Genomic DNA, 55523 nt, shown 5'->3' with positions numbered 1-55523 from the left:
AGCTGACCCCGCACGGCGAACGCCAGGCCACATCGATGGCTCGCTGCTTGGCTCAGGAGCAGGACGGCGACGCTGGGGTGACCCGGATCGTCGCCAGCCCTTATCGGCGTGCGCGTCAAACGGCTGCACTGATGGGAGAAGCGCTGGGCATTGGCGTTGAAACGCTTTCCGGGATAACCCCGGACGATTCGCCCCAGGCGTTTTGCGACTGGCTGATAAACCAGTCGGGCAACCTTCTGGTGGTCAGCCACATGCCGCTGGTCGGGGCGCTCGCCGGGCTGCTGGTGGAAGGCCGCGAAGACCAGGGCAGGCCCTTTCCTGCGGCGGGGATCGCCGAGCTCGAGGCCGACGTCTGGGCCGGCGGCTGCGCCCGGCTGGTGAGCTTTAGCGCACCGTAAAAGCCTGCCGCCCGACAGGCAACGCCGCGTGCTGTGCGTCAATAAGCGACGACAGCACGCGGTGTTTTTATACCAGGGCGTCGAGCTTTTCGCTGAGCCGCTGGTTGACCTGCTGAGGGTTGGCGGTGCCTCGGGAGGCCTTCATCACCTGGCCGACAAAGTAGCCGATCATCTTGCCGCGCTTTTCCGGCTCGGCCTCGACGTACTGGGCTACCTGTTGGGGGCTTTGGGCAATCACGTCGTCGATCATGGCGTCTATGGCGCCGGTATCGGTGACCTGCTTGAGCCCCTTGGCGTCGATAATCTCATCGGCGCTTTCGCCCTGGCCGTCCCATAGCGCCTGAAATACCTGCTTGGCCGCCTTGCCGCTGATGGTGTCGTCCTGAACCCGGCTGATCAGCTCACCCAGCTGGCGCGCGCTGACCGGGCTCCGGGTGACGTCCAGATGCTCGCGTTTGAGCGCGGCGGAGAGCTCGCCCTGCACCCAGTTGGCGGCCTGCTTGGCATCGCCGCAGACGTTCATGGCCTCTTCAAAGTAGTCGGCCATGTCGCGGCTGGCCGCAATCACGCCGGCATCGTAGGCCGACAGCCCGAGCTGATTCTCGAACCGTGCGCGCTTGTCGGCGGGCAGCTCCGGCAGGGTGTCGCGCAGGTGATCGATGTAGGCCTGGTCAAGCACAATGGGCAGCAGGTCGGGGCAGGGGAAGTAGCGGTAGTCGTTGGCTTCCTCCTTGGTGCGCATGCTGCGGGTTTCGTCGCTGTCCGGGTCGTAAAGGCGGGTTTCCTGCTCGACGTCGCCGCCGTCTTCGATCAGCTCGATCTGGCGCTCGACCTCGAAGGCGATCGCCTGCTCGACAAAGCGGAAGGAGTTGACGTTCTTGATTTCCGCGCGGGTACCGAATTCGGCCTGGCCTTTGGGCCGCACCGAGACGTTGACGTCGCAGCGCATCGAACCTTCGGCCATGTTGCCGTCGGAAATGCCCAGGTAGGTCACAATCGAATGAATCGCTCTGAGGTAGGCCGACGCCTCCTTGGCCGAGCGCATATCCGGGTCGGAGACGATTTCCAGCAGCGGCGTGCCGGCGCGGTTCAGGTCGATACCGGTCATTTCCCGGCCGCTGTCGTCGGTCAGGCTTTCGTGCAGCGATTTGCCCGCGTCCTCTTCCAGGTGCGCGTGGTGAATGCCGATGCGCCGGGTCACGTCGTCGTCGAGGCTGATTTCCAGCTCGCCCGGGCCGACGATGGGGTGGTACATCTGGCTGGTCTGGTAGCCCTTGGGCAAATCGGCGTAGAAGTAGTTCTTGCGGTCAAACACCGAGGTTTCGGCGATGTCGGCGTTGACGCCCAGGCCGAACTGCACGGCCATGGCCACCGCCTGTTCGTTGACCACCGGCAGGGTGCCGGGCATCCCCAGGTCCACGGCGCAGGCCTGGGTGTTGGGGCCCGCGCCGAAAGCGGTGGAGGCACCGGAAAAAATCTTCGAGCGCGTGGCGAGCTGGACGTGGACCTCGAGCCCAATCACGGTTTCCCATTGCATCAGATCATCTCCTTGGCAAAAGCGGGGCGCTGTTGGTGCCAGTCGGTGGCCTGCTGAAACTGGTGGGCCACGTTCAAAAGCCGGGCTTCGGCAAAGTGGGGGCCGAGAATCTGCAGGCCCGTGGGGCGGCCGCCGGCCATGCCGGCGGGCACGCTGATAGCGGGGATACCGGCCAGGTTGATGGCGATGGTGTAGATATCCTGCAGATACATCGATACCGGGTCCGACTGCGCGCCCAGGTCAAACGCCGGTGTAGGCGTGGTCGGGCCCATGAGCACGTCGACGTCGTCGAAGGCATCGAGAAAATCCTGGCGGATCAGCCGGCGGATTTTCTGTGCCTTGATGTAGTAGGCGTCGAAAAAGCCCTCGGACAGCGTATGGGTGCCGATCAGGATGCGCCGCTTGACCTCTTCGCCGAAGCCTTCAGCCCGGGAGCGCTTGTACAGATCGACCAGATCGTCCGGGTTGTCGCAGCGGTGGCCGAAGCGCACGCCGTCAAAGCGCGACAGGTTGGAAGAGGCTTCGGCCGGGGCAATCACATAGTACGCCGGCGTGGCATAGCGGGTGTGCGGCAGGCTGACGTCGCGCACCGTGGCGCCCAGCGATTCGTAGACCTTCACCGCCTCGCGTACGGCGCTTTCCACCGCCGGGTCCAGGCCGTCGCCGAAATATTCCCGGGGCAGGCCGATCTTGAGCCCGGCCAGCGGTGCGTCCAGCTCGGCGGCATAGTCCGGTACGCAGCGCGCCATGCTGGTGGAGTCGCGCAGGTCGTGGCCGGCCACGTTGCCCAGCAGGTGGGCGCAGTCTTCGGCGGTGCGGGCCATGGGGCCGGCCTGATCCAGGCTGGAAGCGTAGGCGATAATGCCGTAGCGCGACACGCGCCCGTAGGTAGGCTTGAGCCCGGTGATGCCGCAAAACGCCGCCGGCTGACGGATGGAGCCGCCGGTATCGGTGCCCAGCGACGCCGGGGCCAGTCCCGCTGCAACGGCGGCGGCGCTGCCGCCGGAACTGCCGCCGGGCACGGCGGTGAGGTCCCAGGGGTTTTTCACCGCGCCGTAATAGCTCGACTCGTTGGACGAGCCCATGGCGAATTCGTCCATGTTGGTCTTGCCCAGGCTTACGCTGCCCGCGGCGTTGAGCTTTTCCACCACGGTCGCGCTGTAAGGGGCGGTGAAATTGTCCAGCATTTTCGAGCCGCAGCTGGTCCTGACGCCCCGGGTGCAGAAAATATCCTTGAGCGCCAGGGGGATGCCGGTCAGGTAGCCGGCGTTGCCCTCGGCCCGGGTTTGGTCGGCGGCATCGGCGGCGGCCAGCGCCTGTTCGGCGGTGACGCTGATGAAGCTGTTGAGCGTGGAGTCGGCGCGCTCAATGCGTTTCAGGTAGTCGGTGGTCAGTTCGCGGCTGGAAGCATCGCCGCGTTGCAGCGCGGCCGCCAGCGAGGTGACGGTCTCGGGCGCGTAATCAGCAGTGTGGTCAGACATGGCCCACAGGCTCCGTGGTAGAAAAAATAACGCAGGTAACAGGGTGCCAGCCCGGCGCCGGGCGGCTGCCGTTGGTCGGTGCCGGGCTATTCGACAACACGCGGCACCAAATACAGGCCGTCTTCCACGGCCGGGGCGCTACGCTGGAAGCGCTCGCGCTGATCCTCTTCGGTCACCTCGTCGGCGCGCAGGCGCTGGGTGGCATCGAGGGGGTGCATCAGTGGGGCAACGTCGTGGGTATCGACACTCTGCAGCTGATCCACCATTTCGAGTATTCGGCCAAGGTCATCGACAAAGCTGCTCGCCTGGTCATCGCTGACGTCGAGCCGGGCCAGATGGGCCGCCCGGCGTACCTGGGTCTGTTCAAGGGCCATGATCCCTGTACTCCTCATGAGTGGCAGCACCGTTCTCCGGTGCCCCAAGTATTATGTTTCCGGCATGCACAAGCGTTGAGTCAACGTGCGCAAAAAGTGGCGCAGAAGATAGCACATCCTGGCGCCGGCGGGCAGGGCCGATACGCCATGTGGTTGCCGCCAGGGGGTTGCGGTGATACCGTCTGCCTCCGCACAGGGTTCCCGGTCAGCACTAGGTAATATCATCCATGTTCAAACGTTTGAGGGGGCTGTTTTCCAGCGATCTATCGATCGACCTGGGTACGGCCAACACACTGATTTACGTACGCGGGCGCGGTATTGTCCTCGATGAGCCATCCGTGGTCGCGATTCGTCAGGCAGGCACCATGCGCAGCGTTGCGTCCGTCGGTGCCGATGCCAAGCGCATGCTGGGGCGCACCCCCGGCAACATCTCCGCGGTACGGCCGATGAAGGACGGCGTGATCGCCGACTTTACCGTTACCGAGCAGATGCTCCAGCATTTTATCCGCAAGGTTCATCAAAGTACCTTTTTGACGCCCAGTCCCAGGGTGCTGGTCTGCGTTCCCTGCATGTCAACGCAGGTCGAGCGACGGGCGATCCGCGAGTCGGCCGAAGGCGCCGGTGCCCGGGAAGTCTTTCTGATCGAGGAGCCCATGGCCGCGGCCATCGGTGCCGGCCTGCCGGTCGAGGAAGCGCAGGGCTCGATGGTTGTGGACGTCGGCGGCGGCACTACCGAGATTGCGATTATCTCGCTCAACGGCGTGGTGTACTCCGAATCCATCCGCGTGGGCGGCGACCGCTTTGATGAGGCCATTACCAGCCATGTGCGCCGCCACTACGGCAGCCTGGTCGGTGAGGCCACCGCCGAGCGTATCAAGGAAGAAATCGGCTGTGCGTCTCCCGAAGGCGAGCAGCGCGAGATCGACGTTCGCGGTCGCAACCTGGCCGAGGGGATTCCGCGCAGCTTCACGCTGAACTCTCACGAGATTCTCGATGCGTTGCAGGATTCTCTCGCCGCGATTATCTCGGCGATCAAGAGTGCGCTGGAGCAGTCGCCGCCCGAGCTGGCGTCGGACATTGCCGAGCACGGCCTGGTACTCACCGGCGGCAGCGCCATGCTGCGGGATCTGGACAAGCTGATTTCCCGGGAAACCGGGCTGCCGGTTATCGTGGCCGAAGACCCACTGTCCTGCGTCGCGCGTGGCGGCGGCAAGGCGCTGGAAATGATCGACCAGCATACCTTCGAGCTGCTGTCGAGCGACTGATCGCGGCGGTAGCTGTGCGGAGGAGCTCTTATTAAACCGCTGTTTTCCCACGGGTACCTGCCCGGCTATCGGCTGTTTTTCTGTGTTCTGGCAGCCAGTGCGCTGATGTTTGCCGACCACAATTTCTCGCGCATGGAAACGCTGCGTGCGCAGCTTTCCACGGTGGTGGCGCCGATTCAGTGGGTCGTCAGCGTGCCCAGCGATTTGCTCAGCTGGGGCACGGTGGCGTTTTCCGGGCAGCAGGAGCTGATGGAAGAAAACCGTCACCTACGGGAAAAGATGCTCAAGCTGTCCCATCGCGGGCAGCGCATGGCCGACCTCGAGGCAGAAAACACCGAGCTGCGCGAGCTGCTCAACGCCTCGCGCAAGCGCGATATCGGCTTCATCACCGCCGAGCTTATTTCACTGGACAACGATTCCTTCAGCCATCGTATGGTGGTGGATCGCGGGCGCCGCAACGGTGCCTACGTGGGGCAGCCGGTGACCGACGCCCTTGGCCTGGTCGGCCAGGTAACCTCGGTGTCGGCGTATTCCAGCCGTGTGCTGCTGCTGGCGGATGCCAGCCATGCGCTGCCGGTCGAGGTCAATCGCAACGGCCTGCGTTTCATCGTTCAGGGCGCCGGCCGCTACGACAAGCTCAAGGTGCTCCACGTACCCGATACGGCCGATATACGCGAGGATGATCTGCTGACGTCATCAGGACTGGCGGGCCGCTTCCCCGAGGGGTATCCGGTGGCGCGAGTCACCCGGGTGATTCACGACCCCGGCCAGCCGTTTGCCCGGGTCTCTGCCGAGCCGCTGGCACAGCTGGAGCGTTCGCGGCATTTTCTGCTGCTGTTTCCGCCGCCGCGCAAAACCGCGGAAGACAGCCCCTGGGGCGATAGCCTGGCGATCAGTCGCGCGGCCATGAGCAGCGTGCAGCGCGTAGCGGCCGCACTATCGCCGACCGATGCCGGGAGGGCTCGCTGATGGCGCGTACATCCGGTGCATCCCTGGCGTTTATCTGGCCGATGCTGCTGCTGGCGCTTTGCCTGCAGGTCATGCCGCTGGCAGAAGGCTGGCAGATTTATCGGCCGGACTGGCTGGGCCTGATGCTGATTTACGGCTGTCTGCGAGCCCCCGGGCGTGTCGGGGTGCTGCACGGCTTTGTGCTGGGGCTTTTGCTTGACCTGGTGCAGGGCGGAGCCCTGGGGCAGAGCGCGCTGGTGTTTTCGCTGCTGGGGTTTCTCTGTGCGCTGGTCTATCCGCGTTTTCGCAGCTATTCGCTTGTCCAGCAGGCGGTGCTGGTGCTGGTGCTGCTGGGTATCGTGCAGCTGCTGGAGCAGTGGATCAGGACCCTCTGGGGCGATTTTTCCATCCACCTGGCGTTTGTGCTGCCGGCGCTTACCAGTGCACTGCTGTGGCCGTGGCTGGTGACCCTGCTGGACGTTGTGGGCCTGCGTAACAGGGCGAAATGAGTCGGCCGGCCGCTTGAGGCCGGCCGTTTTCCGTGAAGCTTCGCTGGCTGCGAACGACTAAAGGAAGGCTGCATGAGTGGTGAAGTTCTCATCAATTTGACGCCCATGGAGACGCGCGTTGCGCTGGTGGAAAACGGCGTCCTCCAGGAGGCGCTGATTGAACGCGCCTGTCGCCGCGGCATTGTCGGCAACATCTACAAGGGCCGGGTGGTGCGTGTACTGCCGGGTATGCAGGCCGCCTTTATCGATATCGGTCTGGATCGCGCCGCGTTTATTCACGCCCACGATGTCATGCCCGCGGGCACACCGGCCGATGAGCAGCAAACCATCGGCCAGCTGCTGCACGAAGGCCAGGCGCTGGTGGTGCAGGTCACCAAGGACCCGATTGGCACCAAGGGCGCGCGGCTGACCACCCACCTGTCGATTCCCTCGCGCTATCTGGTGTATATGCCCGATGCCACGCATCACGGCGTTTCCCAGCGGATCGAGGATGAGCGTGAGCGCACTCGCCTGCGCCAGCTGCTCGAAGCCGGCCTGGCCGATCAGCAGCTGGAGGTTGGCGGCGGCTTTATCGTCCGAACGGCCGCCGAAAGCGTGGGCGACGACGAAATGGCCAGCGATATCCACTTTCTGCTGCGCCTGTGGCAGAAAGTCGGCGAGCGCAAGATCACCGCAGCACCCCCGGCGGTGATTTACGATGACCTGCCGCTGTTTATCCGCACCCTGCGCGATGTGATGCGCGAAGACATCGAAAAAGTCCGCATTGACTCCCGGGAAAACTACGCCCGCCTGGTAGAGTTTGCCCGTGAGTTCATGCCGTCGGCGGTGGAGCGCATCGAATATTATCCCGGCGAGCGGCCGATCTTTGACCTCTACAGCGTGGAGGATGAAATCCAGAAAGCGCTCAGCCGCCGGGTACAGCTCAAGTCCGGCGGCTATCTGGTGATCGACCCCACCGAAGCGATGACCACCATCGACGTGAATACCGGCGGTTTTGTCGGCCACCGCAACCTCGAGGAAACCATTTTCAAGACCAACCTCGAGGCCGCGACGTCCATTGCTCGCCAGCTCAGGCTGCGCAACCTCGGCGGTATTATCATCATTGACTTCATCGATATGGAGGATGTCGAGCACCAGCGCCAGGTGCTGCGCCTGCTGGAAAAGGCCATGGAGCGCGACCACGCCAAAACCCGGTGCACCGGTGTGACCGAGCTGGGGCTGGTACAGGTGACGCGCAAGCGCACCCGGGAAAGCCTGGCCCAGACGCTGTGCGAAGCCTGCCCGATTTGCGACGGGCGCGGCAAGCTGAAAACCCCGGAAACGGTCTGCTACGAGATATTCCGCGAAATACTCCGTGAAGAGCGCGCCTACAACGCGGAAATGTACCGTGTTCTGGCGTCTCAGCCGGTGGTGGACCGCCTGCTCGACGAAGAGTCGGCTTCGGTGGTGGATCTGGAGAACTTTATTCACAAGCCGATCCGCTTTCAGGTCGAGCAGCACTATTCCCAGGAGCAGTACGACATCGTGCTGATGTAGGCCCATGACCATCCGAGCGCTGCGAAAAGGCTGCCTGGCGGGGCTGGCAGGGTGCCTGGGGCTGCTGGCCGTGTTGCTGCTGCTGTTGCGCCTGGTGGCCTGGCAGGCCGACACCTTTACCCCGCGTCTTGAGGCGCTGCTGCAAACCCATCTTGGGGCCCCGGTGAGTATCGAGTCGCTTTCGGTCGACATCGAGCGCGACGGGCTGAGCCTATCGCTGACCGGCGTGACCGCCGAGCTGCCCGACAAGCCGCTGTTTTCGCTGGGTCGTCTTGATCTGAGTCTGGATCTGTGGAGCTCGCTGCGCGCCGCGGCGCCGGTGTTCAGCCAGGCGCGTATGGATGCCTTCAAACTCCACCTCTATCGCGGTGACGGCATGGCCTGGCGGTGGCCTTCCCCGGCCATTCTGCCGTTTCACCTCGACCCGGATACCCGCATCGACATGGGCGTCGTCGACGCCTGGACGCAGCTCATTCTGCGTCAGCGGCTATGGGTAACCGACACCCGCGTTTTAATGCACGGCAACGACAGCGATGCGACCCTCCACGCGCCGGAGCTGGTGCTCGGCGGCGATGAGACGCGTATTCGCCTGGCCGGTACCGTCGCGATGGCGTCGTCGCTGTCGCCGCGTCAGCCGGATGAGCTGCCCGCCGCTCGGGTCCGCGCCGACGTGCGCCCGGGCGACAACGGCCTCCAGGATTTTTCCGCCGCCCTGCAGCTGGATATGCAGCTGGAACAGCTGTCAGCGCTGGCCGAGCTGGTGCGCCCGGCGTATGTGCCTCGTTTGGCGCTGACCGGCGGCCGTTCGCGGCTCTGGGGTCGCTGGCAGTCGGGCCGGCTGGAAGACGTGCGTCTCAAGCTCAATATGCCCGAAGTCGCGCTGAGCCAGGCGGACGACAAAACCGTCCTCAAGGAGCTTCACGCACGGGGCCAGTGGCGGCGCCGGGGAGACGGCGGGGAGGCCTGGCTGAGCGGCGACGCCGCCGACGTCGAACGCACCACGCCGTCCCGTCATCAGGCGCCGACACTGCCAAAGCGCTGGCAGTTTACGCATCACCCGAGGGACTGGCAGCTACGCACCAGCAACTTTGAGCTGGATTCGCTGCTGGCCTGGGGCGACTACCTGGTACTGCCCGATTCGCTCAAGCGCCCCTTGCAATCGCTGGCGCCGCGCGGCCGGGTAACGGGGTTACAGGTAGGCCGGCAGGACGGCGAATGGCGAGTGGACGCCGCGCTCCGGGATCTGGCCGTGTCGCCCTGGGACGAAGCGCCCGGCGGCGGGCCGCTGGATGCCTGGATTCAGGCGAGGGATCAGCGCGGTCGCGTGGCGTTCTCCGGCGATGACGACAGCACCCTGGCGTTTCCTGAAGTCTTTACTGACACGATGCAGCTGGATAGTGCCCAGGGCGAAGTACAGTGGGTATACGACGGCCAGGATACGCTGATCAGCGGCCGGAAGCTGCAGGCCGAATGGAAGGGTGCTGCGGTGCAGGGCGAATTCGGCCTGTTGACCGGCGACAGCCAGCAGCAGCTGGGACTCGATCTGGATTTTCGCAACGTCGACGCGGTGAATAACCCGCTGGTCGACTGGCTGCCCATGAAGGTGCTCGACGATGACCTTCGCCAGTGGCTGAACAGCGGCATCAGCGGTGAGGTTGAGCAAGGCCGTTTGCAGATAACCGCTCCGCTGGGCGAACGGGCCACGCCCGACCATATAAAGACGACGCTGGCGCTGGATGTGACCCGTGGCTCGCTGCCCATCGCCCCGGGATGGCCGACAATTACCGGCCTGGAAGGCCGGTTGCAACTCGATCAGGGCCGACTGGACGCCAGCCTGAGCCAGGCGCGGAGCCTGGGCGTGCGGGCGGATCATGGCGAGGTTGCGCTGGATGTGGCAAGCGGCAAGCTCGACGTATCGGGCCGCCTGAAGGCCGATGCCGAGGCGCTCAAGGCATTTTTGCTGGCCGCACCGGTACTGAGCGAGGAGCAAAAGCCGGCGCTGGAAAATATCCAGGCGCAGGGTGATGTGCTCGCAGAGCTGGAACTGACGCTGCCGCTGGATGACCCGGAAGCGCTATCGCTGGATATCGATACCTCGCCGCGCCTTGAACAGCTGGCTTATGCGCCGCTGGATGCCGACATGCAGGAGCTGACAGCCGACCTGACCTGGCAGCAGCGTGGCTCCCGGGGAACGCTGAACGGTGAGGCCAGGGGCACCTTTCTGGGCGGTGATATCCGTGCCGACTTTACGCCCGGCGAGGTCGCGCTTGACGGCCGTGCCGATATGACCCGGCTGCTGGGCGTTGCCGGCATCGACCTCACGGCTGCCGCTCAGGCGGTCAGCGGCGTTACGCCCTGGCAGGGCACGCTGGCGCTGGGCGCATCCCCCACGCTGACGCTGCAAAGCCAGCTGAACGGTGTCAGCGTCGACCTGCCGGCGCCTTTCGCCAAGTCGCCGGAAGCGTCCTGGCCCTGGACGCTTGACGCGGATTTGGGCGCCGGCCGGGTGGAAAGCTCGTTGAGCGATGTGGCGCTGTTTCGTGGTCGGCTGATGGGCGAGCGCCTTGCCGGCCATCTGATCCTGGGCACCGAGGCGGTGCAGATGCCGCCCTGGCCGGATCAACATGGCTGGCAGATAGACGCCGGCGCCCGGCGTATTGCGCCGCTGGAGTGGCAGTCGCTCGGCGACGTGCTGTCCGGGGCGGGCTCGGCCGGACAGTCGTCGGGCAGCGGCGCGGGGCAGCGTCGCGATCCACCGCTTGAGCTGACGTTGCAGACGCCGTGCCTGATGTATCGCGGCGAATGTCTGGGGCGGGCGCTAGCGTCCGGGCAGCGTCGGGCGAACGGCAGTCTTGATCTGACGCTGGACGGTACCCTGCTTACCGGGCGGCTGCGCTATCGCCCGGGTGCTGTGCATCCGCTGGATATCGACGTGGGACAGCTCGTCGCCGATCGGCTGCCGGAGATGGCCGCGCTGACGGATGACACCGACGCCGATACCCAACGGCCGCCAGAGGCCATGTCCGAGACCGCGCCCAAGAACACGCCCGAAAACACGCCCGAGACCGACCGCTGGATGAAGGCCGTGGAAACCCGGGCGGAAAAGCCGGCCGGCATGCCCGCCTGGCTGGCGAGCCTGCCCGATGGGCGTCTGCGGGTCGCGGAGATCGTTCTTGATGACAAGCGTTTGGGCCCGTTGACCGCCTACTGGCAGGCCGGGCCTCGGCAATTCACGCTGTCTCCGGTGGGGCTGACGCTGGGCGAATTGTCGGCGCGCGGCGAGCTGGTGTGGCAGGGCAATACCGCGACCAGCGATACCCGGGCGCAACTCACGCTGGCCGGCGGCGACGTGGGCACGGCCCTTGCTCGCCTGGATCAACCGGTGGCCATGCGCAGCGACAGCACCCGGGTCAGCGCATCGCTGCGGTGGCCCGGGGCGCCCTGGCAGTTTGATCTCAACAGGGCGACCGGCGACGTGGCCACTGAGGTGCACAACGGCCGCTTCGTCACCCTGGAGTCGACGCCGGCGCGGCTGGTAGGCTTGCTGAATTTCGACAACATCCTGCGCCGGCTGCGGCTGGATTTCTCGGACGTGACCGGCGAAGGCACCGCCTTCAATCGCATCGAGGGCAAGGCCGACGTCGCCGGCGGTATACTGCGGCTGCGCGGCCCGCTGATCATTGATGCGCCGTCGACCGGCCTGCGGCTCACCGGCCGCGTCAATCTGTTGCAGCGTGAACTCGATCAGCGTCTGGGCGTCACACTCCCGGTCAGCCAGAGTTTACCCATTGCCGCGCTCGCCGCCGGTGCGCCGGTGGTGGGCGGTGCGCTGTTTGTCGCCCATACGCTGTTCGGTAACGCCCTTGAGCGTGCCACGACGATTCATTACCGGCTGGAAGGCCCCTGGGCTTCACCGGATATTACACTGGAAGGTTCTCAATGACGCAGCTTGACCAGGCAGCTTCAATGTTACTTACCCCCGGCGGGCTGGATATGGACAGCCTGGATACCGGGTTGTCCCATGCCATGGGGGCCGGGATCGACTATGCCGACCTGTATTTTCAACGTACCTGGCAGGAAGGCTGGATACTCGAGGACGGCGAGGTCAAGGACGCCAGCTACAACATCGACGGCGGCGTCGGCGTGCGGGCGCTTTCCGGCGAGAAAACCGGCTTTGCCTATTCCAACCAGATAAGCGCCGATGCGCTGGCGGATACCGGCAAAACCGCTGCGGGCATTGTGCGCAGCGGCACCCGCCGTCACGGCCAGGCCGTCAGTCCGGTGAGCGTGGCGGCGAGCTATGCGGGCATCGATCCGCTCAACGGCCTGAGCGCCGAAGACAAGGTCGCCATGCTCAAGCTGGCCGATCGCGTGGCGCGTTCGGCCGATTCGCGCGTCAGCCAGGTCAGTGCGTCGCTGTCGGGGACCCATGAGGTGGTGCTGGTGCGTGCCAGCGACGGCACCCTGGCGGCGGATATTCGGCCGCTGGTGCGTTTTAACGTCAGCGTGATTGCGGTCCATAACGGCCGCCGCGAGCGCGGCAGCGCCGGCGGCGGCGGACGCTACTCCATGGCGCAGCTGCGCGATGCCGGTGTGGCCGAGCGCTATGCCCGGGAGGCGGTGCGCCAGGCGCTGGTCAACCTTGAGGCGGTCGACGCGCCGGCGGGGCAGATGCCCGTTGTGCTGGGCGCCGGCTGGCCGGGTATTCTGCTCCATGAAGCCGTGGGCCACGGGCTGGAAGGCGATTTCAACCGCAAGGGCAGCTCGGCGTTTGCCGGCCGCATGGGGCAGCAGGTGGCGTCAAAGGGGGTCACCGTGGTCGACGACGCCACTCTGGCCGACCGTCGCGGTTCGCTGAGCGTCGACGACGAGGGCACGCCGGGGCAGCGTACGCCGCTGATCGAGGACGGGATTCTCACCGGCTACATGCAGGACAAGCTCAACGCCCGGCTGATGGGCATGGCGCCCACCGGCAACGCGCGCCGCGAGTCCTATGCGCACATGCCCATGCCGCGGATGACCAACACGCTGATGATGCCCGGCCAGGACGAACCCGATGACATCATCAAAAGCGTCAGGCGTGGCCTGTACGCGGTGAGTTTTGGCGGCGGCCAGGTCGATATTACCTCGGGCAAGTTTGTCTTCTCGGCCAGCGAGGCCTATCTCATCGAGGACGGCGTGATTACCGCGCCGGTAAAGGGCGCCACGCTGATCGGCAACGGCCCCGAGGCCATGGGCCAGGTGTCCATGATCGGTCACGACATGGACGTGGATCCGGGCATCGGCGTGTGCGGCAAGGAAGGTCAGGGCGTGCCCGTGGGCGTGGGCCAGCCCACCATGAAGCTGGATGAGCTGACCGTCGGCGGCACGCAGTCGTGATTCGATCGGGCGCTACGGCGTCCGGTTGTCGCGCAGGTACTTGAACAGTTTGCGTGCGCTGGTCGGCGGTTTTTGCCGGTCGCGTTCGCGCCGGGCGTTACGCACCAGCTGGCGCAGCGCCTGACTTTCGGCGTCGGGGTGTTCCCGCAGGTACTCGGTAACGGCATCGTCGCCTTCGTCGATCAGGCGGTCGCGCCATTTTTCCAGCCGGTGAAAGGCATGGTCACGCTGAACCCGTTCCTGCTCGATGGCCTCGAAGCCGGCCCGAATTGCGGGCAGGTCTTCCTTGCGCATCAGCTTGCCAACGTACTGCATGTGTCGGCGCCGGGCTTCCCGGGAGGTAATGCGCGCAGTCTCGTCAATGGCGTGCTGCAGGTCGTCGGACAGCGTAAAGCGGGCACGCTCGCCGGGTTTCATGGCGATCAGGGTTTCCCCCAGCGCCTGGAGTTCGTGCATGTCGCGTTTTCGCTGCGACTTGCTGGGACGGTCGCCGGCGGAGTCGTCCGCCGGTGCGGGAGTCTTTTTTGCCATGGAAATACTCTTTTATGGAGAGGCAGGTTCATGGGGTGACGCGTTCATGGAGTGACGCGTTGAAGGTTCAAGTCGGCGCCAGTATAGCGTAAGTCTTTCAGACCACACGAATTCACAGGGCTTGCCGGTCGGGCAAGCGCAACAGGAGGCCATTATGGCACAGGCATTTGATGCCCGGGCGCAGCAGGAGCGGCTGGTATCCCGTGCGCAACAGGCGCTGGCGCTGGCCGTCAGCCAGGGCGCTGACGCTGCCGAAGTGGGAGCCAGCGTCGATCAGGGGGTGGAAGTCAGCGTACGCCTGGGAGAAGTCGAAACCGTGGAGCTATCCCGGGACCAGGGCATCGCCGTGACGGTCTACGTGGGGCAGCGCAAGGGTAGCGCCTCGTCGACCGATGCCGGTGAGGATTCCATCCGCGCGACGGTGGAGCGGGCGCTGTCCATTGCTCGCTATACCGGCGAGGACGCCGCGTCGGGGCTGGCGGATGCCGACCTGATGGCGCGCGACGTCCCCGATCTGGATGTCCATCACCCCTGGGCGCTGTCCACCGAAGAGGCAACAACGCTGGCGCTGGAGTGCGAGCAGGCGGGCCGCGATGTGGCCGGTATTACCCAGTCGGAAGGCGCGACGCTGTCTACCGGCGAAGGGGTTCGTGTCTACGCCAACAGCCACGGCTTTGTCGGCTCACAGAAGGGCAGCCATCACGGGCTGTCGTGCCTGCTGATTGCCGAGGATGGCCAGGGCATGCAGCGGGATTTTGACTATACCTCGGCGCGCGACCCCGAGGCGCTGCGCGCGCCGGCCGAGGTGGGGCGTGAGGCCGCGCGCAGAACGCTGCGTCGCCTGGGGGCTCGCCGCCCGGCAACCGGGACTTTCCCGGTGCTGTTCGATCCGTCGTTGGCCGGCGGGCTGGTCGGGCACCTGATGGGTGCGCTGGCCGGCGGGGCGCTCTATCGTCAGGCCTCGTTTCTTTGCGAGCGGCTGAATACGCCGTTGTTTCCCCAGTGGTTCAGCCTGGAAGAGCGCCCCATGGAACGCGGCGCCATGGCCAGCTCGCCGTTTGACGGTGACGGCGTGCAAACGCGCAACAACCGCTTTATCAATCGGGGCACAATCGCGAGCTACATGCTGTCCGCGTACAGCGCCCGCCGGCTGGAAATGGAGACCACCGGCAACGCCGGCGGTGCGCGCAATCTGCGCATCGATGCGCCGCAGGAGCCGGTAGAGGCACTGTTGCAGCGGATGGATCGTGGCGTCTGGGTCACCGAGCTCATGGGGCAGGGCGTGAACGGCGTGACCGGCGACTATTCCCGAGGGGCTTCGGGCTTCTGGGTAGAGAACGGCAAGGTGCAGTATCCGGTCGAGGAATTCACCATCGCCGGTAATCTGGAGCAGATGTTCGCCAACCTGATCGGCATAGGCGACGACCTGGATACTCGTGGCAGTATTCACACCGGCAGCTGGCTGATTGACGGTATGACCGTGGCGGGTGACTGATGCGGGCGCGGCGGTCGGGATCGTCAATGCCCGCCGCCACGCCGACGCTTGGGTCGCTGGGTAAATGTTGAACGGGCAAGCGTTGAACGGCCAACCCCTGAGACCGGCCGGGTATCGGTCGGGTTCAGTGATCTAATCGTCTTCGTGAAAGCGGGCGGTAAACAGCGCTTCGACGGCGTCAAGCGCCTGGTCGGCGTCTTCGCCGTCGGCGTGTACCGTCAGTTCGGTGCCACGGGGCGCGGCGAGTATCAGCAGCGACATGATGTTGGACGCATCGGCCTTCTGGCTGCCCTTGTACACATGCACCCCGGCAGCAAACGGCTGGCAGCAGGCAACCAGTTTGGTGGCCGCGCGGGCGTGGAGGCCACGCCGGTTGGTCAGGGTCAGGGTTTTACAGGGCACGCGGGTTCCTTGTCGTGATAGCGAAGTCCTGGGATGGCGTGGCGATGGCGGCATCGTGATGATGTCAGGCTTGTTGTCGGGTGCGCGCCGTTGCTATGCCGGATTCGTGGCGCTGTTGCGTTCGTTATCGTCGGCGTCGGCCGAGCAGCGATACTGTACCGACAGCTCGCGGTGGCGTACCTGAACGTCCTGGATGGTATCCAGCAGTCGCTGGCCCAGCTCCTCGGCCAGATAGACCGAGCGGTGCTGGCCGCCGGTACAGCCGATGGCGATGGTGATATAGCTGCGCTGGCTGTTGAGATAGGCCGGCAGCCAGCGACGCAGCCAGTCGTGTATGTCGTGGCACATGTCATCGACGATAGGATAGCTGCCCAGAAACGCCTGGATATCGGCGTCGCGCCCGGTCAGCGCACGCAGCGCCGGGTCCCAATAGGGGTTGGGCAGGCAGCGTGCATCGAATACCAGGTCGGCATCCAGGGGAACGCCGCGCTTGTAGCCGAACGATTCCACGGTGAGCGTTAGCTGGTCGCGGCGGCGGTGGGCCACCTGGTCGGCGATGCGCTTGCGCAGGTCGTGTACCGATAGCCGCGAGGTGTCGATGGTCAGGTCTGCCAGGTCGCGCACATCGCTGAGGGTGTCTTCTTCCTTGGCGATGGCTTCTTCGAGCGTGATACCGCTATCCCGGGTGAGCGGATGTCGACGGCGCGTGGCCGAATAGCGTTCCAGCAGAATGCGCGCATCGCTGGTCAGATAGACGACATGAAAATTGATGTCGCGAGCCTTGAGGTCGTCGAGCAGCGCGGGCAGACGCTCCAGCGCCCCGGGAAGGTTGCGCGCATCGATGCTCACCGCCAGGTGGGTGCGGCCGGTCTGGTCGTGAAGCTCTTCCACCAGCGAGCCCAGCAGCATGGCCGGCAGGTTGTCAATAGCGTAATAGCCGAGATCTTCCAGCGCCTGGAGGACAATGGATTTGCCCGAGCCGGAACGACCGCTGATGATGACCAGTTGCATGGCATGTCTCCTGGAGGGACAGCGCCGGCGCTCGGGGTACGTCAGGCCCGGGGCTGCTCGCGGATGCTGGCGGTAATCAGCTCGAGCAGCTCGCGCTGGCTTTGTGCCCGGCGCAGCTGCGTGCGGGTCTCGCCGTCGTTCATGATCAGCGCGACCTGACCCAGCAGTGCCAGATGGTTGTCATCGGCCTGTTCGGGGACCAGCAGCACAAACACCAGATCCACCGGATCGCCGTCGATGGCATCGAAGTCAACGGCTTCGGCCAGTTTGAGAAAGCCGGCGATGGGCGCCTGGCAATGCGGGCTGCGAGCGTGGGGAATCGCCACGCCGTTACCGATGCCCGTACTGCCGAGCTTTTCACGGCTGATCAGGCGGCTGAAAACTTCCTGGCTATCCAGGCTGGGAATATTCTGGGCGATGAAGGTGCTGAAGAATTCCAGCACCCTTTTTTTACTGCCCCCGGGAACGTCGTAGAGTACCCGCTCCGGGGGGAGGATGGCTTCCAGCGTCATCGGGCTTAACGTGCGCCGGCGCCCTGGGCGCGCGCCTGGGCTTTTTCCTTGTGTTTGACCAGCTGACGGTCGAGCTTGTCCGCCAGGGCGTCAATCGCGGCATACATATCGTCACTGGTCGCTTCAGCGTGCAGTTCGGCGCCTGCGGCGTGCATGGTGCAGGCGGCGTGCTGGCGTTCCTTCTCCACGGATAAGGTGACTTGCACGGTGGTAATATTGTCGTAGTGGCGCTCGACGCGGGCGAGCTTTTCATTGACATAGTCACGCAAGGCTTCAGTCAGTTCCAGGTTCTTGCCGGTGATGTTGACTTGCATGGACATTCTCCTTATCCGACTCGATGTTATCCGACTTGATGCAATTTGATTGTAACCCTTTTGGCCGGCAAACAAAGCCCCCGGAGCGAGTTTCGTTGGCTAGCGGCGGCGGCGGCGTTCGCTGGTGGCCGGAATACCCAGCGCTTCGCGGTATTTGGCCACGGTACGGCGGGCGACGTGAACCCCCTCGGCGCCGAGCAGCGTGGTCAGGCGGCTGTCGGAAATCGGCTTGTCGGGAGATTCCTGTTTTACCAGCTTCTTGATCCGCGCGCGGATGGCGGTGCTGGATTGCGAGGTCGCGTCGGTGCTGCCCAGCTGGCGCGAGAAGAAGTACTTTAGCTCGAAGACCCCGCGTGGCGTATGCAGGTATTTTTGCGTGGTGACCCGGGAAATCGTCGACTCGTGCATCTCCACGGCGGCGGCAATATCGGCAAGCACCAGGGGCTGCATGGCTTCTTCCCCGTGGTCGAGGAAATCCAGCTGGCGGGCGACAATCTCGCGACCGACTCGCAGCAGGGTGTCATTGCGCGTTGACAGGCTCTTGATCAGCCAGCGGGCCTGCTGGAGATGGTCCTTGAGAAAACGGTTGTCGTCGCTGTTATCGGCGCGTTTGACCAGGCCAGCGTAGTCGGGCTGGATCCGCAGTCGGGGGATGGCATCGGGATTCAGGTCGAGCTGCCAGCCGCTGTCGCTGCGCCAGGTGATGAGATCGGGAATTACGTGGCTGCCGGTGATGTTGTCAAAAACGTTGCCGGGGCGCGGGTCCAGGCTGCGAATCAGCCTTTTCACGTTTTCGAGTCCGGCATCGTCGAGCCCCAGGCGGCGCTTGAGCAGGCGGCTGTCATCGCGACCCAGCGCGGTGAGAAACTGCCGCACCAGCCGGCGAGCCGGCATGAGCTGCGGCGTCGTCTCCGGCAGGGCATCCAGCTGCAGAGTCAGACATTCGCCCAGATCGCGGGCGAATACCCCGGTGGGCTCGAACTGCTGCAGCCGCCGTAGTACCGCTTCCATCTCGCGGGCGTCGGGGCTGACTTCGCCGGTTGCCGGTGGGGTCAAGCCTTCGCTGATGTCGTCGAGCGTTTGCGGCAGATAGCCGTTGGCATCGACCGCGTCGATCAGGGTTTCGGCGATGGCATGCTCGTCAGCGGTAAGATCCAGCATGGCCAGCTGCCAGAGCAGGTGGCCGTGCAGGCTCTGGCCGGCTGTCTGACGGTCAAGATCCGGCGCTTCGCTGCCGGCGGTTTGCGGCGTGTCCGGGTAGGTATCCGACCAGTCGCTGTCCACGGTGAGCTCGCGGGGAATATGCTCGGCCCAGCGGTCTTCCGGCGTGCGTGGCGCGGCCTCTTCGCTGAACTCGTCTTCCTGTTCCAGCAGGGGGTTGGCGTCCAGTTCCTGCTGAATTTCCTGACGCAGGTCGAGCGTCGACAGCTGCAGCAGCGCAATGGCCTGCTTGAGCTGCGGCGTCATGGTGAGCTGAGTGCCAACGCGTAGCTGAAGAGACGCTTTCATGGCCATCGGCGGAATCACTCATCGAAGGTTGAAAAATCACCCTAAAACCCGCCCCCGAATGGTGCAAGCAGGGGGCTGCCGGGCTTTTGAGCGGTGGTGCCCAGGTGTCGGTTTAAAGATGCCGGTCCGCAGGCGGGTTTACAGGTGGATTCACAGGCGGACTCACAGGCGGACTCACAGGCGGACTCACAGGCGAAAGTCGCTGCCCAGGTAAACATCGCGCACCTGCTGGTTGTCGAGAATGCTCTCGGGGGCGCCGTTGGCAATGATGCGGCCGTCACCCACGATATAGGCGGTATCGCAGATATCCAGGGTTTCGCGCACGTTGTGGTCGGTAATCAGGACACCGATATGGCGTTCTCGCAGCGCCCGAATAATGGTCTTGATTTCGCCCACGGAAATGGGGTCCACGCCGGCGAAGGGCTCATCCAGCAGGATGAAGGCAGGCTCGGTCGCCAGCGACCGGGCGATTTCCACCCGCCGGCGTTCGCCGCCGGACAGGCTCATGCCCGGGTTGTCGCGGATGTGGGTGATATGAAAATCGTTGAGCAGCGATTCGAGGCGCGCCTGACGCTGATGACGCTTCAGGTCCCCGCGAGTTTCCAGGATGGCCATGATGTTGTCGGCGACCGACAGCTTGCGAAAAATCGAAGCCTCCTGGGGGAGGTAGCCGATACCCGCACGGGCGCGCTCGTGCATGGGTGCCCGGGACAGGTCCTGGTCATCGATGCTGATGTGGCCGCCATCGGCCTTGACCAGCCCCACAATCATGTAAAACGACGTGGTCTTGCCGGCGCCGTTGGGGCCCAGCAGCCCGACAATGCGGCCCTGGTCAATATCCAGGTTGATGTCCTTGACGACCTGGCGGCGTTTGTAGCTTTTGGCCAGATGGCGGGCGTGCAAGGTGCTGGCCGGGGCTTCCGGCTCTCCGGCGGCGGTGATATCGTCAAAAGACACCGTAAGGCCTCTGTTTATCGGGTCCGTGGGGGATCAGGTGGTTGGTCCTGACGCTGCCCTGATCCGGCGTATCCGGCGGTTTTTGCGCGGTGCGGGTTGGGTTTTTCAGGCTCCCGCGTGGTTATTCTTCAGGTTCCAGCGTCATGTGAATGCGCTGTTTGTCGCTGCCTTCCACGTCGGAGCGCGCCTGAACGACCTCTCTGTCGATCAGATATTCCAGCCGGCCGCCGGTGAAGTGATCGCCGCCCTGGTTGAGTTCGGCCTGGTCGATCAGTTCCACGCGACGCTCGGCGACGTGATAGATGATCCGGCGCGCCTCGCCCTCGATCGGCTGCGGCTGGCCGTCGGGTTGGTGGCGCAGCCAGGCGCGCTGCCCGTACGCGGTGGCGCGGGACAGCTCGCCGGCATCATTGCGCTGGATTTCGACCCGCGCACCGCGCAGGCGCATCTTTCCCTGGCGGATATGGACGTTGCCGCGATACACCGCGGTGCCGGCGCGCTGGTCCAGGTCCAGCCGGTCGGCCTCGACTTCCACCGTATCGTCCGGCGCCGCCAAGGCGGTGCCGGGACCGAGCATGCCAAGGCCCAGCAGGGCCGCGGTAACAAGACAGGGCAGGCGTAGGGTCATGGGGTTTCCTCGGTGTTGGTGGCTGCCGGGGGCGGATGGTAGCCGCGGACGTTATCCGTGAGGCGTAGTGTCTGGGTGTTCAGCCAGACATCCATATGCCGGGCGAACATGCGCTGTGGCGGCTGCTGCAGGACCACCGGTGTTGAGCTCCAGGCGTGCGCCTGCCGGCTATCGTAATACAGCGTCTGCGTATCGAGCTGCCAGCCTTCCTCGGGTGCTATCAGGCGGGCTTCGCCATCCAGGGTCAAGCGCTGCTGTTGGCTGTCGAGCGTCCCCGTGTTGGCCGTGGCGTGCCACTGACGCTGCTGATTATCGATCAGCGTGGCGTGGGGCGAATCCAGCCGGGTCGTGTTTTGCTGCGGCGTATGCCGAACGTCCGGTGATGTGATGCGCCGGGTTAGCTGGCCGCTGTCATCGTAAAGCTCAAGGGTGGCGTTTTCGATGATATGGCCGGGTTCAACGGCTCGCGCCGAGGGGTCGCCCGGGGCGTCGCGGGTATCGTACAGGTCCAGCCATGCCAGCAGTAGGCCGAGCAGAACGATGGCCAGCGCCAGCCAAATGCGTTTGCCCGGCGGAGCCAGGCGGGGCAGTCGTGTTTTCAGCCCGGTGCTCATGCTCGGGACCCTGTCGGGTTGTCGGCAGGCAGAATGCGATCCCAGAGCCCCCGAGCGCTGATCAGCGCGTCGCAGATGTCGCGCACCGCTCCGTGGCCGCCCTCGCGGGGCGTGACCCAGTCGGCGTAATGGTGCATATAGTCCGGGGCGTTGGGCACGCTGATCCCCACACCCGCCTGTTGAATGGCGGCAAGGTCGGGCAGGTCATCGCCGCAATAGGCGACCTGGTCCAGAGAGATATCAAGCTCGTGGCACAGCCGGGTGAGGGTGTCGAGCTTGTCGGGGCAGCCCTGGTACACATGCGCGATGCCCAGCGCCTGTGCCCGGTGGGTCACCATGGGCGAGTCGCGTCCGGTAATCAGCGCTACCTGAATCCCGGCGTGCTTCAGAAGTTTGAGGCCCTGGCCGTCCTGGGTATGAAACGCCTTGGTTTCCATGCCGTCGGCGTTGAAGTACAGCCGACCGTCGCTGAGTACGCCATCAACGTCGAGAGCAAGCAGCCGGATGTGTGCCAGTCCGGCGTGGGGAATCGGGGGTTGCAGCATGCTGACTCCGTTAAAAGGAAACCGTAGAAGTGCCGACCGTTAAATGACACCGCTGGCCAGCAGGTCGTGCATGTGAAGCGCACCGATGGGGTGCTGGTCTTCGTCCACCACGGCCAGCGCGGTGATTTTGTTGTCTTCCATGATACGCACGGCTTCGGCGGCGAGCACGTCGGGGGTGATGCGACGCCCGGGGGTCGTCATGACTTCGTCAACGGTCAGGCGCAGCACATCCCGGTGCTCGTCCAGCGTGCGGCGCAGGTCGCCGTCGGTATAGACGCCGGCGAGTGTACCATCGGTATTGATCACGCAGGTGAAGCCCAGCCCCTGGCGGGTGATTTCCACCAGGGCGTCGCGTAGCGGGCTGCCCAGCGCGACCCGGGGCAGGCGTTCGCCGCTGTGCATGATGTCCTGAACGCGCAGCAGCAGGCGCTTGCCCAGGCTGCCGCCGGGGTGCGAGAGGGCAAACTGTTCGGTGGTAAAGCCGCGCGCTTCCAGCAGCGCCACGGCCAGCGCATCGCCCAATGCCAGCGCGGCAGTGGTGGAGCTGGTAGGCGCCAGGTCCAGCGGGCAGGCTTCGCGTTCCACGCCGCTGTCCAGGTGGGCATCGGCGTGGCGCGCGAGGGTGGAGCCGGGGCGTCCGGTCATGCTCACCAGCGGCACGTCAAGGCGCTTGAGCAGCGGCAGCAGGGCGGTCACTTCGCCGGTTTCGCCCGAGTTGGACAGCGCCAGCACCACGTCTGTGCGGGTAATCATGCCCAGATCTCCGTGGCTGGCCTCGCCCGGGTGGACGAAAAAGGCCGGCGTTCCGGTGCTGGCCAGCGTGGCCGCGAGTTTGCCGCCAATGTGGCCGGACTTGCCCATGCCGGTGACCACCACGCGCCCCTTGCAGGCGAGAATAAGCTCACAGGCACGGTCAAAATCATCGTTTAACCGCGACTTGAGGCCGTCAATGGCGGCCTGCTCAACGGTCAGGGTGCGCAAGGCACTATCGCGCAGGGTATGAGAGGCATCGGATAAATCGGACATGGCATTGACTCTGGTGGCGTTGACTCTGGCGAAGTTGACTCTGGCAAAGCTGACTCTGGCAAAGTTGATTCCGGTGAGGTTGCAGGTACTCTGCAATCCCACTGCGCGCCAGTGTAACATTGTCGTCCGGGCGGCCAGGGACTTTCCTGTGGAGTTGCGCTCTCGACAATAGCCGGCAGCTGTTTGGCAGCTTGTGCAGCCCTGGTGTAGCCGTTGGTTTACCCTCTGCGTTATAGTACGCTGTTCGATAACCGTGCTGGACGCCGTACTTTGCCTATACATTGCGCTTGGCGAGTGCTGCGGTTTTTCCGTCTTTCAAGCAATATCAGCACGACAGTCTCAAATCACATGAGTGTGCCATGACCGACCCGGCCTTTATTGAAGTGGAAGACCTGTATTTTTCCCGTGGCGGGCGCGCCATTTTCAGCGGGGTGAATCTGTCCATTCCCCGCGGGAAGATTACCGCCATCATGGGGCCCAGCGGCTCGGGCAAGACCACGCTTTTAAAGCTGCTTGGCGGCCAGCTGACGCCGGACAGCGGGCGCGTGCTCATCGACGGTCAGGATGTCCACAGGCTGCCGCGCAAGGCGCTGTTTGCCCTGCGCAGTCGCATGGGCATGCTGTTTCAGAGCGGCGCGCTGTTTTCCGATCTGGATGTCTTTGAAAATGTCGCCTTCCCGCTGCGGGTACACACCGATCTGCCCGATGCCATGATCCGCGATATCGTACTCCTCAAGCTGCAGGCGGTGGGGCTGCGTGGCGCGCGGGATCTCACGCCAGCGGAGCTGTCCGGCGGCATGGCGCGCCGGGTGGCGCTGGCCCGAGCGGTGGCGCTGGACCCCGAGCTGATACTCTACGATGAGCCCTTTGTGGGGCAGGACCCTATCGCCATGGGCGTACTGGTGCAGCTCATCAAGCGTCTGAGCGAGGCGCTGTCGCTGACGTCGGTGGTGGTGTCTCACGACATCAAGGAAACCATCAGCATCGCCGATTACCTCTACCTGATCGCCGACGGCGGGATCGTGGCCCACGGAACGCCGGCCACCCTGGATACCCACGAGGATGCGCGAGTCAGTCAGTTTATGCACGGTGAGCCCGACGGACCGGTGCCGTTTCACTATCCGGCGCCGCCGCTTTACCGTGACATTCTTGGCACGGACGCACTCGGCACGGACGCAGCGGCGATGGCGGCCACCGATTCAACCACGGGAGCAGATTAGGATGGCGTCAGGATTCTGGAGGCAGCTGATCGATTCGGTGGCCGGTCTGGGGTATCGGGGATGTCGCGTTATCGAAGCGCTGGGGCGAGCCAGTGTGTTCATGGCGCGCTCGGTCGTCGGGGTACCCGGGGGCGAAGGGGTGCGATTATGGCTGCGGCAAATGCACTTTGTCGGCGTGCTGTCGCTCGCCATTGTGCTGGTGTCGGGGCTGTTTATCGGCATGGTGCTGGCGCTTCAGGGATATACCATTCTGATCGACTTCGGCGCCGAACAGGCGCTGGGGCAGATGGTGTCGCTGTCCCTGCTGCGTGAGCTGGCGCCGGTGGTGGCCGCTTTGCTGTTTGCCGGGCGCGCGGGGTCGGCGTTGACCGCTGAAATCGGCCTGATGAAGGCAACCGAGCAGCTGACCAGCATGGAAATGATCGGCGTGGATCCGCTCCGCCGGGTCGTGGCGCCGCGCCTGTGGGCGGGGTTTGTCTCGCTGCCGCTGCTGACCATCGGCTTTAGCGTGGTGGGCATCTGGGGCGGCTATCTGGTGGGCGTACAGTGGCTGGGCGTATCCGAAGGCTCCTTCTGGAGCAACATGCAGTCCAGCGTCGCGTTTTTTGCCGATGTGGGTAACGGCATGATCAAAAGCCTGGTGTTTGCCCTGGTGGTCACCTGGATTGCCGTGTTTCAGGGCTACGACCTGATTCCCACGTCGGAAGGAATTTCCCGGGCCACGACGCGCACCGTGGTGTATTCGTCGCTCGCGGTACTGGGGCTTGATTTTGTGCTGACCGCCATGATGTTCGGCGGTCTTTAAACGCGGGAGCAGGTGAATGCAACGCAGTAAAACCGTAGAGTTCGGGGTAGGAATCTTCATTCTTGCCGGCATTCTGGGGCTTGTTTTCCTGGGCCTTCGAGTCAGCGGATTGACGCCGTCCGCGTCGTCGCAGACCTTTCATCTGGAAGCCAGCTTCTCCGATATCGGCAGCCTGAAACCGCGTGCCCGAGTCACCATGGCCGGGGTGACGGTAGGCCGGGTAGAGTCCATTGAGCTGGATCAGGAATGGTTTGATGCCCGGGTCAGCATGCGTCTGGACAGCAGCCTTGAAGGCGAGCTGTCCCGGGACAGCACCGCCGCCATTCTGACCGCCGGGCTGCTGGGGGAACAGTACATCGGTTTGACGGTGGGCGGCGACCCGGAGGCGCTGGAAGACGGTGACAGCATACGCGATACCCAGTCGGCGCTGGTTCTGGAAGAGCTGATCCAGCAGTTCGTATCGAGCATGGTCAAGGATTAACCCACTCACAGGGCCTATTGAAGGCAACGAGGAGGCGTGATGAAAGCGAAGTACGGGGCAACGCTGAAAGTCTGGCTGGCGGGCGGCATGATGGCCGGCTGTCTGGCGCTGGGAACGCCGCTTTATGCCCAGCAGCAGTCTCCCGAGGCGCTGATAGAAGATAGCGTGACCGGATTCATGGCCGATCTCGAAAAGCGCGAAGACTATTACGCCAACAACGTCGACGAGCTGAAAAAGCTGGTTGATGAAAGCCTCGAGGACGTGGCCGATTTTCGCTATATCGGCGCCAGCGTGATGGGGCGGTATTTCCGTAACGCCACGCCAAAGCAGCGTCGGCGCTTTGTCGAGGAATTTCGCCAGACGCTGATCGATACCTATACCAAGGGTCTCACAACCCTGGATTACGATGAGCTGCGCATGGCGGGCGAGCAGACGGCGCAGCGTGACGATGATCGTGCCAGCGTCAAGATGGAAGTCGTTGCCCAGGGCGGCGATGTCTACCCGGTCAGCTATAGCCTGCGCCTCGACGACGACCAGTGGAAAGTGGTCAACGTGATTGTCAACGGCATCAACCTGGGGCTGACATTCCGCAATCAGTTTGATCAGGCCATGCGTGAAAACAACCGCGACTACGATGCCGTCATTCGCCAGTGGTCGCCGGATGTGGGGGCCGACGAGCTGGAAGAAGGGGGTAGCGAGTGACCCCGCTGTTTTCCCGGCAGGGCGTTACGCTTACCGCTTCGGAGAATACGCTCGACGTCAGCGGCAACCTGGGAACCGGCGTTGCCGCCGGGCTGGCCGATGCCGGTATTCAGTGGCTGGAGCGTGATGCAGCCGTCGCGCTGATGCTCGACTTCAGCGGCGTTGAGTCCGCCAGCAGTGCGGCGATCAGCGTATTGCTTCAATGGCTGCGGACCTGCGGGCAGACCGGGGTGACGGTTGAAGGCATCCGGCTTTCCGAACCGCTGCACCGCCTGGCGAGCCTGGCCGAGGTCGATGCGCTGCTGGAAGAGTCGTCGCCTCGCCGGCCCTGAACGTATGTCGGGCCAGTACGCTAATCGCCAAACTGCCGGGTTTTCTTTATCATGGCCGCTGATCGTTTACCCTCGACCGTTTTGAAGGAGTTCATCCCCCATGCAACCCAGTGAGGTGAAAGCCCTACTCGAGTCGCGCCTGGACGACTGCACGTTTTATATCCAGGGCGAAGGCTGCAATTTTCAGGTGATCGCCGTGGGAAGCGCGTTCGAGAGCCTGACGCCGGTGAAGCGGCAGCAGCTGGTGTACGGCGCGCTTCAGGAAGAAATTGCGTCCGGCGCGCTGCACGCCATCAGCATCAAGACCTACACGCCGGCGCAGTGGGAAAGCGCGCCGGAAAACGCGGGATAATACCGGGCGCATGGATAAACTGATCATTACCGGCAGTGGGCCGGTCGACGGTGAAGTCTGGGCCAGCGGCGCAAAAAACGCTGCGCTGCCCATTCTTTGCGCCAGCCTGCTTGCCGATGGTCCGGTGGTGATCGGCAACCTGCCGCACTTGCAGGATATCACGACAACGCTTGAGCTTCTGGGGCGCATGGGCGTCGAGCCGGTCATGGGCGATAAGCTGAGCATTCAGCTGGATGGCGCCCAGGTGCGCGATTGCCACGCGCCCTATGAGCTGGTGAAAAAGATGCGCGCCTCGATTCTGGTGCTCGGGCCGCTGCTGGCCCACTTTGGCCATGCCGATGTCTCGCTGCCCGGCGGCTGTGCCATCGGCTCGCGCCCGGTGGACCTGCATCTGCGCGGGCTGGAAGCCATGGGCGCCGATATCCGCGTGGAAGGGGGCTACATTCGCGCCAGCGTTGATGGTCGGCTCAAAGGCGCCACCATTTTCATGGATACCGTTACCGTCACCGGCACCGAAAACCTGCTGATGGCCGCCACCCTGGCCGAGGGTACCACGGTGCTTGAAAATGCCGCCCGAGAGCCCGAGGTGGTCGACCTGGCTGAGTGCCTGAACAAAATGGGGGCGAAAATCCGCGGCCAGGGCACCGATACCCTGGTGGTGGAAGGTGTCGAGCGCTTGCAGGGGTGCAGCCACGACGTCATGGCCGACCGCATCGAGACCGGTACCTTCCTGGTCGCTGCCGCCATGACCGGCGGGCGGGTCAAGGTTACCCGCACCCGGGCAGACCTCCTGGAGGCGGTATTGGCCAAGCTGGAAGAAGCCGGCGCCGAGATTACCGCCCGCGACGACTGGATCCGCCTGGACATGCACGGCAAGCGCCCCAGGGCCGTGAATATCCGCACCGCTCCCTATCCGGCGTTTCCCACCGACATGCAGGCGCAGTTTGTCGCCATGAACGCCGTGGCCGAAGGCAGTTCGCGAGTGGTGGAAACCATCTTCGAAAACCGCTTTATGCATGTTCAGGAGCTCAACCGCATGGGGGCCGATATTGCTTTGGAAGGCAATACGGCGCTGATTACCGGCGTCAAGTCCCTGTCCGGTGCGCCGGTGATGGCGACCGATCTGCGTGCGTCGGCATCGCTGGTGATTGCGGCCATGATGGCCGAAGGCGAATCCCGGGTCGACCGTATCTACCATATTGATCGCGGCTATGAGTGTATCGAGGAAAAGCTCCAGCAGCTGGGCGCGCGTATCCGCCGGGTGCCGGACTGAAGCCTGTCGCAGGCGGCCGGCCTGGCAGGCAATCACGCGATAACAACGGGCGACAACCATGAGCAAGCAACTGATTCTGGCGCTCTCCAAGGGGCGCATACTCGATGAAACCCTGCCGCTTCTGGCCGATGCGGGTATTACCCCGGCGGAAGACCTGAGCAAGAGCCGCAAGCTGCTGTTTGATACCAACCTGGCGCACGTCAAGCTGGTGGTCATCCGCGCTACCGATGTGCCTACCTACGTGCAGCTGGGGGCGGCCGACATGGGGATTGCGGGCAAGGATGTGCTGCTTGAGCACGGTACCGAGAGTCTGTACGAGCCGCTGGACCTGCAAATCGCCCGTTGCCGGCTGATGACGGCCGGCGCCCGGGACGAATCGCCGGGCCGGGCGCACCGCCGGGTAGCGACAAAGTTTGTCAATATCGCGCGTCGCTATTACGCCGAGCAGGGCATTCAGGCCGAGGTCATCAAGCTTTACGGTGCCATGGAGCTGGCTCCCATCATGAACCTGGCCGATGAAATCATCGACATTGTGGATACGGGTAATACCCTGCGCGCCAATGGCATGGAGCCGCGCGAACTGATTGCCCATATCAGTACTCGCCTGGTGGTCAACAAGGCCTCGATGACCATGAAACATGCGCAGATCAAGCCGCTGCTCGAGCGTCTCGAGACCGCCGTGCGGCAGCGCACGGCCGATGAGGCGCGCGCCTGAGGCCCGTCCGAGTTTCCTTATCCGTATTGGCCACGAGGTTGTATATGAACGCAGCGCCAGCTATTACCCGGCTTTCCACCCGGGATGTCGATTTTTCCCGGCGACTGGATGCCCTGCTCGACTGGGAAGGTGTGTCCGACGGTGCCGTCCAGGCTCGCGTTGATGAGTTGCTGGCAGACGTCAAGGCCCGCGGTGATGCCGCCGCCATCGAGGCGACCAACCGTTTTGATCGGTTGGCGGCTACCACCATGCAGGAGCTGACCCTGACGCCGGCGCGTCTCGAGCAGGCCTATAACAGCCTGCCCGACGACCAGCGCGAGGCGTTGGCGGCTGCCGCCGAGCGCATTCGTCGCTATCACGAGCATCAGAAGCCGGAATCCTGGCAGTACACCGAGGCTGACGGGACCGTGCTGGGCCAGCAGGTAGCGCCGCTTGATCGGGCGGGGATCTACGTCCCCGGTGGCAAGGCCGCGTATCCGTCATCGGTGCTGATGAATGCCATCCCGGCGCAGGTGGCCGGGGTGAGCGAGATTGTCATGGTCGTGCCCACGCCGGACGGGGTCCTGAACGAGCTGGTGTTGGCGGCGGCGCACCTGGCCGGCGTGGACCAGGTGTTTACCCTGGGCGGCGCTCAGGCCGTCGCGGCGCTGGCCTACGGTACCGAGTCCGTGCCGCGCGTGGACAAGATCGTCGGGCCGGGCAATATCTATGTCGCCACGGCCAAGCGCGCGGTTTTTGGCCAGGTGGGTATCGACATGATTGCCGGCCCGTCGGAAATTCTGATCGTGGCCGACGGCGGCACCGACCCCGACTGGCTGGCCATGGATCTGTTCTCGCAGGCCGAACACGACGAAGACGCTCAGGCCATCATGGTCAGCTGCGATCGGGCCCAGCTCGACGCCGTGGAGGCGTCCATGACAAGGCTGCTGCCCACGCTCGAGCGCGAAGCGATTGTTCGCGCTTCGCTTGGTGCCCGGGGCGTCTTGATCCATTGCGCCGACGAGGAAGACGCCGCCGCGCTGATCAACCGCATTGCGCCCGAGCACCTCGAGCTTTCGGTTGACGAGCCCGAGCGCTGGCTGCCGCGGATTCGTCACGCCGGTGCCATCTTCATGGGACGCTATACCGCCGAGGCGCTGGGCGACTACTGTGCCGGCCCCAACCACGTCCTGCCCACGTCGGGCACTGCGCGCTTTTCCTCGCCGCTGGGCGTGTATGACTTCCAGAAGCGTTCATCGCTGATCCACTGCTCCGCAGACGGGGCGGCCGAGTTGGGAGAGGTGGCATCGGTGCTGGCACGGGGCGAAGCGTTGACGGCCCATGCGCGGTCGGCGGAATATCGCACCGAGTATCGTACACTGCACCGCTCTCGTCGCTGAGGGTTCTGTTGCTGGCCGCCCGGCGCCGCAGGGGGTGTTACGCCCCCGGCCCGGGCCGCTGTCGTGCCGGGGGCTGCGGGCTCGGTGAGTCGGCTTGCCGCGAGGGAGCGGGGCGCTCGCCCACGGTCAGCTCCACGCGCTGCTTTTCGCCGCCGCGTACAATGGTTAGCGGCACGCTATCGCCGGGGGTCAGTTCGGCAATATGACTCATGGTGGTGCGCGCATCGAGGATGGGTTCGCCGTTCAGCGCCAGCAGCACATCGCCGGGTTGGAGACCGGCGCTGGCGGCCGGGCCGTCCTTGACCACGCCGGCCACGACCATTCCCTGGGGGGTACGCAGCCCGAAGGATGCGGCCAGCTCCCTTGAGAGCGCCTGCGCCTCGATGCCCAGCCAGCCGCGAATGACCCGGCCGTGGGTGACCAGCTCGTCCATGATGCCGTGCGCCAGATTGGCGGGGATGGCAAAGCCGATGCCCTGGGAACCGCCGGAGCGCGAAAAGATCGCGGTGTTGATGCCTACCAGAGCGCCGTTCGGGTTGATCAGCGCACCGCCGGAATTGCCCGGATTGATGGCCGCGTCCGTCTGGATAAAATCTTCATAGGCGTTGAGCCCCAGATGGCTGCGCCCGGTCGCGCTGATGATGCCCATGGTCACCGTCTGGCCCACGCCGAAGGGGTTGCCGATGGCCAGCGCCACGTCTCCCACCGCGACGTCTGCGGAGTCGCTCAAGCGGATGCGGGGCAGGTTGTCCAGCGGGATACGCAGTACCGCCAGGTCGCTTTCCGGGTCGGTGCCGATCACCGTCGCCAGCGCCTCGCGGCCGTCGCGCAGGGCTACCTGAATCTGGTCGGCGCCCTGGATGACGTGATGATTGGTCAGCACGTAGCCGTCCTGGCTGACGATTACCCCCGAGCCCAGACTGGACAGCATGCGCCGCTGACTGCTGTCGTCGCCATCCAGAAACTGTTGAAAAAACGGGTCCGACATCAGCGGATGCTGATCGCGTTCGACAACCCGCGACGAGTAGACGTTGACCACCGCGGGTGCGGCTTTTTCGACCGCACCGGCGTAACTGGCCGGCGCGGTTGCAGGGGCTGCCGATGCGGTTTGGCGGGTATCGGCCGGGCGGCCCGAGTTGGGTGTCGCCGACGGCGTCTCGGCGAAAGGGTTGGGCAGGCGTTGTGGAAACGCTGCCAACAGCAGCGCTGCGAGCAGTACGCCGGCAATAACCGGCCAGACGTAGGGCAACAGGAAGCGCTGCATGAGTTGAGTCCTTTGACGCGGGGCAGGAATACGGCAAGGTCGGCGTTCGGGCTGTCAGGGTTCACGCCCCTGTCCCGTCGACTTTACTTTGCGGCGGATGGTAACACCTTGCGTGCCGGCAACTTAACGGGCACGGCCATACTTTTCCACATAGCGTCTCAGGTCTTTCCGTCATACGGCCTGACGACTTTCCGGCATACGATTTCAAGGAGACGTCATGCTTCAGCGAGATACGCTTGTGGCTGCCTGCGAGCAGCGTCTGGCGGCGCAACAGTTCAAGGATTTCACGCTTAACGGTCTCCAGGTAGAGGGGCGCGAGCGCGTCACCCGGGTGCTGAGCGGCGTAACCGCCTGCCAGGCACTGCTCGACGAAGCGGTGGCCTGGCAGGCGGATCTGGTGCTGGTACACCACGGGTATTTCTGGAAAAACGAGCCGGTAGCGCTAACCGGGATGAAAAAGCGTCGTATCAAGACACTGCTGGATCACGACATCAACCTGCTGGCGTATCACCTCCCTCTTGATGCGCACCTGGAAGTGGGCAATAACGCCGAACTGGGGCGCCGGCTTGGCTGGCAGTTTGAGCGCTGCCTCGACGCTGCGCCGGGCGAGGGCCTTTTGTGGCAGGGGACAACCGCCGCGCCGTTGAGCCTTGATGCCCTGGCCGGCCAGCTGTCCACAACGCTGGGGCGTGACCCCATGGTAGTCCGGGCGCCGGGGGTCGATAACATCGAGCGTATTGCCTGGTGCACCGGCGGCGCTCAGGACATGATCGCGGCGGCCCGCGAAGGCGGCGCCCAGGCGTTTGTCTCGGGGGAAATTTCCGAACGCACAACGCACCTGGCGCGCGAGCTGGGTATCCATTACCTGGCGGCCGGCCACCACGCCACCGAGCGCTACGGCGTTCAGGCGCTGGGGGAGTGGCTGGCTGCGGAGTACGGTATTACTCATCGCTTTGTGGATATCGACAACCCCGCCTGACGGCGGGGGCGTGCCGGTGGGTATCCCGGCAGGAAAGTCGTTCGGGGAGGAAAGCCGTTCGGGCAGGTAGCCTAGTAGCGCGGCGGCTCGGGTGCCTGGGCGGCCTCGTTGGTGAGAGGTTCCTTCAGACCGAAGTCTTCGGACAGCGTACCGCTCTGGCCGTCGGCATAGTCCCGGGGCGGCTGATGTGTCGAGGAGTCGCTATCGTCGGCCAGCGGCTCCTGCTCGGCGGTAGACAGCGGAGCGTCTTCCGCGCTGCCCGACGAGCGCTGCCTTGCCTGGTGGTCAAGGCGGTGCTCGAGGTCTTCCAGCACGCTGCGAGCTTCGTGCACCTGGCGGCTTGTCGCGGTCAGCTGGCTGTCCATATCGGATTTGAGTTCGGCGACCTGGCGCTCTTTATCGAGCAGCTCCAGCTGCATGCCGGCAATCCGGCGCCGGCTTTTACCCAGCACATGATAGCTGAACGCGCCGATGACAATACCGATCATCATGCCGATAAACGCAAACGTAAGTTGAAGGCTGGCTTCTTCCACCTTGGAGTCTCCCTTGCAGACCGTTGCCGACCGTCGTGTGCCGGCCGTGCCGCTGGTTGTTGTTGCCGGTTGTCGCTGTGGGCGGGCTTGAGTACCCGGCCATTATAGGCGATGGCCGGCTATGCGGGTCAATTCGACGATACGCTGCCCGGTCGGGCATGCGTCGCGGTCGCGGGGTGAGTATAATTCCGCCGTCCGAGCCATCCGCTGTCCAAACAGGGGTCATCCAGACAAGGGCGATCCAAAACAAAACAGCGTCATTCAAAACAGGGCAACTCAAGACCAAGACTTACAGCCATGCAAAAATAGAGTCATTCAAAAAGGGGGGAAAGGACTGAATGGAAAGCAAGACGGCAGACAGCCGGCAAGTCGATTACCACGCAGGCGCGGCTGGCCAGGCGTCGGCGACGCCGCTATCACCGCTGGCACGCTACCAGGCCGATCTGGATAGCGGTGAGCTGGTGTTTGACGCCGCGCAGCAAGCCGCCGCAGAGCGCCTGCAGCAGCTCCACGATGACCTGATGGCCAACAAGACGTCGGCACCCAGCGGGCGTTCCAGTCGGCGCCTGTCACATCGTCTGGCAGGGCTGTGGCGCTCACGTCAGCCGGCCGAGTCTGACGAGCCGGGCGTGCGCGGGGTGTACTTCTGGGGCGGCGTCGGACGCGGCAAAACCTATCTGATGGACGTCTTTTTTGCCTCTCTGCCGTTTGCCGACAAGCAGCGCACGCATTTCCACCGCTTTATGCAGCACGTCCATAACCGCCTGGTTCACTACAAGGGCGAAAAAAATCCGCTATCGCTGATTGCCGCGGACCTGGCCGCCGAGGCGCGAGTTATCTGCTTTGACGAGTTTTTTGTCGAGGATATTGCCGACGCCATGCTGCTGGCCAACCTGCTCGAAGCGCTGCTGGCGCGCGGTGTGGTGCTGGTCGCGACCTCCAATTCGCCCCCGGATCGGCTGTACTGGGAGGGGTTGCAGCGGGCGCGCTTCCTGCCGGCCATTGACCTGCTCAAACAGTATTGCGACGTCATGCAGCTGGATAGCGGCGTCGATTACCGTCTGCGTACGCTGACGCGGGTAGAGATTTTTCATTCGCCTCTGGATGAGGCGGCGGAAAAGGCGCTGGAAAACGGCTTCGAGGCGCTCGCCGGTGCGGTTGGCCAAAGCGGCGAGACGCTGAACGTCAACCAGCGTTCGCTGATGACTCGGCGACGTCACGATGCGGTGGTGTGGTTCGACTTTGACGAGCTCTGCAACGGGCCGCGGAGCCAGAACGACTATATAGAGCTGGCTCGGGAGTTTCATACCGTTTTGCTTTCCGGGGTTTCGCAGATGGGCGTACGCACGGATGATCAGGCCCGGCGCTTTATCAACCTTGTCGATGAATTCTATGACCGGGGGGTTAATCTGTTGATGTCGGCCGAGGTGCCGATCGCGTCGCTGTATACCGGTGGCCGGCTGAGCTTCGAGTTCCGCCGCACCCTGTCACGGCTGGAGGAAATGCAGTCCCGGGATTATCTGGCGTTGCCGCACTGCCCCTGAGCGGTGGGCCACGCGGCGCGGCTCGGCCGGGCCATCAGTGAAAAAATCGGCTGCGGCGCTTAACTTCACCGCTATGTTGGGGTAGAATCCGGCCTCGCTTGACGATGTTGTCGCCGTATCCGGCGGCAACCAAAAAAAATAGGGATGGTGCGCGCCCCAGCGGCGCATGACAGGCACCCAACACATTTTATCTGGTGAATTTCATCCATGAAGACGTTCAGTGCCAAGCCACAGTCCGTCCAGCGCGACTGGTACGTTGTCGACGCGACTGACAAGACCCTCGGTCGTCTGTCGACCGAAATTGCTCGTCGCCTGCGCGGCAAGCATAAACCCGAGTTTACGCCTCATGTCGACACCGGCGACTACATCGTGGTCGTCAATGCCGAAAAGGTAAAAGTGACCGGCAACAAGGCAACCGACAAGCAATATTACCGCCACACCGGTTATCCGGGTGGTCTGCGTTCCATGAATTTTGAGCAGATGATCGACCATGCTCCGGAGCGTGTCGTCGAGTTTGCGGTGAAAGGCATGCTGCCCAAGGGGCCGCTTGGTCGCGCCATGTATACCAAGCTCAAGGTCTACGCCGGTGCCGAGCATCCGCATGCTGCCCAGCAGCCGCTTGAACTGAACATCTAAGGGATTCTTCGCCATGACACAACAGTATTACGGTACCGGGCGCCGCAAGACTTCCACCGCCCGCGTCTTTCTCAAGCCGGGCTCCGGCAATATTACCGTCAACAAGCGCGAGCTGAATCAGTTTTTCGGCCGCGTTACCGGCCAGATGGTTGTGCGCCAGCCGCTTGAACTGACCGAAACGCTGGATCAGTTCGACGTGTATGTCACGGTCGCCGGCGGCGGCGGTTCGGCTCAGGCCGGCGCCATTCGCCACGGCATTACCCGTGCGCTGATGCAGTACAACGAAGACTTTCGTCCGGCACTGCGCGAAGCCGGCTATGTCACGCGCGACGCTCGCGCGGTCGAGCGCAAGAAGATCGGTCTGCGCAAGGCACGCCGTAGCCCGCAGTTCTCCAAGCGTTAATCAGCTTGCATGCGGCAAAACGCCCGGGTCATCGGCCTGGGCTTTTTTTTGTCGGAATATCAGGGCATTAAGGTTTGATTATGACGTTTGTCAGAAGCGCTGTTGTTGTGCGTGGCGCCATGTTTTTTTATTATATGGCGTAACTTATAGCCGTCGCTGGCAGACGTTACCGCTGGCGGTGTACGGATAAGCAAAAAGGGAGAAACCAGGAAATGGCAGATAACGGCGTAAACAAGGGACGGCGCCGTTTCCTCGTCGGTGCTACCTCCGTAGTGGGGGCAGTCGGTGCCGTCGGGGTTGCGGTCCCCTTTGTGGCTTCCTGGCAGCCTAGTGCCAGAGCAAGGGCTGCAGGGGCCCCGGTCAAGGCGGATATATCCAAGCTGGAACCGGGCCAGCGCATGACGGTGGAATGGCGCGGCAAGCCGGTTTGGGTAATCAACCGCACGCCGGACATGATGGATCGCACCCAGGCACTGGGAGCGGACAGTCTGGTCGACCCGGAGTCGGAAGTTCCCCAGCAGCCGGCGTATATTGATTCCACGCTACGCTCGATCAAGCCCGAAATCGGCGTGCTGGTCGGCATTTGTACCCATCTGGGCTGCTCGCCGCTGTTCAAGCCGGAGCCCGATGCCGACGGCGTCAGCGTCAAGGACTGGCCGGGCGGCTTTTTCTGCCCGTGCCACGGCTCCCGCTTTGATCTGGCCGGGCGCGTGTTCAAGAACGTGCCTGCGCCAATTAACCTGGAAGTGCCGCCGTATCGCTTTGATAGCGACAATATTATCGTTGTCGGCGAGGACAAGGAGACTGCCTGATGGGTAATCCGCACAAAGCCAAGGCGGAACGCGGTGTCATGCGCTGGGTTGATGACCGTTTTCCCGCTACACAGATGTGGCAAGATCATCTGTCCAAATACTATGCACCGAAGAACTTCAACTTCTGGTACTACTTCGGTTCGCTGGCCATGCTGGTGCTGGTCAACCAGATCCTCACGGGTGTCTGGCTGACCATGAGCTTCAACCCCACGGCGGAAGGGGCATTCGCCTCCGTGCAATACATCATGCGCGATGTCGAATGGGGCTGGCTGATTCGCTACATGCACACCACCGGTGCCTCGGCGTTTTTCATCGTGGTCTACCTGCACATGTTCCGCGGGCTGCTCTACGGTTCCTACAAGGCGCCCCGGGAGCTGGTGTGGATCTTTGGCATGACGATTTATCTGGCGCTGATGGCCGAAGCCTTCATGGGCTATCTGCTGCCCTGGGGTCAGATGTCCTACTGGGGCGCTCAGGTGATCATCTCGCTGTTTTCCGCCATACCCTCGATCGGGCCGGATTTGGCGCAGTGGGTTCGCGGTGACTTCCTGATTTCGGGTATCACCCTGAATCGCTTCTTTGCCCTGCACGTTGTGGCGCTGCCCATCGTCATCCTTGCGCTGGTGGTGCTGCATATCATTGCGCTTCACGAAGTCGGTTCCAACAATCCCGACGGCGTGGATATCAAGAAGAAAAAGGACGAAACCGGCAAGCCGCTGGACGGTATTCCCTTCCATCCGTACTACACGGTCAAGGATCTGGTCGGGGTCGCGGTCTTCCTGTTCGTCTTCTGCGTGGTGATCTTCTACTTCCCCGAAGGCGGTGGCTATTTCATCGAAACACCCAACTTCGAGGCAGCCAACCCGCTGAAGACGCCTGACCACATTGCGCCCGTCTGGTACTTCACGCCGTTCTACGCCATTCTGCGGGCGATCACGTTCTCGGTGTTCGGGCTGGAAGCCAAATTCCTCGGCGTCATCTTCATGGGCGGTGCCATTGCCGTGCTCTTCGTCCTGCCGTGGCTGGACCGCAGCGCGGTCAAGTCCATCCGCTACAAGGGCTGGATGTCGAAGGTCATGCTGGCGCTGTTTGCCATCAGCTTCATTATTCTGGGCGTGCTCGGGGTGCTGCCGGTGAGTCCGGGGCGTACGATTCTCGCCCAGGTGTGCACCGTCATCTACTTCGCCTTCTTTGTGCTGATGCCGCTGTACACCAGGCTGGAGAAGACTAAACCCGTTCCGGAAAGGGTGACAGGCTAATGAAAAAACAACTGTTTGCACTGCTTCTTGCGCTGCTGCCGGCAGCGGCGATAGCTGCCGAGGGCGAGCTGCCGTATTCCATGGAGCCGGACCTGCACGACCAGGCGTCGCTGCAGAACGGCATGAAGCTGTACGTCAACTATTGCATGGGCTGTCACTCCATGGAGCATCAGCGCTTCTCGCGGGCAGCCACCGATCTGGATATGCCCCAGGGATTGGTGGAAGACAATCTGATCTTCTCGCCGGAACTGGCCTTCAATGACCAGATGCACATTGCCATGCAGCCCGACGATGCCGAAAACTGGCTGGGGGCGCCGCCGCCCGACCTGACGCTGGAAGCGCGGCTGCGGGGTAGCGACTGGATCTATTCCTACCTGCAAAGCTTCTACAAGGACCCCAGCAGCCAGACCGGCGTCAACAACGCCGTGTTTGATCAGGTCGCCATGCCCAACGTGCTGGAGCCGTTGCAGGGCGTTCAGGAAAAGGTCTGTGCCACGACAGATAAGCCGATTGAAGGCCAGGAGCCCGATTCGCTGAGCGGCAAGTATCAGTCCTGCGACGTGCTGCGGGTCACCGAGGAAGGCTCGATGAACCCCGACGAGTTTCAGGATGCGGTCTATGACCTGACGAACTTTCTTGCCTATGCCGGCGAACCGTCTCGGCTGAAAGCTCAGGCACTGGCGCCAAAAGTTCTGATATTTATCGTCTTTTTGGGCATCATCTGCTATTTCCTCAAACGCGAATACTGGCGTGACATTCACTAAAACGTGACTGGCGTAAAGCAGGGGGCGTGCGACGTTGTCGCGCGCCCCTTGTTTTTGCAAGAGGTGTCTTTGCAACAGGCGTGTTTTGTGGACGGTGTGTTTGAGACCGGTATGTCCGAGGCCGGTGCGTTTGAGACCGGCGTGTCCGGGGTCGGTGTTTCCGAGGACAGAGTATCCGGGCCGGCGTATCCCGGGCCGGTAGTGTTCGGCCCGAGGTCAAGCGTTCAGGCGCGTTCCCCACGAAGCCGGCTCGACATGGTATTATCCCCTACTGTCTTGATGTGAGGAGTGCTACATGGGTGTTGTGGCCAAACGGTCGTCGATGATTTTTTATTCCGGAGCGGATGACCATTTCAGTCATCGCGTGCGTATCGTGCTGGCCGAGAAGGGCGTCTCGGTGGATATCATCAACGTTGAAGACGACAAGGCACCGGACGAGCTGGCCGAGCTCAACCCTTATAACAGCGTGCCGACGCTGCTGGATCGTGATCTGGTGCTTTACGAGTCCAAGGTCATGATGGAATATCTTGACGAGCGTTTTCCGCATCCTCCGCTACTGCCGGTGTATCCCGTTGCCCGGGCGCAAACCCGTCTGTGGATGCATCGTATCGAGCGCGAATGGTGCCCGATGGTTGACCGTATTCGCACCGGCGGCAAGAAGGAAGCCGACAAGGCGCGCAAGGAGCTGCGGGAAAGTCTGGTGGGTATTTCCCCCATTTTTGAAGACATGCCGTTTTTCATGAGCGATGAGTTCACCCTGGCGGATTGCTGCCTGGCCCCCATCCTGTGGCGTTTGCCCGAGCTGGGTATCGAGCTGCCGGAAAAGCAGGTACAGCCGCTGATGCACTACATGTCGCGAGTGTTTGAACGCGGCGCGTTCAAGGCCGCGCTGAATGAACGGGAACTGGAAATGCGCGCCTGAAGGTGCGGCGCCGCGCCTCCGGTTTAGCCCATCACGCTACGAAAGGAGAGCGATATGACACGCTCCAGCCGCCCCTATCTCGCCAGAGCCCTTTACGAGTGGCTGCTGGATAACGAACTGACGCCCTATCTGGTGGTTGATGCCACCCAGCCGGGCGTTGAGGTGCCGCGCCAGTCGGTACAGAACGGTCAGATCGTGCTCAACGCGTCGCCGACCGCAATCCGGGATTTTTTCATGGAAAATCAGGCGGTCGGTTTCAGCGCGCGATTCGGCGGGGAACCGATGCAGATCATGGTTCCCATGGAGGCATTGCTGGCGGTTTACGCCCGGGAAAACGGCGTAGGCATGGTTTTTGGCCATGAACCCGACCTGAACGCGCTGGAAGAAGCCAACGACGATTCGGAAGGTGGCGCAGACACCGACGAGCCCGCTGCATCGCTGTCGTCGGTTGCCGAGACGTCCGACGAGTCCGGCAGCGGCGAAGAGACGCCCGAAAAGTCTGACGAGGCGCCCAAGAAGCGGCCGTCGCTGCGGGTGGTGAAATAGAAGCGGGTTGAACAGGCAGAAAGCACGGTCGGGAATATCGACCCCCGGCCGCGCTGTTTCCTGTTGCTCGTGGGCGATGGTGATCTGTCGCCGTTTTAAAGCCCCTGCCCGAGTATTGCTCGGGCAGGGGCTTTTGTATTGGCGGGAAGGTATTTCAGTACAAGGAGCTTTAGCGACAAGGGACGTCAGCAGGAAAGGGCGTCAACGCAAGGATGTCACCGGGAAGGGGCGTCGTCGAGGTAATTAAAGACCTTGATGATGCGCTGTACGCCGCCCACGTCGGATACGGCCGCGACGATGCGCTTGGCTTCCCCGCGGGAGACAATGCCCATCAGGTACACGCCGGCGTTTTCCGTGGTGACTTCGAGCCTGGATGAATCAATATGCTCGTTGGTGGCCAGCCGGCTGACCACGTTGGTGGTGATCCAGGTGTCTTTCATGCGCTGGCTGGCGGGCAGCCGGGCGGCGATAGCCAGCTCGTTGTGGACCTGATCGACGCCGCGCAGGCCACTGACGATATCGCCGGCCATGTCGTGCAGCTCTTCACTGGGCACCTGGCCGACCAGCAGAACCCGGCCGTCATGGCTGTGGGCCTTGATACGTGCATCCGCCAGGCGCGCATCGGCATGCCCCAGCGCTTTATTCACCTGGTCTTCGATGGTGTTATCAATGGCCCGGGCATCTTCCGTTCGCTGGCCGTAGTTTGACGGGTTGGTGGCCGAATGATTGGCGCAGCCGCCCAGCATCAGCAAGCTGCCCAGCAGGGCAATGGCGCAGGCCCGGGGGGCGATACGGGTGTATGAGTTGGTCAGCATGAGGATCACTCCGAGAAGAAGGGGCCGGTGAGAAGGGCTGTTCAGGCGCCGCCGAATAGCTGCTCGTCAATCAGGTCGCACAGACAGTGAATAGCCAGCAGGTGCGTTTCCTGGATACGCGCGGTGGACGTTGCCGGTACGCGGATTTCGCAGTCGTCCTGTTCCAGCAACGAGGCCATGTTGCCGCCGTCGCGACCGGTCAGCGCGACCACCGTCATCTCGCGGTCGTGGGCGGCCTGGATGGCCTGGACGATGTTGCCCGAGTTGCCGCTGGTAGAGATGGCCAGCAGGACGTCACCGGGCTGCCCCAGGGCGCGAATCTGCTTGGAATACACCTCGTTATAGCTGTAATCGTTGGCAATGGACGTCAGCGTCGAGGTGTCGGTTGTGAGCGCCAGCGCCGGCAGGCTGGGGCGCTCGCGTTCAAAGCGGTTCAGCAGTTCGGATGAAAAGTGCTGGCTGTCGCCGGCGCTGCCGCCGTTTCCGCAGGTGAGTATCTTGCCCTCACTGACCAGGCTTTGCACCATCATCTGGCTGGCAACCTCGATAAACGGCGGCAGCACTTCGCTGGCGTAGGTCTTGGTGTCAATGCTGGCATTGAAATGATCAAGTATCCGGGCCTGGAAATCCATGAGACATCCTGTTTGCGTCAACAATGTGTGGGGACGTTGTCCGATTATTCAAATAGCGGCCTGATTCAAAAGGCTGCAAAGGCCGCCTTGACCCATTCAAACGTCAGTGCCGGTGGGGTCCCGACAGCGGCAAGAATATCAAAGCGACAGGGGCATGTGCGCTGTTCCCGCGCCAGGTACGTGCGCGCCGCCCGAATCAGGCGGCGCTGCTTGGGGGCGGTCACGGTTTCCAGCGGATGGCCGTAGCGCGTGGTTTGGCGGTGTTTGACCTCGACAAACACCAGAGTGTCACCGTCCTGCATGACCAGATCCAGCTCGCCGCCTTTGGCGTGGTGATTGCGACCCAACAGCGTGAGTCCCTGCTCTTCCAGCCACTCGGCGGCAAGCCCTTCGACGGCGCTGCCGCGTGCCCGTGCCGTGCGCGGGTCACTCATTATCGGGTTGTGCGTCCGTCATGCCGCTGGAGAGGATGGCCCCTGGCGTGCCGTTGTGGAACTCCGCCCAGGGCAGGTCGCGATAAATACGTCCATCGCGGGTCAGCGAAAGACGCCCGGTGGCACCCTGAAAATCCTGCAGGGAAGCGATATCGGCGAGGCCGGTGCCGATCTCGTAGGCATCCACTCCCATGGCCAGCAGCCGGAACATGGTGGCGTCGGCCTCACCGCGCAAGGCCTGGTAGCTGCTGTAGAAGGGCAGGGCTTCTTCGCCGCCGGCAGCGGCATCGGGAATCTGCCAGGGGATATCAACAAAATCGATGCCGTCGAGATCCTTGTCCAGGCGCGGCTGTTCCCCGCCCTCGTACAGGTGCGAGGTGGCGTAAACCGGCAGCTGGGTCGCGTAATAGTAGTCCAGCAGCGGCGGTACCTGGCGGGCATACTTGGGCACGGCGAGCAGAAACAGGGCGTCCGTGTCGCCGAGGCGAGCACGCTCGCCGCGAACGCTGAGCGCCCGCTGGACCGCGCGAGCAGGGTTGCCGTCGGGGGTGTAGCGTACGGCCCGGGTAACGCGACCGCCCTGTTCCTGAAGAGCCTGAATAAAGGCTTCGCCAACGCGCGCGCCCCAGTCGTTGTCGGGCACCATCACGGCGACCCCGCGGTGGCCATCGTGAAGCGCACGCCCGGCGGCCTGGCGCGCTTCATCTTCCGCTGACAGGCCGTACTGGAAAAGACGCCCGGCCTGGTTGTGGTCGTTTTTGCCGTAGTTGAGCGCCAGCGTCGGCAGGGGGACGCTGTCGCGCTGTTCCAGCCGGGTAACGCGGTCTTTTTGCAGCGGGCCAATTACCACCTGGGCATTCATGGCGTTGGCGCGCTGATACAGCTCGTCGAGCGACGCGCCGGCGGAATCGAAAAACCGCAGCTCGGCGTTGCTGCCGGTTTGCTGGCGATGGGTTTGCATGGCGCTTTTCAGCGTCGCGGCAACGCTGCTCAAGGGGCCCGACTCGGGCAGGAATACCGCAATACGGCTTATCGACTTGCCGTCAATGGCCGGCATTCTGAAGCTTTTGGGATCCGGCTGGTCGAGGGCTTCGCGGGCCCATTGGCGGCGTCGGATCAGCTCCCTTTGCTGGCCGGCCGACATCGCCAACTCGTCATCGAGGATGTCGGTGGCACGCTTGACGGCGCGGGGATGATCCAGGGCGCGAGCCAGCTGCGAATGCAGTACGGCCCAGCGCACGCGGTTGTTGCTGGCCAGTGAATTTTCATCCAGCCCGTCGGTGATGTCGTAAGCGCGCTCGCGGCGCCCCTGGCGGGCAAAAATACGCGCGGCTTCGAGTCGGGTCTGCGCTGCCCGGGCCGCCGACTGATGCTCGGCCTCGCCCAGCAGCTGGCCCGGGTCGCCGGCGGGCGCGCGGTCTACCACCTCCGGCGCTTGTTGCTGAACGCTACACCCGGCGAGTAACAATGCCGCGAACAGAGTCGCCAGCAGGCCACGAAATATTGGTTTCATGTATCCTTTCCTTCATTGGTGTTAACGCCCGGGCATTGCGCGCGGCATCCGGACACGGCTGTGCCTGGTCGTTGAGGCGGCATTGGCCATTCCGATTGCCGGCCTCCACGACGGAGCCGGCCGGATGGCCGTCGCCATGTGGCAACGATCTCGCCCCTTGAAGCTAACAGGAGACAAAATGACACACAGGCGTATGGGTACATTGTACGTGGTTGCCACACCGATTGGGAATCTGGGCGACCTGGGCACACGAGCCGCGGAAATCCTGGGCAGCGTATCGCGCATTGCCGCCGAGGATACGCGTCACAGCAGCCGGCTGCTCGGGCGCCTGGGAATACGCGTACCCATGCTGTCGCTGCACGAACACAATGAAGCGGCACGAGTGACGCAGCTCAGGCAATACCTGGAAGCCGGCGAGGATGTCGCGCTGATCAGCGATGCCGGTACGCCCCTGATCAGCGATCCGGGATTTATTGTGGTGCGCGAGCTGCGCGCTCAGACGTACCCGGTAGTGCCGGTGCCCGGGCCGTCGGCGCTGATTACCGCCTTGAGCGGCGCCGGACTGCCCACCGACCGTTTTCGTTTCGGCGGATTTCTTCCGGCCCGGTCCGGGCCACGCCGACAGGCGCTGGAAGCCTTGCAGGAACGCGACGAAACCCTGGTGTTCTATGAAACCCCGCACCGTATTCGCCATACCCTCGACACGCTCGAAGCGGTAATGCCCGACCGCCATCTGGTGCTGGCCCGGGAGCTGACCAAAACCTTCGAGACGTTTCTCTCCGGCACCCCGGCGGCGCTGAGCGAGCAGCTGCGCGATGACCCCGATCAGGCCCGGGGCGAGTTTGTGGTGATGATCGCCGGTGCTACCCCGCAAGCCGATCACGAGCAGCAAAACCTGTCGGCGGACGCGCTGCTGGCGGCCCTGCTGGCCGAAGGGGTCGGCGTCAAGCAGGGCGCTGCGGTTGCCGCACGGCTGCTGGGAGGGCGTAAACAGGTCTGGTACGCACGGCTTCAGGCGCTCAAGGAGTAGCATGATGATTCATGCCGGTCAGGCGCTCGATGGCGATTGAGGCCGGGAAGGCGCGCTGGTATGCTTGCCCGCGGAGTTGGCCAGACAGCCGCCGCCGCGTTTGCGGGGGAGGAAAGTCCGGGCTCCTCAGGGCAGAGTGCCAGGTAACGCCTGGGCGGCGTGAGCCGACGGAAAGTGCAGCAGAGAGTAAACCGCCTACGCCTTTTCAAGGCCGGCAAGGGTGAAAGGGTGCGGTAAGAGCGCACCGCGCGTCTGGCAACAGTTCGTGGCAAGGTAAACCCCACTCGGAGCAAGACCAAATAGGAACCCGATGGTGTGGCCCGCGCCGGGTTCGGGTAGGTTGCTGGAGCATCAGGGTGACCTGATGCCTAGAGGAATGGCTGTCCATGACAGAACCCGGCTTATCGGCCGACTCCCCCCATCAATATCGGGACGCAGCGGCGTTCCGCGTAACATAGCCGGCTGCCTTTGGCCGGCCGCGCCCGTGTATCCCCGCATCCAGTGCGCTGTTGGTTCATGGGTATCCGTTTGTTGTCCTATGCGTGAGAGTCACATGCCTTTAACCGAAGCGGATCAAACAGCCGCGCGCTTTGGCCACACCAGCGTCCTGCTGGACGGCGCGGTGGATACCCTCGTACATGATCCGAACGGTGTCTACCTGGACGGCACCTTTGGCCGCGGCGGGCACTCCCGCAGCATTTTGCAGCGGCTGGAGGCTGACGGCCGGCTGCTGGCCATGGACCGTGATCCCCAGGCCATGACGGCTGCCGAGGCGATAGCCGATTCCCGCTTTCATGCGGCGCAACAGCCTTTTGCACAGCTCGGTGACTTCGCTCGTGAGCAGGGCGTATACGGCCGGCTTGCCGGCGTGCTGCTGGATATCGGCGTGTCGTCACCGCAGCTGGATGACCCGGAGCGCGGCTTCAGTTTCATGCGCGATGGCCCCCTGGATATGCGCATGGACCCGACGCAGGGGCAAAGCGCAGCCGAATTTCTCGCCCGCGCCGGAGAAGCCGAGATTGCCCGGGTTTTCAAGACCTACGGTGAAGAACGCTTTGCCAAACGCCTGGCTCGCGCCGTGGTAACCCGGCGCAAGGAGGCGCCGTTTACCCGCACGGTGGACCTGGCCGAGGTTCTGAAGGAAGCGCACCCTGCCTGGGAAAAGGGCCGGCATCCGGCCACCCGTGCATTCCAGGGGCTGCGGATCTATCTCAACGGCGAGCTGGAGCAGCTCGACGCCGCGCTCGACGCCGCGCTTGAAGCCCTGGCGCCCGGCGGCCACCTGGTGGTGATCAGCTTTCATTCCCTGGAAGATCGTCGCGTCAAGCGCTTTATTCGCCACCACGTTCGCGGCGATACCCATGTGCCCCGGGGGCTGCCGTTACGCGATGACCAGCTGAACCGCCGCCTGGAAACGCTGGGCAAGGCGCAAAAGGCCGGCGATGGTGAGGTGGCCGACAACCCCCGCGCGCGCAGCGCCGTGATGCGGGCCGCGCGCAAGTTGGGGGCGTAATGGCCGGCAATGCCGTTCCCCGGCAAACAAAAAAGGGGGTGCGCCAGTGGCTCGCCATTGCCGAGCGGCCCCGCTCGCTGCGTGTCTGCCTGCGACCCTGGCCGCTGACCATCGGTTTGCTGCTGCTGGCCTGCCTGGCGAGCGGCATGGGCATTGTGGTTACCACCCACCTAACGCGCGTGCAGTACGCCGAGCTGCAAACCCTGGAGCGCGAAGGCAATCAGCTGCACACCGAGTGGGGGCAGCTGCTGCTGGAAGACGGCGCCTGGTCAACGCCGGCGCGGATTGAACGAATTGCCACGGAGCGCCTGCGCATGCGTATTCCCGATGTTCATGACGTTGAGGTGATTGAACCGTGAGCAATCGGCGTCGTGAAGGGCCGTCCACCTCGTCAAGTGTTGCGCCGCCGTTGGGGCGGGGACGCTTCCGCTTCATGATGGGGATGATGCTCCTCGTGGCTGCGGTGCTGATTGGGCGAATTACCCTGCTGCAGGTTATCGACCGTCCTTTTCTGCAAAGTCAGGGCGATGCCCGCACCCTGCGGCATGAAACTATTCCCGCCCATCGCGGCATGATCACCGATCGCCACGGCGAGCCGCTGGCGATTTCCACCCCCGTCGTAACGCTCTGGGCCAACCCCGGCAAGTTGCCCGCTGATCCGGTCAGCCGAGTCGTGCTGTCCCAGGCGCTGGGCATGAGCCTGCTGACATTCGACAGCCGGGTGGCGCGCTATAGTGACCACGAATTCATGTATCTGCGACGGCGATTAACGCCGCGGGCAGCACAAAAGGTGCTGGACATGCAGATGGCCGGCGTGCATTCCCGCCGGGAATACAAGCGTTACTATCCCGCCGGCGAGGTGGCCGCCCAGCTGGTGGGCGTCACCAACGTCGACGACAAGGGGCAGGAAGGTCTCGAACTGGCCTATCAGTCCTACCTGGCGGGCCAGCCGGGTGAGCGTCAAATTCTTCAGGATCGTCGTGGCCGGCTGGTGCGCGAGCTGGACGTCATGCGCGAGGCCCGGCCCGGAGGCGATCTGACCCTGTCGATCGACCAGCGTCTGCAGTACATGGCCTACCGCGAGCTGCGCGAAGCAGTGGAAGACAACAACGCCGAAGGCGGCGTGCTGGTGATGCTCGACGCCCGCACCGGCGAAGTGCTGGCGATGGTCAACCTGCCATCCTACAACCCCAATAATCGCGCCGGGCTGGACCCGCGAGGGCTACGCAATCAGGCGCTGGTGGACGTTTTCGAGCCGGGTTCGGTGGTCAAGCCGCTGGCGATGTCAACCGTACTGGAACGCGAGCGCTTCACGCCCGACACGGTAATTGATACCGCGCCGGGCTGGATGCGTATCGACGGTTATACCATTCGCGATTTTCGCAATTACGGTAAGCTCAGCCTCACCAATGTGCTGGTCAAGTCGTCCAATATCGGCATGTCGCGGTTGGCGCTGAAACTCGATGACAGCGCCATCCGGGAGCGCTATAACGCCCTGGGGTTTGCCCGCAATCCGGGCACCGGCTTCCCCGGCGAGGCGAGCGGCAGCCTGCCCGATATGCTGGATTTTTCCCGCAGCGAGCGCGCCTCGCTGGCGTATGGCTACGGGCTGTCGGTGTCGGCCGTCCAGCTGGCCAGCGCGTACACCGCGATCGCGCATCAGGGCCGGCGTTTGCCGCCCTCGCTGTTAAAGCGCGATGACCCGCCGCCGGGCGAGCCGGTCATGGAACCCGAGGTGGCCAGCCAGCTGCTGGGCATGCTCGAGAAAGTGGTCGGGCCCAATGCCGGCGGACGCCGGGCACGGGTGGAAGGCTACCGCGTGGCGGGCAAGACCGGTACCGTACGCAAGACCGGCGCCCAGGGTTACGACAAGGATGCCTATCGCAGCGTGTTTGTCGGCATTGCGCCGGCCTCCGATCCGCGTATCGTGACGTCCGTGATGCTTGATCATCCCCAGGCCGGCGAGTTTTACGGTGGCGCCGTCGCCGCGCCGGTCTTTTCGGATGTGGCCGGCAATGCCCTGCGCCTGCTGGACGTGCCGCCCGACGCTCGGGATGCCGATTGATCCCGCCGCTGCCCCGGGCTTTGCAGGGTATGGCGCTTTTCAGACTGAACGCTTTGGGGGTTAAAATCCTCGCAGGTTGAAGGCTTTACCGAATCGGTGCTGTCGAAAGAGCAAAGCCGGGGAACAGGAAAGCCGAAGAACACCAGCGGATGGATGAAAAGTGGGTGGATCACAGTGGTTGGATAACGGTGGTTGGAAAACAGTTAAAGGATAAAAGTTGAAGGAGAAGAACAGTTGAAGGGGAACGCATGACACTGACGGCTAGCGATGTCATCAAGGCTCTGGAGCAGGTGTGGCCCACGTCGACCCTGCCGGCAGAGCTGCCCGCATTACCCGACGCCATCCGCCTGGTCAGCGACTCCCGGGAAGTGGTCGACGGCGATATTTTTGTGGCCGTGCCCGGCAGCCAGGCGGACGGGCGCGACTTTATCGACTTGGCGCTCGAGGCCGGCGCCGCCCTGGTGCTCAAGCACGCGCGCGACGGCGACATCCGCCTCGACGGGCGCGTGCTGACCATGCCCTATCTGGCGCTGAGGCTGGGAGAACTGGGCCAGATGCTGTTTGCCGTGCCCGATGAGCTGGAGGTCATGGCGGTGACCGGCACCAACGGCAAAAGCTCGGTAACCCACTATATCGCCGATCTCAGCGAGCAGCTGGAAACGCCCGCCGGCGTGGTCGGCACTCTGGGCATCGGCCGTGCCGGCGCGCTCGCCGATGCCGGACTGACCACGCCGGGGCCGCTGGCGCTACAGGCAACGCTGGGCAATATGGCCCGCCAGGGGTTCAAGCGCGTGGCGCTGGAGGCATCGTCCCATGCGCTGGATCAGCAGCGGCTGGAGGCAGTCAACGTCACTGCCGGGGTGTTTACCAATCTGACCCGTGATCACCTGGATTATCACGGCAGCATGACCGCCTACGCCGCCGCCAAGGCCAAGCTGTTTCGTCGCCGCGAGCTCTCCCTGGCGGTGGTCAACGGCGACGACCCGCTGGCGCGGCTGATGCTTTCCGGCTGCCATGACAGCACCCGGGTGCTCGCCGTCGGTGAGGACGAGGCGGTAACGCTGCGGGTGCTCGAATGGAACCCGCATGCCAGCGGGCAGCAGGCGCTGATTGCCACGCCCGATGCGGAAAAGGCGCTGTCGCTCAACCTGATGGGGCGTTTCAACCTGGATAACGTGCTGCTGGCCATGGCCACCCTGTACGGCATGGGCGAGCCGATTGATGCGCTGGTCGAGGCCGCCGGGCGTATTCGTCCGGTGCCGGGGCGTATGGAACTGCACCGGGAAGCGGGAGCGCCGAGCGTTGTCGTGGACTACGCGCACACGCCCAACGCACTGGAAAATGCGCTGCTGGCATTGCGTGCCCACCTGGGCAGCGCCGGCCGGCTGTGGTGTGTCTTTGGTTGCGGCGGCGACCGTGATAGCGGCAAACGGACGGGAATGGCCAGCGCCGCCCAGGCGCAGGCCGACCGCTGCGTGGTGACCGATGACAATCCGCGTACGGAAGCGCCGGACAGCATACGGCAGGACATCCTGGCCGGGTTTGAAGACTCGGCCGATGTGGAAGAAATCGGCGATCGTCGTCGAGCCATTGCCGAGGTCATTGCTCGCGCCGGCGCCGAGGATGTGATTCTGGTTGCCGGCAAGGGACATGAGGCCTATCAGGAAATCAACGATGTGCGCCATCCCTACCGCGACAGCGATGAAGTTCGCCAGGCCATGCTCGCGCGGAGTGCCACATGACGCCCATGACGCTGGACAGCGTGGCTGCCGCTACCGGCGCTCGGCACGAGGGTGCCGGGGCAGGGCCAGCGCTTGCCGGCGTCGTGACCGATACTCGCTCCATCGTACCGGGGTGCCTGTTTGTGGCGCTTGTCGGTGAGCGTTTTGACGGCCACGACTTCGTGGTTGAGGCGCAGCGCCGGGGAGCGGCAGCCGTTCTGGTAGAGCGCCCCTGCGCCGGGACGCTGCCCACGCTGACCTGCTCGGATACCCGGCTGGCGCTGGGGCTGTTGGCGCGGCACTGGCGGCATCACTTTACCGCACCGCTGGTGGGCGTCACCGGCAACAGCGGTAAAACGACGGTCAAGGAGCTGGTTGCGGCGCTGCTGGCGCCGCTCGGGCCGGTCCATGCCACCCGGGGCAACCTCAACAATGCCATCGGCGCGCCGCTGACGCTGCTGGCGCTGGAAAGCCGTCACCGGGCGGCGGTGGTCGAGCTGGGTGCCAGCCATTGTGGTGAAATTGCCTGGACGACGCGGCTCGCCGTGCCGCGTGTGGCGGTGATTACCAATGTGACGGGTGCCCACGTCGGTGAGTTTGGCGGCTTGGGCCATATCGCCCAGGCCAAGAGTGAAATCCTTCAGGGCTTACCCGCCGACGGCGTGGCGGTTCTCAACCGTGACGACGTATATTTTGCCTTCTGGGCCGCGTGCGCTGAGCCGCGCAGGGTCATGAGCTTCGGCCTCCACCCCGAGGCCGATGTAGGCGCTCGGGCGCTTTCCTGCGATGCCCGGGGGCGTTATGCTTTCACGCTGACGGTCAACGGCGAAGCGGCGGGGCAGGTCCGTCTCGGGCTGGCCGGAGAGCATAACGTCAGCAATGCGCTGGCGGCCGCAGCGGCGGCGCTGAGTCTGGGCATGAGCGCCTCCGACGTGGTGGACGGGCTCTGCTGCGCCGAGTCGCTCGCCGGGCGCCTGGCCGTACTGCCCGGGGTGCGCGATGGCACCCTGCTGGACGATTCCTACAACGCCAACCCCGGTGCGGTGAAAGCGGCACTGGATACGCTGGCGCGTTTCCCGGCGCCACGCTGGTGCGTCCTGGGGGCGATGGGGGAACTGGGCGAGGCGTCCGACCGGCTGCATGCCGATGTCGGCCGACACGCCGCCGACTTGGGGCTGGACGCGCTCTATACCCTGGGCGAGGCTACCCGGCCCGCAAGCGCGGCGTTTGGCGACGGTCTCCATTTCAACGATTACGCCGCGCTGGAAGCGCATTTGCAGGACGCGTTGCCCAACGGCACCAGCCTGCTGGTCAAGGGCTCTCGAAGCGCGGGCATGGAGCGTCTGGTTGCCGCCCTGCGCACGGATCAATCATAAGGTAAGCGCCGTTCATGTTACTTCATCTGGCAAACCTTCTGGCGCAGTATCAAAGCGCCTTCCAGGTATTCAACTATTTGACCCTGCGTGTGATTCTGGCGGCGCTGACGGCGCTGCTGCTGTGTTTGTGGCTGGGGCCCTGGGTCATTCGCCGGCTGGTGGAAGGCCAGATCGGCCAGGCCGTACGCGATGACGGTCCGCAGTCGCACCTGTCCAAGGCGGGTACGCCCACCATGGGGGGCGTGATGGTGCTGATGGCCGTGGCCATCAGTACCCTGGTCTGGGGAGATTTGACCAATCACTACGTCTGGGTGGTGTTGGCTGTCACGCTGGGCTTCGGCGCCATTGGCTGGATAGACGACTATCGCAAGGTCGTGGAAAAGAACCCGCGCGGACTGCCGGCCAAATGGAAATACTTCTGGCAGTCGGCCATCGGCCTGGGGGCAGCGGGCCTGCTGTATGCCACGGCCGCCGGGCCGGTGGAAACCAGCCTGCTGATTCCCATGGTCAAGGGCGTGATGCTGCCGCTGGGGGTGTTTTTCATCGTGCTCAGCTATCTGGTTATCGTGGGCAGCTCCAACGCCGTCAATCTGACCGACGGGCTGGACGGTCTGGCCATCATGCCCACCGTGCTGGTGGCCATGGGGCTGGCGGTATTTGCCTACGCCAGCGGCAATGTGGTCTTTGCCGAGTATCTGCATATTCCGCTGATTGCGGGCACCGGCGAGCTGGCGGTATTCTGCGCCACTATTGCCGGGGCCGGGCTGGGGTTTCTGTGGTTCAACACCTACCCCGCCCAGGTGTTCATGGGGGATGTGGGCTCGCTGGCGCTGGGGGCGGCGCTGGGCATCGTCGCCGTTATCGTGCGCCAGGAGATCGTGCTGTTCATCATGGGCGGCATCTTTGTCGCCGAAACGCTATCGGTCATTCTTCAGGTGGGCTCCTATAAGCTGACCGGCCGGCGCGTCTTCCGCATGGCGCCGCTGCACCACCATTTCGAGCTGAAAGGCTGGCCGGAGCCTCGGGTCATCGTGCGCTTCTGGATCATTACCGTGGTGCTGGTGCTGTTGGGGCTGGCCACGCTGAAAGTCCGTTAACGGGAGCCTGTGATGATGCGTGTCGCGAACGGCCATACCCTGGTGGTCGGGCTGGGGATTTCCGGCTGTGCCATTGCCCGCCACCTGGCGCGCGAGGGGGTGGCGTTCACGATGGCGGATACCCGTGATGCGCCGCCGGGGCTGGACGCCTTTCGCCGGGCGCACCCCGGCGTCGCGGTTCACACGGGCGCGCTTGCGCGGCTGGACATGAGCGCGGCGGCAGAGGTGGTGCTCAGCCCCGGCGTGGATCCCGATACACCGGGGCTTGAAGCGCTCGCCGGGCCGCACAGCGGCCAAACCGGCGGTCCGCGCCTGGTCGGTGAAACAGCGCTTTTCTGCCGGGCGGTCCGCGCGCCGGTAGCGGCGATCACCGGTTCCAATGCCAAGTCCACGATCACCACGCTGCTGGGCGAGATGGCGGCGGAAGCCGGCGTCAGGGTCGCGGTAGGCGGCAACCTCGGCACCCCCGCGCTTGATCTGCTGGAAACCGTACCCGATGCCGACCTCTACGTGCTGGAGCTGTCGAGCTTTCAGCTGGAAACCACGCCGGCGCTGGGCGCCGAGTGCGCGGCCTTTGTCAATTTCAGCGAAGATCACCTGGACCGCCACGGCGATATGGACGGCTACCTGGCGGCCAAACAGCGCATTTTTCAGGGGGCACGTCGGGCGGTCGTCAACGCCGACGACCCGGCCACCTGGCCGACAGCGGACACTGCCGTGCCGGCTTCGCGGGTGGTGTCGTTTACCACCCGGCCGCCGGCCGGCGCCGACTGGGGGCTGGCCGAGCATGACGGTCGCACCTGGCTGATGCAGGGGGCGACCCCCTGGCTGGCTGCCGACGAGCTGCAGATGGCCGGTCGCCACCATCAGCAGAATGCCCTGGCGGCGCTGGCCATGGGGCAGGTTCTGGGGCTGGATGCCGCTGCCATGTGTACCGTGCTGCGGCGTTTTACCGGGCTGGCCCACCGCAGCGAAACCGTGGCGCACAGCGACGGCGTGCTGTGGGTCAACGACTCCAAGGGCACCAACGTGGGTGCCACCCTCGCCGCTGTCAACGGGCTCGGCCCGACGCTTGAGGGCAGGATTGTCCTGGTCGCCGGCGGCGTCGGCAAGGGCGCCGATTTTCTCCCGCTGGTAGCGCCCCTCGATACCTACGCGCGCGTGGTCATGCTGTTTGGCGAAGACGCCGAACGTATGGCGCAAACGCTGGGCGACCGCGTGCCGGTGCAGCGTTTTACGCATCTTGCCGAGGCCACGGAAGCGGCCGCAGCCATCGCTCGGAGCGGCGATGCGGTGCTGCTGTCGCCGGCCTGTGCCAGCCTTGATCAGTTTGCGGACTATCGCGCCCGGGGCGAGGCGTTTTGTCGGCAGGTCACCGCCCTGGCCGGCCAGCCGGCGGGGGAGGCTGCCCCATGACGCGCCTACGCGCCAAACTCTCGACGCAGGGGCTGCCCTGCGATATCTGGCTGCTGCTGGCCGCGCTGCTGCTCGCCGGCATTGGTTGGGTTATGGTCAGTTCGGCGTCCGTGGGGCTCACGGACGACAGCTATCACTACGCGGTGCGCCACGGCGTCTTTCTGCTGCTGGCGATTGCGGCCGGGGCGGTAGCGCTGAGCCTGCCGCTGGAGATGTGGCGGCAGAATGCCGGATTTATTCTGGTGCTGAGCCTGCTGCTGCTGGCAGGCGTGCTGCTGTTCGGCCAGGAAATCAACGGCAGCAAGCGCTGGATTGCTCTGCCCGGGCCGCTGCCCAGCCTCCAGGTATCCGAGGTGGGCAAGCTGGGCCTGGTCTTTTACATGGCGGCCTTCATGGCTCGCTTTCCGCTGGTGTTGCGCACGCGGCTGTTTGCCATGCTGCGGCCGCTGATGGTGCTCGTCATCCCCGCCGGGCTGTTGTTCTGCGCGCCGGATTTTGGCGGCATGGTGGTCTATACGGTTTGCGTGGTCGGCATGCTGATGATGGCTGGCGCCTCGCTGCTGGTGCTGATCAGTACCGGGGCGCTGCTGGGCGTGGGCGCGACCCTGATGGTAGCGCTGGAGCCTTACCGCCTGGCACGCTGGACCAGCTTTCTGGACCCCTGGGCCGACCAGTTTGCCACCGGCTACCAGCTGACCCAGGCGCTGATCGCCTTTGGCCGTGGCCATGTGACCGGCACCGGCCTGGGCAATAGCGTCCAGAAGCTGCATTTTCTCCCCGAAGCGCACACCGACTTCATTTTTGCCGTGATTGCGGAAGAACTGGGCATGATCGGCGCGATTGCGCTGGTGTTACTGTTTACCCTGTTTATCGTTCGCGCCATGCTGATCGCCCGCCGGGCAGAGCTGGCCGGCCAGCTGTTTGCCGCCTATATGAGTTATGGCATCAGCTTTATCATGGCGGCCCAGGCATTTATCAACATTGCCGTGAGCTCGGGGCTGCTACCGACCAAGGGGTTGACGCTGCCGCTGGTCAGCTATGGCGGCTCAAGCCTGGTGGTCACCGGCGTCATGATCGGACTGCTACTGCGTGCCGACCGCGAAACCCGGCGTCATTCGCGCTCGCCCAGGCCACCTTCGTCAAGGGCCTCTTCGCCCAGAGCATCCGGCGCGCGCTGAACCGCGCCTTGTCCGGTGACTCTGCCTGGACCGCTCGGCACAGGGAAACACTGTTCAGGGAAACACAGTTGAAGGGCCCTGAGTTGAAAGCCGAAAAAGCCGAAGCAGTGACAGAATCAAGAGTTGAAGGATTCAGGGAGTAAAGGCGTCAGGGGTAAAAGGTGTCAGGGATAGAAGCTGTCAGGGATAGAAGGATCCAAGGGTTACAAGGACTAAAAGGTGATAAGGAAACATGGCGTGACACAGACGAAGCCACAATGCGTCCTGATCATGGCCGGCGGTACCGGCGGCCATGTGATTCCCGCGCTGTCGTTGGCCCGGGCGCTTGAGGCGCAGGGCATTGCCGTTGAGTGGCTGGGCAGCCCCCGGGGCATTGAAAACCGCCTGGTGCCCGAGGCCGGCTTTCCCCTCAACCAGGTGCGTATCAGCGGACTGCGCGGCAACGGCCTGGCAGGCTGGCTCAAGGCGCCTGTCAACCTTGTTCGGGCCGTATGGCAGGCGCGCCGGACGCTACGTCGCTGCCGGCCTCAAGTGGTGGTCGGCCTGGGCGGGTTTGCCAGCGGGCCAGGCGGGTTGGCGGCCTGGCTGATGGGCATTCCCCTGGTGGTTCACGAGCAGAATGCGGTCGCCGGCCTGACCAACCGTGTGCTGTCGCGCCTGGCCCGGCGATGCTTTGCCGCCTTTCCCGGCGCGCTGGGGGAGCGAGCCGAGGTAATCGGCAACCCGGTACGCGCCGATATTGCCGCCATGGGACGTCGGCCGCGCCAGGCCGCCGAGATGCAGGATCGACGCCTGCGCTTGCTGGTGGTGGGCGGCTCGCTGGGAGCCGTGGCGCTCAACG

56 protein-coding genes and 1 other RNA gene (2 of these 57 cut by a window edge) are annotated in these 55523 nt (G+C 64.0%); 37 read left to right on the top strand and 20 right to left on the bottom strand.

Annotation, left to right across the window (positions count from 1 at the left end):
• Positions 1 to 398: the 3' portion of a phosphohistidine phosphatase SixA gene (sixA, locus tag C793_RS0109285; protein WP_017430668.1), read on the top strand. 64 nt of this gene lie to the left of the window's left edge; the window shows 398 of its 462 coding nt (coding positions 65–462); its start codon lies beyond the left edge, outside the window; its stop codon occupies positions 396 to 398.
• A gap of 67 nt (positions 399 to 465) precedes the next feature.
• Here sixA and gatB read toward each other — a convergent pair whose 3' ends face one another.
• The 3 genes from gatB to gatC form a co-directional block, all read right to left on the bottom strand.
• A complete protein-coding gene (gatB, locus tag C793_RS0109280) occupies positions 466 to 1935 on the bottom strand; it encodes an Asp-tRNA(Asn)/Glu-tRNA(Gln) amidotransferase subunit GatB (RefSeq protein WP_017430667.1) in 1470 nt (489 codons plus the stop codon).
• Positions 1935 to 3416: an Asp-tRNA(Asn)/Glu-tRNA(Gln) amidotransferase subunit GatA gene (gene gatA / locus C793_RS0109275; protein WP_017430666.1), complete on the bottom strand. Its 1482-nt coding sequence runs from the start codon at positions 3414 to 3416 to the stop codon at positions 1935 to 1937. Before gatA ends, gatB begins: the two co-directional genes overlap by 1 nt.
• 86 nt (positions 3417 to 3502) lie before the next feature.
• Positions 3503 to 3790: an Asp-tRNA(Asn)/Glu-tRNA(Gln) amidotransferase subunit GatC gene (gatC, locus tag C793_RS0109270; protein ID WP_017430665.1), complete on the bottom strand. Its 288-nt coding sequence runs from the start codon at positions 3788 to 3790 to the stop codon at positions 3503 to 3505.
• 227 nt (positions 3791 to 4017) lie between these two features.
• Here gatC and C793_RS0109265 point away from each other — a divergent pair, with 227 nt between their 5' ends.
• From C793_RS0109265 to tldD, 6 genes are all read left to right on the top strand, one after another.
• The gene (locus C793_RS0109265; RefSeq protein WP_017430664.1) at positions 4018 to 5055 is read left to right on the top strand and encodes a rod shape-determining protein; all 1038 of its coding nucleotides are present in this window, start codon (positions 4018 to 4020) and stop codon (positions 5053 to 5055) included.
• A gap of 105 nt (positions 5056 to 5160) precedes the next feature.
• The gene (gene mreC / locus C793_RS0109260) at positions 5161 to 6024 is read left to right on the top strand and encodes a rod shape-determining protein MreC (protein ID WP_017430663.1); all 864 of its coding nucleotides are present in this window, start codon (positions 5161 to 5163) and stop codon (positions 6022 to 6024) included.
• Entirely contained in the window at positions 6024 to 6512 is a 489-nt protein-coding gene (gene mreD / locus C793_RS0109255) for a rod shape-determining protein MreD (RefSeq protein ID WP_017430662.1), read from the top strand. Before mreC ends, mreD begins: the two co-directional genes overlap by 1 nt.
• A 72-nt stretch (positions 6513 to 6584) precedes the next feature.
• Positions 6585 to 8048 carry a ribonuclease G gene (gene rng / locus C793_RS0109250; protein WP_017430661.1) on the top strand — a complete coding sequence of 488 codons (1464 nt, stop codon included), beginning with the start codon at positions 6585 to 6587 and terminating at the stop codon, positions 8046 to 8048.
• A gap of 4 nt (positions 8049 to 8052) precedes the next feature.
• The gene (locus C793_RS0109245; RefSeq protein WP_017430660.1) at positions 8053 to 11991 is read left to right on the top strand and encodes a YhdP family phospholipid transporter; all 3939 of its coding nucleotides are present in this window, start codon (positions 8053 to 8055) and stop codon (positions 11989 to 11991) included.
• Entirely contained in the window at positions 11988 to 13427 is a 1440-nt protein-coding gene (gene tldD / locus C793_RS0109240) for a metalloprotease TldD (protein ID WP_017430659.1), read from the top strand. Before C793_RS0109245 ends, tldD begins: the two co-directional genes overlap by 4 nt.
• Positions 13428 to 13439: 12 nt before the next feature.
• Here the strand turns inward: tldD and yjgA are convergent, their stop codons facing one another.
• Positions 13440 to 13958 (bottom strand): ribosome biogenesis factor YjgA, encoded by a 519-nt coding sequence (gene yjgA / locus C793_RS0109235; protein WP_017430658.1) that lies wholly within the window; start codon positions 13956 to 13958, stop codon positions 13440 to 13442.
• Between the two features lie 154 nt (positions 13959 to 14112).
• Here yjgA and pmbA point away from each other — a divergent pair, with 154 nt between their 5' ends.
• The gene (pmbA, locus tag C793_RS0109230) at positions 14113 to 15453 is read left to right on the top strand and encodes a metalloprotease PmbA (protein ID WP_017430657.1); all 1341 of its coding nucleotides are present in this window, start codon (positions 14113 to 14115) and stop codon (positions 15451 to 15453) included.
• A 132-nt stretch (positions 15454 to 15585) separates the two neighbouring features.
• Here the strand turns inward: pmbA and C793_RS0109225 are convergent, their stop codons facing one another.
• From C793_RS0109225 to C793_RS0109180, 10 genes are all read right to left on the bottom strand, one after another.
• Positions 15586 to 15855, bottom strand: a complete 270-nt coding sequence (locus C793_RS0109225; RefSeq protein WP_017430656.1) for an HPr family phosphocarrier protein — start codon at positions 15853 to 15855, stop codon at positions 15586 to 15588.
• A 93-nt stretch (positions 15856 to 15948) separates the two neighbouring features.
• Positions 15949 to 16866 carry an RNase adapter RapZ gene (gene rapZ, locus C793_RS13725; protein WP_017430655.1) on the bottom strand — a complete coding sequence of 306 codons (918 nt, stop codon included), beginning with the start codon at positions 16864 to 16866 and terminating at the stop codon, positions 15949 to 15951.
• Between the two features lie 41 nt (positions 16867 to 16907).
• Positions 16908 to 17378, bottom strand: coding sequence for a PTS sugar transporter subunit IIA (locus C793_RS0109215; RefSeq protein WP_017430654.1), 471 nt, complete (start codon positions 17376 to 17378; stop codon positions 16908 to 16910).
• 5 nt (positions 17379 to 17383) lie between these two features.
• A complete protein-coding gene (gene hpf, locus C793_RS0109210) occupies positions 17384 to 17692 on the bottom strand; it encodes a ribosome hibernation-promoting factor, HPF/YfiA family (RefSeq protein ID WP_017430653.1) in 309 nt (102 codons plus the stop codon).
• A gap of 99 nt (positions 17693 to 17791) precedes the next feature.
• Positions 17792 to 19207 (bottom strand): RNA polymerase factor sigma-54, encoded by a 1416-nt coding sequence (locus C793_RS0109205; RefSeq protein WP_017430652.1) that lies wholly within the window; start codon positions 19205 to 19207, stop codon positions 17792 to 17794.
• 180 nt (positions 19208 to 19387) lie between these two features.
• On the bottom strand, positions 19388 to 20158 hold the full coding sequence (lptB, locus tag C793_RS0109200; protein ID WP_017430651.1) for an LPS export ABC transporter ATP-binding protein: 771 nt from the start codon (positions 20156 to 20158) through the stop codon (positions 19388 to 19390).
• A 121-nt stretch (positions 20159 to 20279) separates the two neighbouring features.
• On the bottom strand, positions 20280 to 20786 hold the full coding sequence (gene lptA / locus C793_RS0109195; protein ID WP_017430650.1) for a lipopolysaccharide transport periplasmic protein LptA: 507 nt from the start codon (positions 20784 to 20786) through the stop codon (positions 20280 to 20282).
• Positions 20783 to 21400, bottom strand: coding sequence for an LPS export ABC transporter periplasmic protein LptC (gene lptC, locus C793_RS0109190; RefSeq protein ID WP_017430649.1), 618 nt, complete (start codon positions 21398 to 21400; stop codon positions 20783 to 20785). The genes lptA and lptC overlap by 4 nt, the downstream gene beginning before the upstream one ends.
• The gene (locus C793_RS0109185) at positions 21397 to 21945 is read right to left on the bottom strand and encodes a KdsC family phosphatase (protein WP_017430648.1); all 549 of its coding nucleotides are present in this window, start codon (positions 21943 to 21945) and stop codon (positions 21397 to 21399) included. The genes lptC and C793_RS0109185 overlap by 4 nt, the downstream gene beginning before the upstream one ends.
• Before the next feature lie 39 nt (positions 21946 to 21984).
• Positions 21985 to 22971: a KpsF/GutQ family sugar-phosphate isomerase gene (locus C793_RS0109180; RefSeq protein ID WP_017430647.1), complete on the bottom strand. Its 987-nt coding sequence runs from the start codon at positions 22969 to 22971 to the stop codon at positions 21985 to 21987.
• A 359-nt stretch (positions 22972 to 23330) separates the two neighbouring features.
• Here C793_RS0109180 and C793_RS0109175 point away from each other — a divergent pair, with 359 nt between their 5' ends.
• The 9 genes from C793_RS0109175 to hisD all read left to right on the top strand — a co-directional run bounded on the left by C793_RS0109175 (position 23331) and on the right by hisD (position 30230).
• Complete coding sequence (locus C793_RS0109175; RefSeq protein ID WP_017430646.1) at positions 23331 to 24191, top strand: ABC transporter ATP-binding protein; 861 nt, start codon at positions 23331 to 23333, stop codon at positions 24189 to 24191.
• A gap of 1 nt (position 24192) precedes the next feature.
• Positions 24193 to 24996 (top strand): lipid asymmetry maintenance ABC transporter permease subunit MlaE, encoded by an 804-nt coding sequence (mlaE, locus tag C793_RS0109170; protein WP_017430645.1) that lies wholly within the window; start codon positions 24193 to 24195, stop codon positions 24994 to 24996.
• A gap of 16 nt (positions 24997 to 25012) precedes the next feature.
• The gene (mlaD, locus tag C793_RS0109165; protein WP_017430644.1) at positions 25013 to 25477 is read left to right on the top strand and encodes an outer membrane lipid asymmetry maintenance protein MlaD; all 465 of its coding nucleotides are present in this window, start codon (positions 25013 to 25015) and stop codon (positions 25475 to 25477) included.
• 39 nt (positions 25478 to 25516) lie between these two features.
• The gene (locus tag C793_RS0109160; protein ID WP_017430643.1) at positions 25517 to 26179 is read left to right on the top strand and encodes an MlaC/ttg2D family ABC transporter substrate-binding protein; all 663 of its coding nucleotides are present in this window, start codon (positions 25517 to 25519) and stop codon (positions 26177 to 26179) included.
• Complete coding sequence (locus C793_RS0109155; protein ID WP_017430642.1) at positions 26176 to 26511, top strand: STAS domain-containing protein; 336 nt, start codon at positions 26176 to 26178, stop codon at positions 26509 to 26511. Before C793_RS0109160 ends, C793_RS0109155 begins: the two co-directional genes overlap by 4 nt.
• A gap of 100 nt (positions 26512 to 26611) precedes the next feature.
• Complete coding sequence (locus C793_RS0109150; protein ID WP_017430641.1) at positions 26612 to 26863, top strand: BolA family protein; 252 nt, start codon at positions 26612 to 26614, stop codon at positions 26861 to 26863.
• Between the two features lie 10 nt (positions 26864 to 26873).
• A complete protein-coding gene (gene murA / locus C793_RS0109145; protein WP_017430640.1) occupies positions 26874 to 28136 on the top strand; it encodes a UDP-N-acetylglucosamine 1-carboxyvinyltransferase in 1263 nt (420 codons plus the stop codon).
• A gap of 58 nt (positions 28137 to 28194) precedes the next feature.
• A complete protein-coding gene (gene hisG, locus C793_RS0109140) occupies positions 28195 to 28851 on the top strand; it encodes an ATP phosphoribosyltransferase (RefSeq protein WP_017430639.1) in 657 nt (218 codons plus the stop codon).
• A 44-nt stretch (positions 28852 to 28895) separates the two neighbouring features.
• On the top strand, positions 28896 to 30230 hold the full coding sequence (gene hisD, locus C793_RS0109135) for a histidinol dehydrogenase (RefSeq protein WP_017430638.1): 1335 nt from the start codon (positions 28896 to 28898) through the stop codon (positions 30228 to 30230).
• 37 nt (positions 30231 to 30267) lie between these two features.
• On the opposite strand, the gene C793_RS0109130 is transcribed toward hisD, so the two are convergent.
• Entirely contained in the window at positions 30268 to 31494 is a 1227-nt protein-coding gene (locus C793_RS0109130) for a S1C family serine protease (RefSeq protein ID WP_017430637.1), read from the bottom strand.
• A 217-nt stretch (positions 31495 to 31711) separates the two neighbouring features.
• Between C793_RS0109130 and C793_RS0109125 the strand changes: the two genes are divergently transcribed.
• Complete coding sequence (locus C793_RS0109125) at positions 31712 to 32473, top strand: Nif3-like dinuclear metal center hexameric protein (RefSeq protein WP_017430636.1); 762 nt, start codon at positions 31712 to 31714, stop codon at positions 32471 to 32473.
• A gap of 71 nt (positions 32474 to 32544) precedes the next feature.
• Here the strand turns inward: C793_RS0109125 and C793_RS0109120 are convergent, their stop codons facing one another.
• The gene (locus C793_RS0109120) at positions 32545 to 33006 is read right to left on the bottom strand and encodes a ZapG family protein (protein ID WP_017430635.1); all 462 of its coding nucleotides are present in this window, start codon (positions 33004 to 33006) and stop codon (positions 32545 to 32547) included.
• Between the two features lie 338 nt (positions 33007 to 33344).
• On the opposite strand from C793_RS0109120, the gene zapE reads away from it, so the two are divergent.
• The 8 genes from zapE to C793_RS0109080 all read left to right on the top strand — a co-directional run bounded on the left by zapE (position 33345) and on the right by C793_RS0109080 (position 39892).
• Positions 33345 to 34550, top strand: a complete 1206-nt coding sequence (gene zapE, locus C793_RS0109115) for a cell division protein ZapE (RefSeq protein WP_017430634.1) — start codon at positions 33345 to 33347, stop codon at positions 34548 to 34550.
• Positions 34551 to 34757: 207 nt separating this feature from the next.
• On the top strand, positions 34758 to 35186 hold the full coding sequence (gene rplM, locus C793_RS0109110) for a 50S ribosomal protein L13 (RefSeq protein WP_017430633.1): 429 nt from the start codon (positions 34758 to 34760) through the stop codon (positions 35184 to 35186).
• A gap of 13 nt (positions 35187 to 35199) precedes the next feature.
• Entirely contained in the window at positions 35200 to 35589 is a 390-nt protein-coding gene (rpsI, locus tag C793_RS0109105; RefSeq protein ID WP_017430632.1) for a 30S ribosomal protein S9, read from the top strand.
• A 212-nt stretch (positions 35590 to 35801) separates the two neighbouring features.
• The gene (petA, locus tag C793_RS0109100; protein ID WP_026106211.1) at positions 35802 to 36401 is read left to right on the top strand and encodes a ubiquinol-cytochrome c reductase iron-sulfur subunit; all 600 of its coding nucleotides are present in this window, start codon (positions 35802 to 35804) and stop codon (positions 36399 to 36401) included.
• Positions 36401 to 37660: a cytochrome b gene (locus C793_RS0109095; RefSeq protein WP_017430630.1), complete on the top strand. Its 1260-nt coding sequence runs from the start codon at positions 36401 to 36403 to the stop codon at positions 37658 to 37660. The genes petA and C793_RS0109095 overlap by 1 nt, the downstream gene beginning before the upstream one ends.
• Positions 37660 to 38424 (top strand): cytochrome c1, encoded by a 765-nt coding sequence (locus C793_RS0109090; RefSeq protein WP_017430629.1) that lies wholly within the window; start codon positions 37660 to 37662, stop codon positions 38422 to 38424. The genes C793_RS0109095 and C793_RS0109090 overlap by 1 nt, the downstream gene beginning before the upstream one ends.
• A gap of 295 nt (positions 38425 to 38719) precedes the next feature.
• Positions 38720 to 39346: a stringent starvation protein SspA gene (gene sspA, locus C793_RS0109085; RefSeq protein WP_017430628.1), complete on the top strand. Its 627-nt coding sequence runs from the start codon at positions 38720 to 38722 to the stop codon at positions 39344 to 39346.
• 54 nt (positions 39347 to 39400) lie between these two features.
• A complete protein-coding gene (locus tag C793_RS0109080; RefSeq protein WP_017430627.1) occupies positions 39401 to 39892 on the top strand; it encodes a ClpXP protease specificity-enhancing factor in 492 nt (163 codons plus the stop codon).
• A gap of 215 nt (positions 39893 to 40107) precedes the next feature.
• On the opposite strand, the gene C793_RS0109075 is transcribed toward C793_RS0109080, so the two are convergent.
• From C793_RS0109075 to C793_RS0109060, 4 genes are all read right to left on the bottom strand, one after another.
• The gene (locus C793_RS0109075; RefSeq protein ID WP_017430626.1) at positions 40108 to 40707 is read right to left on the bottom strand and encodes a BON domain-containing protein; all 600 of its coding nucleotides are present in this window, start codon (positions 40705 to 40707) and stop codon (positions 40108 to 40110) included.
• Positions 40708 to 40748: 41 nt separating this feature from the next.
• Complete coding sequence (locus C793_RS0109070; RefSeq protein WP_017430625.1) at positions 40749 to 41339, bottom strand: phosphoheptose isomerase; 591 nt, start codon at positions 41337 to 41339, stop codon at positions 40749 to 40751.
• Positions 41340 to 41404: 65 nt separating this feature from the next.
• Positions 41405 to 41773: a YraN family protein gene (locus C793_RS0109065; RefSeq protein WP_017430624.1), complete on the bottom strand. Its 369-nt coding sequence runs from the start codon at positions 41771 to 41773 to the stop codon at positions 41405 to 41407.
• Complete coding sequence (locus tag C793_RS0109060; protein ID WP_017430623.1) at positions 41766 to 43286, bottom strand: penicillin-binding protein activator; 1521 nt, start codon at positions 43284 to 43286, stop codon at positions 41766 to 41768. Before C793_RS0109060 ends, C793_RS0109065 begins: the two co-directional genes overlap by 8 nt.
• Positions 43287 to 43464: 178 nt before the next feature.
• Here C793_RS0109060 and rsmI point away from each other — a divergent pair, with 178 nt between their 5' ends.
• The 11 genes from rsmI to murG form a co-directional block, all read left to right on the top strand.
• A complete protein-coding gene (rsmI, locus tag C793_RS0109055; protein WP_026106209.1) occupies positions 43465 to 44316 on the top strand; it encodes a 16S rRNA (cytidine(1402)-2'-O)-methyltransferase in 852 nt (283 codons plus the stop codon).
• Positions 44317 to 44388: 72 nt separating this feature from the next.
• Positions 44389 to 44736, top strand: an RNA gene (gene rnpB / locus C793_RS14075) — RNase P RNA component class A.
• 133 nt (positions 44737 to 44869) lie between these two features.
• Positions 44870 to 45829, top strand: a complete 960-nt coding sequence (gene rsmH, locus C793_RS0109050) for a 16S rRNA (cytosine(1402)-N(4))-methyltransferase RsmH (RefSeq protein WP_017430621.1) — start codon at positions 44870 to 44872, stop codon at positions 45827 to 45829.
• Positions 45829 to 46188, top strand: coding sequence for a cell division protein FtsL (gene ftsL / locus C793_RS0109045; RefSeq protein WP_017430620.1), 360 nt, complete (start codon positions 45829 to 45831; stop codon positions 46186 to 46188). The genes rsmH and ftsL overlap by 1 nt, the downstream gene beginning before the upstream one ends.
• Positions 46185 to 47894 carry a penicillin-binding transpeptidase domain-containing protein gene (locus C793_RS0109040; protein WP_026106207.1) on the top strand — a complete coding sequence of 570 codons (1710 nt, stop codon included), beginning with the start codon at positions 46185 to 46187 and terminating at the stop codon, positions 47892 to 47894. The genes ftsL and C793_RS0109040 overlap by 4 nt, the downstream gene beginning before the upstream one ends.
• A 248-nt stretch (positions 47895 to 48142) precedes the next feature.
• A complete protein-coding gene (locus C793_RS0109035) occupies positions 48143 to 49636 on the top strand; it encodes a UDP-N-acetylmuramoyl-L-alanyl-D-glutamate--2,6-diaminopimelate ligase (protein WP_017430618.1) in 1494 nt (497 codons plus the stop codon).
• A complete protein-coding gene (locus C793_RS0109030) occupies positions 49633 to 50991 on the top strand; it encodes a UDP-N-acetylmuramoyl-tripeptide--D-alanyl-D-alanine ligase (protein WP_017430617.1) in 1359 nt (452 codons plus the stop codon). Before C793_RS0109035 ends, C793_RS0109030 begins: the two co-directional genes overlap by 4 nt.
• Before the next feature lie 14 nt (positions 50992 to 51005).
• On the top strand, positions 51006 to 52088 hold the full coding sequence (gene mraY, locus C793_RS0109025; RefSeq protein WP_017430616.1) for a phospho-N-acetylmuramoyl-pentapeptide-transferase: 1083 nt from the start codon (positions 51006 to 51008) through the stop codon (positions 52086 to 52088).
• A 12-nt stretch (positions 52089 to 52100) separates the two neighbouring features.
• The gene (gene murD / locus C793_RS0109020; RefSeq protein ID WP_017430615.1) at positions 52101 to 53504 is read left to right on the top strand and encodes a UDP-N-acetylmuramoyl-L-alanine--D-glutamate ligase; all 1404 of its coding nucleotides are present in this window, start codon (positions 52101 to 52103) and stop codon (positions 53502 to 53504) included.
• Positions 53501 to 54682, top strand: coding sequence for a putative lipid II flippase FtsW (gene ftsW / locus C793_RS0109015; protein ID WP_017430614.1), 1182 nt, complete (start codon positions 53501 to 53503; stop codon positions 54680 to 54682). Before murD ends, ftsW begins: the two co-directional genes overlap by 4 nt.
• 237 nt (positions 54683 to 54919) lie before the next feature.
• Positions 54920 to 55523, top strand: the 5' portion of a protein-coding gene (gene murG / locus C793_RS0109010) for an undecaprenyldiphospho-muramoylpentapeptide beta-N-acetylglucosaminyltransferase (protein WP_083871915.1). Its footprint extends 488 nt past the window's final position; the window shows 604 of its 1092 coding nt (coding positions 1–604); the start codon lies at positions 54920 to 54922; its stop codon lies off the right edge, out of view.

It is taken from the genome of Vreelandella jeotgali Hwa (assembly GCF_000334215.1).
Classification (GTDB): domain Bacteria; phylum Pseudomonadota; class Gammaproteobacteria; order Pseudomonadales; family Halomonadaceae; genus Vreelandella; species Vreelandella jeotgali.
The sequence above is the reverse complement of the archived record's forward strand: the minus strand, read 5'-3'. Positions and strand labels throughout refer to the sequence as shown.

Coding starts and splice junctions, on each gene's coding strand:
- gatB (WP_017430667.1), bottom strand. CDS start 1,935: ATGCAATGGGAAACCGTGATTGGGCTCGAGGTCCACGTCCAGCTCGCC.
- gatA (WP_017430666.1), bottom strand. CDS start 3,416: ATGTCTGACCACACTGCTGATTACGCGCCCGAGACCGTCACCTCGCTG.
- gatC (WP_017430665.1), bottom strand. CDS start 3,790: ATGGCCCTTGAACAGACCCAGGTACGCCGGGCGGCCCATCTGGCCCGG.
- C793_RS0109265 (WP_017430664.1), top strand. CDS start 4,018: ATGTTCAAACGTTTGAGGGGGCTGTTTTCCAGCGATCTATCGATCGAC.
- mreC (WP_017430663.1), top strand. CDS start 5,161: ATGTTTGCCGACCACAATTTCTCGCGCATGGAAACGCTGCGTGCGCAG.
- mreD (WP_017430662.1), top strand. CDS start 6,024: ATGGCGCGTACATCCGGTGCATCCCTGGCGTTTATCTGGCCGATGCTG.
- rng (WP_017430661.1), top strand. CDS start 6,585: ATGAGTGGTGAAGTTCTCATCAATTTGACGCCCATGGAGACGCGCGTT.
- C793_RS0109245 (WP_017430660.1), top strand. CDS start 8,053: ATGACCATCCGAGCGCTGCGAAAAGGCTGCCTGGCGGGGCTGGCAGGG.
- tldD (WP_017430659.1), top strand. CDS start 11,988: ATGACGCAGCTTGACCAGGCAGCTTCAATGTTACTTACCCCCGGCGGG.
- yjgA (WP_017430658.1), bottom strand. CDS start 13,958: ATGGCAAAAAAGACTCCCGCACCGGCGGACGACTCCGCCGGCGACCGT.
- pmbA (WP_017430657.1), top strand. CDS start 14,113: ATGGCACAGGCATTTGATGCCCGGGCGCAGCAGGAGCGGCTGGTATCC.
- rapZ (WP_017430655.1), bottom strand. CDS start 16,866: ATGCAACTGGTCATCATCAGCGGTCGTTCCGGCTCGGGCAAATCCATT.
- C793_RS0109215 (WP_017430654.1), bottom strand. CDS start 17,378: ATGACGCTGGAAGCCATCCTCCCCCCGGAGCGGGTACTCTACGACGTT.
- hpf (WP_017430653.1), bottom strand. CDS start 17,692: ATGCAAGTCAACATCACCGGCAAGAACCTGGAACTGACTGAAGCCTTG.
- C793_RS0109205 (WP_017430652.1), bottom strand. CDS start 19,207: ATGGCCATGAAAGCGTCTCTTCAGCTACGCGTTGGCACTCAGCTCACC.
- lptA (WP_017430650.1), bottom strand. CDS start 20,786: ATGACCCTACGCCTGCCCTGTCTTGTTACCGCGGCCCTGCTGGGCCTT.
- lptC (WP_017430649.1), bottom strand. CDS start 21,400: ATGAGCACCGGGCTGAAAACACGACTGCCCCGCCTGGCTCCGCCGGGC.
- C793_RS0109185 (WP_017430648.1), bottom strand. CDS start 21,945: ATGCTGCAACCCCCGATTCCCCACGCCGGACTGGCACACATCCGGCTG.
- C793_RS0109180 (WP_017430647.1), bottom strand. CDS start 22,971: ATGTCCGATTTATCCGATGCCTCTCATACCCTGCGCGATAGTGCCTTG.
- C793_RS0109175 (WP_017430646.1), top strand. CDS start 23,331: ATGACCGACCCGGCCTTTATTGAAGTGGAAGACCTGTATTTTTCCCGT.
- mlaE (WP_017430645.1), top strand. CDS start 24,193: ATGGCGTCAGGATTCTGGAGGCAGCTGATCGATTCGGTGGCCGGTCTG.
- mlaD (WP_017430644.1), top strand. CDS start 25,013: ATGCAACGCAGTAAAACCGTAGAGTTCGGGGTAGGAATCTTCATTCTT.
- C793_RS0109160 (WP_017430643.1), top strand. CDS start 25,517: ATGAAAGCGAAGTACGGGGCAACGCTGAAAGTCTGGCTGGCGGGCGGC.
- C793_RS0109150 (WP_017430641.1), top strand. CDS start 26,612: ATGCAACCCAGTGAGGTGAAAGCCCTACTCGAGTCGCGCCTGGACGAC.
- murA (WP_017430640.1), top strand. CDS start 26,874: ATGGATAAACTGATCATTACCGGCAGTGGGCCGGTCGACGGTGAAGTC.
- hisG (WP_017430639.1), top strand. CDS start 28,195: ATGAGCAAGCAACTGATTCTGGCGCTCTCCAAGGGGCGCATACTCGAT.
- hisD (WP_017430638.1), top strand. CDS start 28,896: ATGAACGCAGCGCCAGCTATTACCCGGCTTTCCACCCGGGATGTCGAT.
- C793_RS0109130 (WP_017430637.1), bottom strand. CDS start 31,494: ATGCAGCGCTTCCTGTTGCCCTACGTCTGGCCGGTTATTGCCGGCGTA.
- C793_RS0109125 (WP_017430636.1), top strand. CDS start 31,712: ATGCTTCAGCGAGATACGCTTGTGGCTGCCTGCGAGCAGCGTCTGGCG.
- zapE (WP_017430634.1), top strand. CDS start 33,345: ATGGAAAGCAAGACGGCAGACAGCCGGCAAGTCGATTACCACGCAGGC.
- rplM (WP_017430633.1), top strand. CDS start 34,758: ATGAAGACGTTCAGTGCCAAGCCACAGTCCGTCCAGCGCGACTGGTAC.
- rpsI (WP_017430632.1), top strand. CDS start 35,200: ATGACACAACAGTATTACGGTACCGGGCGCCGCAAGACTTCCACCGCC.
- petA (WP_026106211.1), top strand. CDS start 35,802: ATGGCAGATAACGGCGTAAACAAGGGACGGCGCCGTTTCCTCGTCGGT.
- C793_RS0109095 (WP_017430630.1), top strand. CDS start 36,401: ATGGGTAATCCGCACAAAGCCAAGGCGGAACGCGGTGTCATGCGCTGG.
- C793_RS0109090 (WP_017430629.1), top strand. CDS start 37,660: ATGAAAAAACAACTGTTTGCACTGCTTCTTGCGCTGCTGCCGGCAGCG.
- sspA (WP_017430628.1), top strand. CDS start 38,720: ATGGGTGTTGTGGCCAAACGGTCGTCGATGATTTTTTATTCCGGAGCG.
- C793_RS0109080 (WP_017430627.1), top strand. CDS start 39,401: ATGACACGCTCCAGCCGCCCCTATCTCGCCAGAGCCCTTTACGAGTGG.
- C793_RS0109075 (WP_017430626.1), bottom strand. CDS start 40,707: ATGCTGACCAACTCATACACCCGTATCGCCCCCCGGGCCTGCGCCATT.
- C793_RS0109070 (WP_017430625.1), bottom strand. CDS start 41,339: ATGGATTTCCAGGCCCGGATACTTGATCATTTCAATGCCAGCATTGAC.
- C793_RS0109065 (WP_017430624.1), bottom strand. CDS start 41,773: ATGAGTGACCCGCGCACGGCACGGGCACGCGGCAGCGCCGTCGAAGGG.
- C793_RS0109060 (WP_017430623.1), bottom strand. CDS start 43,286: ATGAAACCAATATTTCGTGGCCTGCTGGCGACTCTGTTCGCGGCATTG.
- rsmI (WP_026106209.1), top strand. CDS start 43,465: ATGACACACAGGCGTATGGGTACATTGTACGTGGTTGCCACACCGATT.
- rsmH (WP_017430621.1), top strand. CDS start 44,870: ATGCCTTTAACCGAAGCGGATCAAACAGCCGCGCGCTTTGGCCACACC.
- ftsL (WP_017430620.1), top strand. CDS start 45,829: ATGGCCGGCAATGCCGTTCCCCGGCAAACAAAAAAGGGGGTGCGCCAG.
- C793_RS0109035 (WP_017430618.1), top strand. CDS start 48,143: ATGACACTGACGGCTAGCGATGTCATCAAGGCTCTGGAGCAGGTGTGG.
- C793_RS0109030 (WP_017430617.1), top strand. CDS start 49,633: ATGACGCCCATGACGCTGGACAGCGTGGCTGCCGCTACCGGCGCTCGG.
- mraY (WP_017430616.1), top strand. CDS start 51,006: ATGTTACTTCATCTGGCAAACCTTCTGGCGCAGTATCAAAGCGCCTTC.
- murD (WP_017430615.1), top strand. CDS start 52,101: ATGATGCGTGTCGCGAACGGCCATACCCTGGTGGTCGGGCTGGGGATT.
- ftsW (WP_017430614.1), top strand. CDS start 53,501: ATGACGCGCCTACGCGCCAAACTCTCGACGCAGGGGCTGCCCTGCGAT.